This is a genomic window from Kitasatospora sp. NPDC059827 (assembly GCF_042731675.1).
In the GTDB taxonomy this organism is placed as follows: Bacteria; Actinomycetota; Actinomycetes; order Streptomycetales; family Streptomycetaceae; genus Kitasatospora.
This window is the reverse complement of the sequence record NZ_JBHWIV010000041.1, coordinates 1-57,671: the sequence shown is the minus strand read 5'-3', so window position 1 is coordinate 57,671 and position 57,671 is coordinate 1. Positions and strand designations below refer to the sequence as shown.

47 protein-coding genes and 4 tRNA genes are annotated in these 57,671 nt (G+C 72.8%); 11 read left to right on the top strand and 40 right to left on the bottom strand.

Annotation, left to right across the window (positions count from 1 at the left end; all coding sequences use genetic code 11):
• Positions 1-90: 90 nt before the first annotated feature.
• The 8 genes from ACFV8H_RS24545 to ACFV8H_RS24510 form a co-directional block, all read right to left on the bottom strand.
• Positions 91-163, bottom strand: a tRNA-Ala gene (locus ACFV8H_RS24545).
• Between the two features lie 55 nt (positions 164-218).
• Positions 219-291: transfer RNA gene (locus ACFV8H_RS24540), tRNA-Ala, on the bottom strand.
• 152 nt (positions 292-443) lie between these two features.
• Positions 444-1,091, bottom strand: a complete 648-nt coding sequence (locus ACFV8H_RS24535) for a histidine phosphatase family protein (RefSeq protein WP_375896681.1) — start codon at positions 1,089-1,091, stop codon at positions 444-446.
• Complete coding sequence (gene rsfS, locus ACFV8H_RS24530; protein WP_375896675.1) at positions 1,088-1,546, bottom strand: ribosome silencing factor; 459 nt, start codon at positions 1,544-1,546, stop codon at positions 1,088-1,090. Before rsfS ends, ACFV8H_RS24535 begins: the two co-directional genes overlap by 4 nt.
• 137 nt (positions 1,547-1,683) lie before the next feature.
• Positions 1,684-3,615: an LCP family protein gene (locus tag ACFV8H_RS24525; RefSeq protein ID WP_380403597.1), complete on the bottom strand. Its 1,932-nt coding sequence runs from the start codon at positions 3,613-3,615 to the stop codon at positions 1,684-1,686.
• A gap of 13 nt (positions 3,616-3,628) precedes the next feature.
• Complete coding sequence (nadD, locus tag ACFV8H_RS24520) at positions 3,629-4,261, bottom strand: nicotinate-nucleotide adenylyltransferase (protein WP_375893133.1); 633 nt, start codon at positions 4,259-4,261, stop codon at positions 3,629-3,631.
• 124 nt (positions 4,262-4,385) lie between these two features.
• On the bottom strand, positions 4,386-4,535 hold the full coding sequence (locus ACFV8H_RS24515; RefSeq protein ID WP_350505430.1) for a hypothetical protein: 150 nt from the start codon (positions 4,533-4,535) through the stop codon (positions 4,386-4,388).
• Between the two features lie 152 nt (positions 4,536-4,687).
• Entirely contained in the window at positions 4,688-4,834 is a 147-nt protein-coding gene (locus ACFV8H_RS24510) for a hypothetical protein (protein ID WP_188306314.1), read from the bottom strand.
• Between the two features lie 330 nt (positions 4,835-5,164).
• Here ACFV8H_RS24510 and ACFV8H_RS24505 point away from each other — a divergent pair, with 330 nt between their 5' ends.
• The gene (locus ACFV8H_RS24505; protein ID WP_380403592.1) at positions 5,165-6,253 is read left to right on the top strand and encodes a M48 family metallopeptidase; all 1,089 of its coding nucleotides are present in this window, start codon (positions 5,165-5,167) and stop codon (positions 6,251-6,253) included.
• A 136-nt stretch (positions 6,254-6,389) separates the two neighbouring features.
• On the opposite strand, the gene ACFV8H_RS24500 is transcribed toward ACFV8H_RS24505, so the two are convergent.
• From ACFV8H_RS24500 to ACFV8H_RS24450, 11 genes are all read right to left on the bottom strand, one after another.
• Complete coding sequence (locus ACFV8H_RS24500; protein WP_380403589.1) at positions 6,390-7,451, bottom strand: hypothetical protein; 1,062 nt, start codon at positions 7,449-7,451, stop codon at positions 6,390-6,392.
• A 115-nt stretch (positions 7,452-7,566) separates the two neighbouring features.
• Positions 7,567-8,142, bottom strand: coding sequence for a hypothetical protein (locus tag ACFV8H_RS24495; protein ID WP_380403586.1), 576 nt, complete (start codon positions 8,140-8,142; stop codon positions 7,567-7,569).
• A gap of 112 nt (positions 8,143-8,254) precedes the next feature.
• On the bottom strand, positions 8,255-9,577 hold the full coding sequence (locus tag ACFV8H_RS24490; RefSeq protein WP_380403583.1) for a glutamate-5-semialdehyde dehydrogenase: 1,323 nt from the start codon (positions 9,575-9,577) through the stop codon (positions 8,255-8,257).
• 172 nt (positions 9,578-9,749) lie between these two features.
• Entirely contained in the window at positions 9,750-10,274 is a 525-nt protein-coding gene (locus tag ACFV8H_RS24485; protein WP_375893126.1) for a hypothetical protein, read from the bottom strand.
• 164 nt (positions 10,275-10,438) lie between these two features.
• Positions 10,439-11,575 carry a glutamate 5-kinase gene (proB, locus tag ACFV8H_RS24480; protein ID WP_375893124.1) on the bottom strand — a complete coding sequence of 379 codons (1,137 nt, stop codon included), beginning with the start codon at positions 11,573-11,575 and terminating at the stop codon, positions 10,439-10,441.
• A gap of 233 nt (positions 11,576-11,808) precedes the next feature.
• Positions 11,809-13,284, bottom strand: a complete 1,476-nt coding sequence (obgE, locus tag ACFV8H_RS24475) for a GTPase ObgE (protein ID WP_380403579.1) — start codon at positions 13,282-13,284, stop codon at positions 11,809-11,811.
• Between the two features lie 115 nt (positions 13,285-13,399).
• The gene (gene rpmA / locus ACFV8H_RS24470) at positions 13,400-13,657 is read right to left on the bottom strand and encodes a 50S ribosomal protein L27 (RefSeq protein ID WP_030058248.1); all 258 of its coding nucleotides are present in this window, start codon (positions 13,655-13,657) and stop codon (positions 13,400-13,402) included.
• Between the two features lie 14 nt (positions 13,658-13,671).
• Positions 13,672-13,989, bottom strand: coding sequence for a 50S ribosomal protein L21 (gene rplU / locus ACFV8H_RS24465; protein ID WP_375893120.1), 318 nt, complete (start codon positions 13,987-13,989; stop codon positions 13,672-13,674).
• Between the two features lie 232 nt (positions 13,990-14,221).
• Positions 14,222-17,821 (bottom strand): ribonuclease E/G, encoded by a 3,600-nt coding sequence (locus ACFV8H_RS24460; protein WP_380403575.1) that lies wholly within the window; start codon positions 17,819-17,821, stop codon positions 14,222-14,224.
• A 435-nt stretch (positions 17,822-18,256) separates the two neighbouring features.
• A complete protein-coding gene (locus ACFV8H_RS24455) occupies positions 18,257-19,018 on the bottom strand; it encodes a TIGR03936 family radical SAM-associated protein (RefSeq protein ID WP_375893117.1) in 762 nt (253 codons plus the stop codon).
• A gap of 221 nt (positions 19,019-19,239) precedes the next feature.
• The gene (locus tag ACFV8H_RS24450; RefSeq protein ID WP_380403572.1) at positions 19,240-21,168 is read right to left on the bottom strand and encodes a TIGR03960 family B12-binding radical SAM protein; all 1,929 of its coding nucleotides are present in this window, start codon (positions 21,166-21,168) and stop codon (positions 19,240-19,242) included.
• A gap of 453 nt (positions 21,169-21,621) precedes the next feature.
• Between ACFV8H_RS24450 and ACFV8H_RS24445 the strand changes: the two genes are divergently transcribed.
• Positions 21,622-22,929 (top strand): M14 family zinc carboxypeptidase, encoded by a 1,308-nt coding sequence (locus tag ACFV8H_RS24445; protein WP_380403569.1) that lies wholly within the window; start codon positions 21,622-21,624, stop codon positions 22,927-22,929.
• A 111-nt stretch (positions 22,930-23,040) separates the two neighbouring features.
• Here the strand turns inward: ACFV8H_RS24445 and rodA are convergent, their stop codons facing one another.
• From rodA to ACFV8H_RS24405, 8 genes are all read right to left on the bottom strand, one after another.
• Positions 23,041-24,240: a rod shape-determining protein RodA gene (gene rodA / locus ACFV8H_RS24440; protein WP_380403567.1), complete on the bottom strand. Its 1,200-nt coding sequence runs from the start codon at positions 24,238-24,240 to the stop codon at positions 23,041-23,043.
• Positions 24,237-26,552, bottom strand: a complete 2,316-nt coding sequence (gene mrdA / locus ACFV8H_RS24435) for a penicillin-binding protein 2 (protein ID WP_380403565.1) — start codon at positions 26,550-26,552, stop codon at positions 24,237-24,239. The genes rodA and mrdA overlap by 4 nt, the downstream gene beginning before the upstream one ends.
• 63 nt (positions 26,553-26,615) lie before the next feature.
• Complete coding sequence (mreD, locus tag ACFV8H_RS24430) at positions 26,616-27,260, bottom strand: rod shape-determining protein MreD (protein WP_380403562.1); 645 nt, start codon at positions 27,258-27,260, stop codon at positions 26,616-26,618.
• Positions 27,261-27,263: 3 nt separating this feature from the next.
• Positions 27,264-28,217 (bottom strand): rod shape-determining protein MreC, encoded by a 954-nt coding sequence (gene mreC / locus ACFV8H_RS24425; protein ID WP_375893107.1) that lies wholly within the window; start codon positions 28,215-28,217, stop codon positions 27,264-27,266.
• A 98-nt stretch (positions 28,218-28,315) separates the two neighbouring features.
• A complete protein-coding gene (locus ACFV8H_RS24420) occupies positions 28,316-29,341 on the bottom strand; it encodes a rod shape-determining protein (protein ID WP_317621116.1) in 1,026 nt (341 codons plus the stop codon).
• A 329-nt stretch (positions 29,342-29,670) separates the two neighbouring features.
• Positions 29,671-30,084 carry a nucleoside-diphosphate kinase gene (ndk, locus tag ACFV8H_RS24415; protein WP_375893106.1) on the bottom strand — a complete coding sequence of 138 codons (414 nt, stop codon included), beginning with the start codon at positions 30,082-30,084 and terminating at the stop codon, positions 29,671-29,673.
• 92 nt (positions 30,085-30,176) lie between these two features.
• The gene (locus ACFV8H_RS24410; RefSeq protein ID WP_375893104.1) at positions 30,177-30,530 is read right to left on the bottom strand and encodes a DUF4233 domain-containing protein; all 354 of its coding nucleotides are present in this window, start codon (positions 30,528-30,530) and stop codon (positions 30,177-30,179) included.
• Position 30,531: 1 nt separating this feature from the next.
• The gene (locus ACFV8H_RS24405) at positions 30,532-31,923 is read right to left on the bottom strand and encodes a bifunctional folylpolyglutamate synthase/dihydrofolate synthase (protein ID WP_375893102.1); all 1,392 of its coding nucleotides are present in this window, start codon (positions 31,921-31,923) and stop codon (positions 30,532-30,534) included.
• A gap of 253 nt (positions 31,924-32,176) precedes the next feature.
• Here ACFV8H_RS24405 and ACFV8H_RS24400 point away from each other — a divergent pair, with 253 nt between their 5' ends.
• The 3 genes from ACFV8H_RS24400 to ACFV8H_RS24390 all read left to right on the top strand — a co-directional run bounded on the left by ACFV8H_RS24400 (position 32,177) and on the right by ACFV8H_RS24390 (position 36,551).
• Entirely contained in the window at positions 32,177-33,610 is a 1,434-nt protein-coding gene (locus tag ACFV8H_RS24400) for a glycosyltransferase family 2 protein (RefSeq protein WP_380403557.1), read from the top strand.
• Positions 33,611-33,653: 43 nt separating this feature from the next.
• A complete protein-coding gene (wecB, locus tag ACFV8H_RS24395) occupies positions 33,654-34,826 on the top strand; it encodes a non-hydrolyzing UDP-N-acetylglucosamine 2-epimerase (protein WP_375893100.1) in 1,173 nt (390 codons plus the stop codon).
• A 162-nt stretch (positions 34,827-34,988) separates the two neighbouring features.
• A complete protein-coding gene (locus tag ACFV8H_RS24390; RefSeq protein WP_380403554.1) occupies positions 34,989-36,551 on the top strand; it encodes a chitinase in 1,563 nt (520 codons plus the stop codon).
• An 18-nt stretch (positions 36,552-36,569) separates the two neighbouring features.
• Here the strand turns inward: ACFV8H_RS24390 and ACFV8H_RS24385 are convergent, their stop codons facing one another.
• Together ACFV8H_RS24385 and ACFV8H_RS24380 are read right to left on the bottom strand one after the other, a co-directional pair.
• Entirely contained in the window at positions 36,570-37,094 is a 525-nt protein-coding gene (locus ACFV8H_RS24385; protein WP_380403552.1) for a hypothetical protein, read from the bottom strand.
• Positions 37,095-37,469: 375 nt separating this feature from the next.
• Positions 37,470-40,106 (bottom strand): valine--tRNA ligase, encoded by a 2,637-nt coding sequence (locus ACFV8H_RS24380; protein WP_375893094.1) that lies wholly within the window; start codon positions 40,104-40,106, stop codon positions 37,470-37,472.
• Positions 40,107-40,296: 190 nt separating this feature from the next.
• Here ACFV8H_RS24380 and ACFV8H_RS24375 point away from each other — a divergent pair, with 190 nt between their 5' ends.
• Together ACFV8H_RS24375 and ACFV8H_RS24370 are read left to right on the top strand one after the other, a co-directional pair.
• Positions 40,297-41,136, top strand: a complete 840-nt coding sequence (locus ACFV8H_RS24375; protein WP_380403550.1) for a hypothetical protein — start codon at positions 40,297-40,299, stop codon at positions 41,134-41,136.
• 110 nt (positions 41,137-41,246) lie between these two features.
• Entirely contained in the window at positions 41,247-42,059 is an 813-nt protein-coding gene (locus tag ACFV8H_RS24370; protein WP_375893091.1) for a hypothetical protein, read from the top strand.
• A 93-nt stretch (positions 42,060-42,152) separates the two neighbouring features.
• On the opposite strand, the gene clpX is transcribed toward ACFV8H_RS24370, so the two are convergent.
• The 5 genes from clpX to ACFV8H_RS24345 all read right to left on the bottom strand — a co-directional run bounded on the left by clpX (position 42,153) and on the right by ACFV8H_RS24345 (position 47,016).
• Positions 42,153-43,442 (bottom strand): ATP-dependent Clp protease ATP-binding subunit ClpX, encoded by a 1,290-nt coding sequence (gene clpX, locus ACFV8H_RS24365; protein ID WP_030283761.1) that lies wholly within the window; start codon positions 43,440-43,442, stop codon positions 42,153-42,155.
• Between the two features lie 203 nt (positions 43,443-43,645).
• Positions 43,646-44,308: an ATP-dependent Clp protease proteolytic subunit gene (locus ACFV8H_RS24360; protein ID WP_375893090.1), complete on the bottom strand. Its 663-nt coding sequence runs from the start codon at positions 44,306-44,308 to the stop codon at positions 43,646-43,648.
• Positions 44,309-44,364: 56 nt separating this feature from the next.
• Complete coding sequence (locus ACFV8H_RS24355; protein WP_329931219.1) at positions 44,365-44,979, bottom strand: ATP-dependent Clp protease proteolytic subunit; 615 nt, start codon at positions 44,977-44,979, stop codon at positions 44,365-44,367.
• Positions 44,980-45,257: 278 nt separating this feature from the next.
• Positions 45,258-46,646 (bottom strand): trigger factor, encoded by a 1,389-nt coding sequence (gene tig / locus ACFV8H_RS24350; RefSeq protein ID WP_380403547.1) that lies wholly within the window; start codon positions 46,644-46,646, stop codon positions 45,258-45,260.
• Between the two features lie 296 nt (positions 46,647-46,942).
• A tRNA-Pro gene (locus tag ACFV8H_RS24345) sits at positions 46,943-47,016 on the bottom strand.
• A gap of 170 nt (positions 47,017-47,186) precedes the next feature.
• Between ACFV8H_RS24345 and ACFV8H_RS24340 the strand changes: the two genes are divergently transcribed.
• Positions 47,187-47,257, top strand: a tRNA-Gly gene (locus ACFV8H_RS24340).
• A gap of 67 nt (positions 47,258-47,324) precedes the next feature.
• Here the strand turns inward: ACFV8H_RS24340 and ACFV8H_RS24335 are convergent.
• On the bottom strand, positions 47,325-47,885 hold the full coding sequence (locus ACFV8H_RS24335) for a hypothetical protein (RefSeq protein WP_380403545.1): 561 nt from the start codon (positions 47,883-47,885) through the stop codon (positions 47,325-47,327).
• A gap of 240 nt (positions 47,886-48,125) precedes the next feature.
• On the opposite strand from ACFV8H_RS24335, the gene ACFV8H_RS24330 reads away from it, so the two are divergent.
• Positions 48,126-48,869, top strand: coding sequence for a DUF6348 family protein (locus tag ACFV8H_RS24330; protein ID WP_380403542.1), 744 nt, complete (start codon positions 48,126-48,128; stop codon positions 48,867-48,869).
• Positions 48,870-49,020: 151 nt separating this feature from the next.
• On the opposite strand, the gene ACFV8H_RS24325 is transcribed toward ACFV8H_RS24330, so the two are convergent.
• The 4 genes from ACFV8H_RS24325 to ACFV8H_RS24310 form a co-directional block, all read right to left on the bottom strand.
• Positions 49,021-49,218: a hypothetical protein gene (locus ACFV8H_RS24325; protein WP_188304780.1), complete on the bottom strand. Its 198-nt coding sequence runs from the start codon at positions 49,216-49,218 to the stop codon at positions 49,021-49,023.
• Between the two features lie 478 nt (positions 49,219-49,696).
• On the bottom strand, positions 49,697-50,923 hold the full coding sequence (locus ACFV8H_RS24320; protein WP_375893082.1) for a PP2C family protein-serine/threonine phosphatase: 1,227 nt from the start codon (positions 50,921-50,923) through the stop codon (positions 49,697-49,699).
• Between the two features lie 291 nt (positions 50,924-51,214).
• A complete protein-coding gene (locus ACFV8H_RS24315) occupies positions 51,215-51,700 on the bottom strand; it encodes a ribose-5-phosphate isomerase (protein ID WP_380403539.1) in 486 nt (161 codons plus the stop codon).
• A 54-nt stretch (positions 51,701-51,754) separates the two neighbouring features.
• Positions 51,755-52,354, bottom strand: a complete 600-nt coding sequence (locus ACFV8H_RS24310) for a biotin transporter BioY (protein ID WP_380403536.1) — start codon at positions 52,352-52,354, stop codon at positions 51,755-51,757.
• Positions 52,355-52,619: 265 nt separating this feature from the next.
• Here ACFV8H_RS24310 and ACFV8H_RS24305 point away from each other — a divergent pair, with 265 nt between their 5' ends.
• Positions 52,620-54,032, top strand: a complete 1,413-nt coding sequence (locus tag ACFV8H_RS24305; RefSeq protein ID WP_380403533.1) for an amino acid permease — start codon at positions 52,620-52,622, stop codon at positions 54,030-54,032.
• Positions 54,033-54,120: 88 nt separating this feature from the next.
• Here ACFV8H_RS24305 and ACFV8H_RS24300 read toward each other — a convergent pair whose 3' ends face one another.
• A complete protein-coding gene (locus tag ACFV8H_RS24300) occupies positions 54,121-54,753 on the bottom strand; it encodes a DsbA family protein (RefSeq protein ID WP_380403531.1) in 633 nt (210 codons plus the stop codon).
• A 227-nt stretch (positions 54,754-54,980) separates the two neighbouring features.
• Here ACFV8H_RS24300 and pepN point away from each other — a divergent pair, with 227 nt between their 5' ends.
• Complete coding sequence (gene pepN / locus ACFV8H_RS24295) at positions 54,981-57,545, top strand: aminopeptidase N (protein WP_380403632.1); 2,565 nt, start codon at positions 54,981-54,983, stop codon at positions 57,543-57,545.
• Positions 57,546-57,671: the final 126 nt, after the last annotated feature.

The following is a 57,671-nucleotide window of genomic DNA, read 5'->3' as shown; positions in this document are numbered from 1 at the left end:
AGCCCCCACCCCGGGCGCCCCCACCCCGCGATCCCCTCCCAGGAAGCACGAAAGGCCGCCACCCTCAGGTGACGGCCTCTCGAACCACTGTGGAGCTATGGGGAATTGAACCCCAGACCTCTTGCATGCCATGCAAGCGCTCTACCAACTGAGCTATAGCCCCGCGACACTGGCGACCTGGCTCCGGAACTCCGATTTCCACGACCGCCGATGCGGAGTGGAGCTATGGGGAATTGAACCCCAGACCTCTTGCATGCCATGCAAGCGCTCTACCAACTGAGCTATAGCCCCGCACTCACCGGATCTCCCGCTTCCCTTCCGGGCCGCGTTCCTTCCCTGCGAACGAGGAAGACTCTAGCTGGTCAGGCCCGGAACTGCGAAATCCGCTCCTTCCGGGCCCCTCGAAGCCCCCGTCGCCGAGTGCCGTCAGGTGCCGAGTGCCGTCAGGTGTCGTCGCCGATCACCGGCTGCGGGAGCGTGCCCGCGTTGTGCTCCAGCAGCCGCCAACCGCGCGCCCCCCTGCCGAGCACCGACCAGCAGCAGTTGGACAGCCCGCCGAAGCACTCCCACACGGGAGGCTCCAGTCCCAGCAGCCGCCCGAGCATGGTCCGGATGGTGCCGCCGTGGCTGACCACGACCAGGGTGCCGTTCTCCGGCAGCTTGGCGACCGCCTCCAGCACCACCGGCACCGAGCGGTCGGCGACCTCGGTGGACAGCTCGCCGCCACCGCGGCGCACCGGCTCCCCGGCCGCCCAGGCCGCGTACTCCTCCGGGTGGCGCTCACGGATCTCGGCGTTGGTCAGGCCCTGCCAGGAGCCCGCGTACGTCTCCCGCAGCCCCTCGTGGTGCTGCACGTCCAGTCCGGTGACCCGGGCCAGCTCGTCGGCGGTGCGCCGGGCCCGCTTGAGGTCCGAGGAGATCAGCAGGTCGGGGTGCAGGCCGGAGAGCAGCCGGGCCGCCCGCTGGGCCTGCAGCACGCCCTGGCCGGTCAGGTCGATGTCCGTGGTGCCCTGGAAGCGCGATTCGAGGTTCCAGGAGGTCTGGCCGTGCCGCCAGAAGACGACGCGCGGGCCGCGCGCATCCCTGCTCAGTGCAGGTCCTCGGGCTTGCCGAAGTCGTCGGCCGGGGCGACGGCGTTGCCGGCGTCGTCGGTGATCGCGTCGGGGCGGTTGCGCGACTCCACGGCGTCCTCGGGCAGCGGCAGCTCGGGGCAGTCCTTCCAGAGGCGGTCCAGCGAGTAGAAGGAGCGCTCCTCGGAGTGCTGGACGTGCACGACGATGTCCAGGTAGTCGAGCAGGATCCAGCGGCCCTCGCGCTCGCCCTCGCGGCGCACCGGCTTGATGTCCAGCTGCTCGCGCAGCTGGTCCTCGATCTCCTCGGCGATCGAGCGGACCTGGCGGTCGTTGTTCGCGGAGGCGATCAGGAAGGCGTCGGTGATCGACAGCACCTCGCTGACGTCGAAGGCGATGATGTTGTGCGCGAGCTTGTCGGCCGCCGCCTGGGCGGCGACGTTGATGAGCTGCTGGCTGTGGTCGGTGACGGTCACGGTGTTCTTCCGGCTCGGCGGCGTGGGACGGCCCCGGCACGGCGGCAGGGGTCGCCTTCCAGGATCTCACGCCGTCCCCGCGGCCTCGGAACGCATTTCCGGGGCCGCGGGGCGGGCGAGGGGCCGGAGCCGGTCCGCTACTGGGTCTTCGGCGGCTGGTAGTCCTTGCCGAGCACGACCACCAGGTCCGCGTTCTGGGCGTCGCCGACCTTCTTCACCGCCGTGTCCGGCAGCCCCAGGCTGGTCGCCAGGGACTTCGCCGCGCCCTGCCGGGCGTCGTCGGTGTAGCGGATCTCACTGGTGGCCTGCGGCGCGGTCTTGGCGCCGCCCGGGATGAACGTCAGGCCCGAGTTGACGATCTGGACCTGCGCCGCGGCGCCCGCCGCGTCGTTGCCGGAGGCGTCCTGGACCGAGACCCGGGCGGGGGCGTCGCCGGCCGCCGCGGACTTCACGGTGCCGCCGAGCACGTCCTTGACCTGCTTGCCGGCGGTCGCCTCGTCCAGGGTGCCGTCGGGCTTGACGGTCAGCGCGGTGGTGCCGAAGTGGCCGTCCTTGGCCTGCTGGGCGAGCTGGGTGAGCACGCCGGCCAGGGCGTCCTCGGGCAGCGAGGGGTCAAGCACCGCGTTCATCCGGTGCACGTCGTCCTTGGCGTCCTTGAACGTGGTCGGCATGGTGCGCACCACGGCGTCCATGACCTGGCCGAACCGGGCCAGCTGGGCGTCCCGGTTCTCGCCGGGCGCCTGGAGGGTGGCGTAGGCGACCGCGGCCTTCCCGCTGAGCAGGGTGTTCTTGCCCGCCGGGGAGAGCTGCTTGCCGTCCGGCTTGCCGCCCTCGCGGGTCTCGGCGTTGGTGTCCACCCGGACGCCGCCGAGCTGGGAGACCAGCAGTTCCAGGTACGGGGTGTCCAGCCGCCAGGTGCCGGCCACCGGGGCGCCGAGCACGGTGGACAGGCCGTCGCGGGTCGCCGAGGCGCCGATCGCGTCCATGGCCTGGCCGACCGTGGTCACCGGCGGGTCACCCGGGCCGGGCAGCCGCAGCACGTCGGGCAGCAGCAGCACCGTGCCCTTGTGCCCGGAGGCGTCGTCGACCAGCAGCGCGCTGGACACCTTGCCCTGGAGGTCGCGCAGGTGGACGACGTTGACCTGCCGCCCGCCCGCCGCGGCGGCCGCGGTCGGCTTGTCCCCGGTGAACCACAGGTAGCCGCCGACGCCGCCGGCCGCGAGCGCCAGCACCACGCCGAGGCCGACCAGCCGGTTCTTGAGCTTGCGGCGGCGCTCGGCGCGCACCTCGCTGCGGGACTCGGCGAACTTCAACCAGTCGATGACGTCCTCGGACTCCTCCGCCTCCTCGTCGACGAAGGTGAACTCGCCCGTCTGGTAGGAGTCCTTGGGCGCCCGGCCGCCGGCCTTGCCGGGCCGGGCCCCGGCCACCTGCTCGGAGGGCGCGGACTGCGCGGCCGGGGCGGCCTCCGCGCCCGGCCGGGGGGTCCGGCGGCGCGGCGGCGGCACGGCGGCGGGCCCCGCCGGGGCGGACGGCTCCGGTGCGGACGGCTGTGGCACGGTCGGCTGCGGCTCGGCGACCACCGGCCCGGCCGGCGCGGCCGGGGCCACCGGCGCGGCCTGGTACGGCTGCTGCTGGTACGCCTGGTACCCCTGCTGCTGGTAGCCCCCGTACGGGTCCTGCCCGTACACCGGCTGCCCGTATTGGTCGTACGCCTGCGGCTCGTACGGCTGCGGCTCGTACCCCTGCTGCCCGTACGACTGCTGCTGCGGGAACTGCCCGGTCTGCCGGCCGCCCTGCTGGTAGCCCTGGGCCTGGGCCTGGGCCTGCTGCCCGCCGTACGAGCCCTGCTCGTACACCGGCTGCCCGTACTGGTCGTACGTCTGCGACTCGTACGGCTGCTCCTCGTACTGCTGCCCGTACGCCGGGGGCTGCTGCTGCCCCTGCGGGTGTCCCTCGCCCTGGCCCTGCCCCTGGTACGACTGCTGGTACGGCTGCTGGTACTGGCCGGTGGACCACTCCTGCGGCTGCCCGCCGTTGCCGCTGCCGTTACCGCTGCGATCGGTCACGCCCGCTCCTGGCTCAGGTCCCGTGCGGCGCGTAGAGCGCCCGCTTGTCGATGTAGCGGACCACCCCGTCCGGGACGAGGTACCAGACCGGCTCGCCCTTGGCGACCCGGTTGCGGCAGTCCGTGGAGGAGATGGCCAACGCCGGGACCTCCACCAGGGAGACCCCGCCCACCGGAAGCCCGGCGTCCGACAGAGTGTGCCCCGGACGGGTGCAACCGATGAAGTGGGCCAGCGAGAAGAGTTCGTCCGAGTCGTGCCAGGACAGGATCTGGGCCAGCGCGTCGGCGCCGGTGATGAAGAAGAGGTCCGCGGCCGGGTGCAGGGAGTGCAGGTCGCGCAGGGTGTCGACGGTGTAGGTCGGGCCCTCGCGGTCGATGTCGATCCGGCTCACCGAGAACTGCGGGTTCTCGGCGGTGGCGATGACCGTCATCAGGTAGCGGTCCTCGGCCGGGGTGACCTGGCGGTCGCTCTTCTGCCAGGGCTCACCGGTCGGGACGAAGATCACCTCGTCCAGGTGGAACGCGCTCGCCACCTCGCTCGCGGCGACCAGGTGGCCGTGGTGGATCGGGTCGAAGGTGCCGCCCATCACCCCGAGGCGCTTCTTCACCGGTTCCGGTCCGCCGGGATTCCCGGCCTGCTCTCCCATGCCGCCACACCTTACGCGACGCCCGTTGCGGTGCGGGAACGCCCGTGTGGGGGTTGTCCGCAGATGCGTGAGGGAGCGGCCGGCGCACTGGCCGGACGCTCCCCGAGCGGTCCCGGGACGGAGCTCAGCGGTCCCGGTTGAAGCGGGTGGTGATGAAGAGCAGGAGAACCAGGATGAACAGCGCGGCGCCACCCGTCAGCAGCGGGTTGAGGCTGTCGTGGTTGCCCCCCTCGGCGAGCAGGTTCAGGGCGGGGAGTGCGGCAGCAGTGCTCATGGTCGGCGGGACCTTCTCGGCTCGGTGACGGACCTGGGGGTGGTTCCGGGCCGGTGAGGGCCCACCCGTCATCGTACGGGGGGTTACGCGGCAACCGCTCGGCGGCCCACCGCCGCTGACCGGGCGTGAGCGAACCGAGGGGGACGCGGCGTCTACTGGCCCCGGAAGGCGCGGGCCATGATCCAGACCAGCAGGCCGATCCCGACGAAGGAGGCGATCACGATGATCCGCAGGAACAGGCCCGGGCCGGCCTCGTCGGAGATGGGTGCGGCCAGGCTGACCAGCGCTTCGGTGGACATCTGAGGGACTCCTCGAACTGCTCGGTACCGCGGCCGGGTCCGGTCTCGGTTCTCCAGGGCATTCAGGGTAAACCCGCCTCACACCGGCAGCGCCCACCGGCCCCCGCGCCGCGCCCGACCCGCCCCCGACCCGCCCCCGAGCCGCCCCCGCGGCCGTGCCCAGGCCCGCCCCCGGACCACCGCCGGGCCACCCCCAGCCCGCCCCCGGGGACGAGTACGCAACCGCGGACGTTGCACAGGCAGTCGTTGCAGACGAGTCACTGCAGGCGAAGACCAGCGGGGGGCCGGGCGCTGCGCCGAGGCCGCCGTCGACCAGGAGGTACGCAGACCATGACCGACACGACCGCGAACGCACCGAGCCGCCGTCGCCAGCGCTTCCCCGAGATCTCCACCCGGGCCTGGGAGCACCCCGCCGACCGCTCGGCGCTGGTCGCCCTGCGCCGGCTCTCCGGCTTCGACGACGTCCTGCGCAAGCTCGCCGGGCTGGTCTCCGAGCGCTCGATCCGGCTGATGTTCCTGGCCACCGCCGTGAAGACCTCCGAGCGTCAGTTCCCCGAGCTGTACGGGATGGTCCGCGACGCCGCCTACGTGCTCGACCTGGAGCAGGTCCCGGACCTGTACGTCAGCCAGGACCCGACGGTCAACGCGTTCACCATCGGCATCGACACCCCGATCATCGTGGTCACCAGCGGCCTGGTCGAGCTGCTGGACGAGGAGGAGCTGCGCTCCGTCATCGGCCACGAGGTCGGCCACGCGATGTCCGGCCACGCGGTCTACCGGACGATGCTGATGATCCTCACCAACATCGCCACCCGGATCGCCTGGGTGCCGCTCGGCAACCTGGCGATCATGGCCATCGTCACCGCGCTCAAGGAGTGGTTCCGCAAGGCCGAGCTGTCCAGCGACCGGGCCGGCCTGCTCGCCGGGCAGGACCTCCAGGCGTCCATGCGGGCCCTGATGAAGCTGGCCGGCGGGCACAACCTGGCCGAGATGAACGTCGACGCCTTCCTGGAGCAGGCCGAGGAGTACGAGAAGGCCGGGGACCTGCGCGACGGCGTGCTCAAGCTGCTCCAGCTGCTGCCGCAGACCCACCCGTTCGCGGTGGTCCGGGTCGCCCAGCTCAAGAAGTGGGCGGAGAGCGACGAGTACCGCTCGATCCTGGCCGGCGCCTACCCGCGCCGCACCGACGACCCGGACACCTCGGTCGGCGAGCAGTGGAAGGCCGCCGCCGAGCACTACACGACCTCGGTGAAGGAGAGCAAGGACCCGCTGATGGGCCTGCTGCGGGACGTGGCCGGCGGCGCCGCGACGGTCGGCGGCAAGCTGCGGGACACCTTCACCGGTGGCGGCCGCAACGACTCCGGCCCCCGCAACGGCTCCGGGGAGCGCGGCGACTCGGGGAACCGCGCCGACGGCTGACCCCCGCCCCCCTCCGACGGGACGGCCGGTGCCCCGCCCGGGTCACCGGCAACCCCGCCGCCCAAGCCACCGCCTCGCCGCCGCCCCGCTGCCCAAGCCGCCCCCGACGCCGCCACCACCCCGACGCCCGCCCCGCTCAGCTCCCGGCCAGCACCCCGCACACCTGCCAGGCCGGCCGCGCGTGGTTGCCCGGGTCGACCGGCGTCGGCGCGGCCACCGCGGTGCCCTGCGCGGTGGCCAGCACCGGCTGCAGGAAGCCCGCCATCGAGGCGGTGCACGGCTCCGGACCGGCCTGCAGCACCGCGTCCACCAGCCGCAGCTGCGCCTGCCCCAGGTCGACCCGGTCGAGCTGGAAGGTCAGCTCGCGCCGCACCGTCTCCAGGGTGACCGGGGCGCCGGCCGGGGCGCCGGCGGGCTTCAACGCGTAGACGAAGGTGTGGTCGGTGGTGATCTGCAGCGTGCCGCCGTCCGACTCGTCGACCCGCATCGCGCCGACCACCTTCACGGTGTCGGAGGCCAGCGCGACCTGCGCCGGGTCGAAGCGGACGATCCAGCCGGTCACCGCGTGGTGCCGGTCGTCCACCGGCTGGGCGACGCTCGCGTCGAACTGGGCCTGCTCACCGGGCGTGACGAAGACCCGCACGTCCGTGGTGGCGCCCTGGACCAGCTCCGCCGGCGCCAGCGAGGAGGCGACCAGGTAGCGCTGCACGGTGTCGAGGGCCTTGGTCACCTCGACCTTGCTGAAATGCTCGGTGCCCGCGCCGCTCGGGGTGTTCAGTCCGGCCGCCCCGTCGCCGTACCCGGGCGGCAGCGCCGCGAAGGGGTGCGCCGGGTCGGCGACCGGGCGCACGGCCGAAGCCGGGCTCAACGCGACCAGGCTGACGGTCAGTTGACTGCCCTCCGGCCGGGCCGGGATCCCCTTGGGCGAGTTCACCCCGAAGTACACCGCGGCCCCGAAGGCCAGCAGGATGAGCAGCAGCAGGGCCAGCGCCTGACGCGGCACGCTGCCCAGCGGCCCGAGCCGCACCCGGGCCCGGGTGGCCTTGCCGAAGGAGCCCGCGAGCCGCTCCCGGGCGGACAGTTCCTGGATCCGGGCAGCCCGGACGAACGACTCGTCGAAGACGACGGACCGGAACTCGTCCTCATTGCCGGAACCGCCCTCGGGCGTACCCTCAGGAGGCTCGCGCGGGTCACCCATAGCACCAGGGTAGGCGCACACCGGGCCCGCCACGAGGGCCCCGGCGCAGATTGCCGGGAACGCTCCGTGACCACCGCCCCGGGGCGTGCGCCCCCGGACACTCCCCGGAGCCCCGCTACGGCGTCGACGCCGCCAGTGACGGCTCGGCCGGCACCGACCGCGGGTCCGCGCCCGGGCTGCTGCTGCCGGACTCCGGGCGCCGGGGCGCCCCCGAGGAGCCGCCCACGCCCTGGTAGACCGCCGCGACCGCCACCGCCACCAGGCTCACGCCCATGATCACGGCGAGCACCCAGGCCACCGGCCGGTGCCAGCGCTGCTGGGCCACGTACCGCCCGCGCGCCCGCACCGGGTCGTAGCGCCGCCCCCACCGCCGACCCGGGCGGCCGGTCGCCCGGCCCGGGCCCGACCAGGGGTCGGGGTAGAGGTGGTCCTCGTCGAGTCCGCTCGGGTACGGGCGCAGCTCCAGCGGAAGCCCGTCCGCAGCCGGCACGTCATAGCTCCAGCCCGGTCCCGCGGAATCCGGCTCGAACCGCGCCTCGGCGGCGGCGAGCTGCCGCTCCTTGGCGGTCGGCTCGTGCACGGCGGCGGACCGGACGAAGGCCTCATCGAAGACCACGGTGGCGAACTCGTCGTCCGCACCACCGTGGTCGGCGCCGTCGGGGTACGGCAAGCCCCCCACATCCTCAGCCACGGATTCAGCGTATTACCGGCCGGGCGATTTGTCTGTGGCTCCCGGCAGTTGGTCCGTCACCCGTGTGACGACCGCCCCGCGCGGCGCCCCGTTCGGCGCCCGCGCCCCGCCCTCACTCGGCGTCCGCGCCCCCGCCCACGGTCTGCGTCGCCTCGCCACGGACGTGCCCGTCACCAGTGACGATGTACTTGGTGCTGGTCAGCTCCGGCAGGCCCATCGGGCCGCGGGCGTGCAGCTTCTGGGTGGAGATGCCGATCTCCGCGCCGAAGCCGAACTCACCGCCGTCGGTGAACCGGGTGGAGGCGTTGACGGCCACCGTGGTCGAGTCCACCAACTGGGTGAACCGGCGGGCGGCGGCCTGCGAGGTGGTGACGATCGCCTCGGTGTGGCCCGAGGACCAGCGGCGGATGTGCTCCACGGCCGCGTCCAGCGAGGGCACCACGGCCGCCGCCAGGTCGTACGAGAGGTACTCGGCGCCCCAGTCCTCGTCGGTGGCGGGCACCGCGGTGACGCCGGTGCCCTCGGCGGCCTTGAGCACCGCCTCGTCGCCGTGCACCGTCACCCCGGCCTCGGCCAGGGCGGCCAGCGCGAGCGGCAGGAAGGCGTCCGCGACGTCCTGGTGGACCAGCAGCGTCTCGGCGGAGTTGCAGACGCTGACCCGCTGCGCCTTGGAGTTCAGCAGGATGCCGACGGCCATCGCCAGGTCGGTCCGCGCGTCCACGTACACGTGGCAGTTGCCGGTGCCGGTCTCGATCACCGGGACGGTCGAACCCTCGACCACGGTGCGGATCAGCGAGGCGCCGCCGCGCGGGATCAGCACGTCGACCAGGCCGCGGGCGCGCATCAGCTCCTGCACCGAGTCCCGGCTCTCCCCCGGGACGAGCTGGATCACGTCGGCCGGCAGCCCGGCCGCGACGACGGCGTCCCGCAGGACGGCGACCAGCGCGGTGTTGGAGCGGTAGGCGGAGGCCGAGCCGCGCAGCAGCACCGCGTTGCCAGACTTGAGGCAGAGCGCGGCGGCGTCCACGGTGACGTTCGGCCGGGCCTCGTAGATGATGCCGACCACGCCGAGCGGCACCCGCACCTGACGCACGTCCAGGCCGTTCGGCAGGGTGTAGCCGCGCACCACCTCGCCGACCGGGTCGGCCAGGCCGGCCACGTCCCGCACGTCCGAGGCGATCGCGGCGATCCGCTCGCCGGTCAGGCTCAGCCGGTCGACCACCGACTCGGCCGTCCCCGCCGCGCGGGCCCGGGCCACGTCCTCGGCGTTGGCCGCGACGATCTCGGCGCTGCGGGCGACCAGCGCGTCCGCGATCGCCAGCAGCGCGGCGTCCTTGGCCCGGCGCGGCAGCGGGGCGAGCGCGGCGGCCGCCTCCCGGGCACGGCGCGCTACGGCGAGGACGGGGCTGTCGGCGGTGGCGAGGTCGTTGGTCATGCCGCCAAGGGTAGCGACTGCCCCCGCGCCGCCGAGCCGTCATTTCGCCCGGTGAGACGGCGCCCGGACGGCTCCGCGCGCCCTCGGTACGGCCCGCGCCCCGCCCTCAGCACGGGCGCACCCACCATCGGTACGGCCGCGCCCCGCCCTCAGCACGGCCCGCGCCCCGCCCTCAGTACGGGTGCACCCCGCCCAGGTGCGGCGGCGGATCGCCGAAGCCCTCGGCGACCCGCTTGCGGTACGTCGCCCGGTCGACCACTTCCAGCCCGACGATCTCCCACGGCGGCAGGCTCGCGGTCACCTTGTGCTCGCCCCACAGCCGCAGCGCTATCGCCGCCGCGTCGTGCAGGTCCCGGGCCTGCTCCCAGTAGCGGATCTCGGCGTGGTCGGCCGCGTAGCGGGCGGTCAGGAAGAACGAGTGGTCGTGCGCCAGCCGCTCCAGCGAGGCCCGCAGCGCGGACAGCGGGGTGGTCTGCCCGGCCACGCTCAGCACCACGTGCCACAGCCGGGCCTGCTCCGGCACGCTGGGCGGATCCGCCGCCTGCGCGCGCTGCGGCCGCAGCCGGCGCACCCCGCCGGGCCCCTGCGACGGCGGACCGGCCGGCTCGGCGGGGCCGTCCCCGCGTCCGCCGTCGATGCTGGTCAGCCGCCGGCCCGCCGTCCCTCCGGTCAGCGCTGCCTCGCGCCTGCGTTCCACCGGCGGCCTCCTGTTCGGCGATCTCGTGTCGTCCCGTACCGGCCCGCCGGCCCCCGGCCGACCGGTACGGCTGCGCCCCTCCTCGCCCGCGGCCGGTCCGCTCCCGTACGGAGCGGCCCGCCGACCGCGCCGCGCCGTCCGACCGCCGCCGGCCGTACGGCCGGTCAGCCGTGCAGAACGACCAGGTCGTCGCGGTGGACGACCTCGCGCTCGTACCCGGCGCCGAACTCCTGGGCCAGGTCGCGGGTGGACCGGCCGAGCAGGCGGGGCAACTCCCTCGCATCAAAGTTGACCAGTCCGCGAGCCACGATGTGGCCGTTTTCGGCAAGAAGGTCCACCGGATCACCCGCGGCGAAGTCCCCATCGACCTTGGTCACCCCGGCGGGCAGCAGCGAGGCGCCGCCGGAGACGACCGCCTCGACCGCGCCCGCGTCCAGGTGCAGGGCGCCGCGCGGGCTGCTGGCGTGGGCCAGCCAGAGCATCCGGTCGGAGGTGCGGCTGCCGGTGCGCCGGAAGAGCGTGCCGGTGGGCCGCCCGGCCAGCGCGTCGGCGGCGTGGCTGGCGGCGGTGAGCACCACCGGGATGCCCGCGCCGGTGGCGATCCGGGCCGCCTCCACCTTGGTGACCATGCCGCCGGTGCCCACGCCCGCCTTGCCGGCGCTGCCGATCTGGATGCCGTCGAGGTCGTGCGGGCCGCTCACCTCGGCGATCCGGCTGGTGCCGGGCCGGGACGGGTCGCCGTCGTAGAGGCCGTCCACGTCGGAGAGCAGCACCAGCAGGTCGGCCCGGACCAGGTGGGCGACCAGCGCGGCGAGCCGGTCGTTGTCCCCGAACTTGATTTCGGCGGTGGCGACGGTGTCGTTCTCGTTGACGACCGGCATCGCGCCCATCGCCAGCAGCTGGTCCAGCGTCCGGTAGGCGTTGCGGTAGTGGGCGCGGCGGCTGGCGTCCTCGGCGGTGAGCAGTACCTGGCCGACCCGGATGCCGTACCGGGCGAAGGAGGCGGTGTACCGCGCGACCAGCAGCCCCTGGCCGACGCTGGCCGCGGCCTGCTGGCGGGCCAGGTCCTTGGGCCGCTTGTCCAGACCGAGCGGGGCGAGCCCGGCGGCGATGGCACCGGAGGAGACGAGCACCACCTCGGGCGGCTCCGGGCGGCTGCGCGCCTTGGCGAGCGCGTCCACCAGGGCGTCCACCCGGTCGGCGTCCAGGCCGCCGGCCGCCGTGGTGAGTGAGGAGGAGCCGACCTTGACCACGATCCGCCGTGCGGTCAGCACCTCCTCCCGCAGTGAGTCCTCGCTCATCTCGCTGTACGCCCTTCCGGTGTGGTGCGGGTGCGGCGGGGCCCGGCCCGGCCGCCATGGCCGAAATCTACGCGATCCGCGCAGGTCACCCCCAGGGGGTTTCACCGGCTGGACCGGCCCCGCCCAAGCTCCGGACCCCTCGGGCGAGGTGACGGCGCGTCATGCAGCAACACAGCGGACGGCCCCGCCACCTGTCGAGGTGGCGGGGCCGTCCGCTGCGCGGCGGGATCGACTCAGTTCTCCTCGTCGTCCTCGATCGCGGCCTGCCGGCCGCTGGAGAGCGCCTCGAAGGCGAGGTACTCGGCCTCGGCCGCGTCCCGGCCCTTCTGCTTCTCGCGGCGACGGTCGACCGCCGGGCGCTGGGTCTCCATCCGGTGGTCCTCACCGCGGCGGCCGAGCATCTCGGCGCCGGCGGCCATGGTCGGCTCCCAGTCGAAGACGACGGCGTTCTCCTCCGGGCCGATGATGACGGTGTCACCCTCGCGAGCGCCGACCTTCCACAGCCGGTCCTCGATACCGAGGCGGGCCAGCCGGTCGGCCAGGTAGCCGACGGCCTCGTCGTTGCTGAAGTCGGTCTGGCGGACCCAGCGCTCCGGCTTGACGCCGCGGATGCGGTAGGAGCCGTCCTCCTCCTCGATGGTGAAGCCCTCGTCGTCGACGGCCGTGGGCCGGATCACGATCCGGGTGGACTCCTCGGCCGGCTTGGCGGCGCGCGCCTCGGCGACGATCTTCGCCACCGCGAAGCTCAGCTCGCGCAGGCCCTTGCGGGAGGCGGCGGAGACCTCGTACACCTGGTAGCCGCGCTCCTCCAGCGAGGCGCGGGTCAGGTCGGCGATGTCCTGGCCGTCCGGGACGTCCACCTTGTTGAGCGCGACCAGGCGCGGGCGGTCCTCCAGACCGCCGTACTCGGCGAGCTCCGCCTCGATGGTCTCCAGGTCGGTCAGCGGGTCGCGGCCGGGCTCCAGGGTGGCGCAGTCCAGCACGTGCACCAGCACCGAGCAGCGCTCGACGTGCCGCAGGAACTCCAGGCCCAGGCCCCGGCCCTGGCTTGCGCCCGGGATCAGGCCGGGCACGTCGGCGATGGTGTAGACGGTTTCGCCCGCGGTGACCACGCCGAGGTTGGGGATCAGAGTGGTGAACGGGTAGTCCGCGATCTTCGGCTTGGCGGCGGAGAGCACCGAGATCAGCGAGGACTTGCCGGCGCTCGGGTAGCCGACCAGCGCCACGTCGGCGACGGACTTGAGCTCCATCACGATGTCGCGGGCCTCGCCGGGCTCGCCGAGCAGCGCGAAGCCGGGCGCCTTGCGGCGGGCCGAGGAGAGCGCGGCGTTGCCGAGGCCGCCGCGGCCGCCCTGGGCGGCGACGAAGCTGGTGCCGTGGCCGACCAGGTCGGCGAGCACGTTGCCCTGGCGGTCCAGCACCACGGTGCCGTCCGGCACCAGCAGGACGAGGTCGGAGCCCTCGGCGCCGGTGCGGTTGCCACCCGCGCCCGGCTTGCCGTTGGTGGCCTTGCGCTTGGGCGAGTGGTGGTACTCGAGCAGGGTGGTGACCTGCGCGTCCACGGTCAGGATGACACTGCCGCCCTCACCGCCGTTCCCCCCGTCCGGTCCGCCGAGCGGCTTGAACTTCTCACGGTGAACGGAGGCGCAGCCGTGGCCTCCGTTACCCGCGGCGACGTGCAGTTCGACGCGGTCCACGAAGGTGGTCATGGTTGTGCCTCCAGTACGGGGAAGGGTTCTTCTGCGTAAAGCGCGAAGGGTGGACCGGAGAATTCCGGCCCACCCTTCAGTGTGAGTCCTGTCAGACTCGGGAGTCCGTTCGGACTCAGGCCTCGACGGCCACGATGTTGACGACCTTGCGGCCGCGACGGTTGCCGAACTGCACCGCACCGGCGGTCAGCGCGAACAGGGTGTCGTCGCCACCACGGCCGACACCGGCACCCGGGTGGAAGTGGGTGCCACGCTGGCGGACGAGGATCTCGCCGGCCGAGACGACCTGGCCACCGAAGCGCTTCACGCCGAGGCGCTGGGCGTTCGAGTCACGGCCGTTACGAGTAGAGCTTGCGCCCTTCTTGTGTGCCATTTTTCGCTATCCCCTTACTTGCTGACCGAGTCGATGCTGGTGATGCGCACCGCGGTGTGCTTCTGACGGTGACCCTGACGACGGCGGTAGCCGGTCTTGTTCTTGTAGCGCAGGATGACGATCTTGTCGCCCTTGGTCTGGTCGACCACCTCGGCGTGAGCCTTCACGCCGGCCAGGACCCACGGGTCGGAGGTGACGGCGTCACCGTCGACGACCAGGATGGTCGAGAACTCCACCGAGTCACCCGGCTTGGCCTCGATACGGTCGATCTCCAGCACGTCGCCGATGGCGACCTTGTGCTGGCGGCCGCCTGCGCGAACGATCGCGTACATGCGGTACCTACTTTCCCAACTCGGTCGGAACTCCCGACGCCAGCCACCTGGGTACGGACACAGGGGCCTCCCTCCGAACGCGCGCGCACGGGGCGCGGTGCTCTCGGAGAGGTGATGTGCTCGGGAGCGCGGCGTAGACACGCCGATGGTCAAGAATACGGACCGGCCGCCCAGGGGGCAAACCGGCCGGTACGACCGGGGGCGGGAAGGACTCCCGCCCCCGGCGTGGGCACTACTCGGACGCCGTATCACCCTCGGCGGCCGCGGCCTTCTTGGCCGCCGCGCTCGTCCGCTTGGTCGCGGTCTTGCGGGCGGTGGTCTTCTTGGCCGCCGTGGTGGTCTTCTTGGCGGCGGTCTTCTTCGCGGCGGTCTTGCGGGCGGCCCGCTTCTTCGGCGCCGGGGCCTCCTCGGCCGGCTCCTCCTCGGCGGGGGCCTCCTCCGCGGCCGGGGTCTCGACGACCTCGGTCTCCGCGACGGCGGTCCCGGCGGCGGCCTCCGGGGCCACCTCCGCGGCGGGCTCGGCCACGACCTCGACCGCCGGCTCGGCGGCCGGGGCGGCGGCGGCCAGGGCCGCCTCCAGGGCCGCGTCGGCCTTCGCCTGCAGCACCACGATCTCGGCGGCCTGCGGGGCACCGGCCGGAGCCGTCGCCTTGCGCACCGCGCGGCGGCGCGGACGGCCGGCCGGAGCGGCGGCGGGGGCCTCGGCCACCGGGGCCTCCACCTCCACGGCCTTCGGCGTCTCGACCACCACGGTCCCGACGGCCGGGGCCTCGACGCCCGGGACCTCCAGGGCCAGCTGGCCCTCGATCTCCTCGCGCACCGGCTCGGCGGGCTCCTCGAACGCCTCGGCGACGGCCTCGGCCACCGACCCGGCCTCGACGGCCTGCGGCTCCTCGTGGCCCGCGCCGCCCTTGCCCCGGCGGCGGCGCTTGCCGCTGCCCGGGCCCGCCTCGACGGCGGTGGCCGCCGGGGCGTGGACGTGGGCGCTCGGCTGCTCCATGTGCACGATCACGCCGCGGCCGTTGCAGTGCACGCAGGCCTCGGAGAAGGACTCCAGCAGGCCCTGGCCGACCCGCTTGCGGGTCATCTGGACCAGGCCCAGCGAGGTGACCTCGGCCACCTGGTGCTTGGTCCGGTCCCGGCCCAGGCACTCCAGCAGTCGGCGCAGCACCAGGTCGCGGTTGGACTCCAGGACCATGTCGATGAAGTCGATCACGATGATGCCGCCGAGGTCGCGCAGCCGCAGCTGGCGCACGATCTCCTCGGCCGCCTCGATGTTGTTCCGGGTGACCGTCTCCTCCAGGTTGCCGCCCTGGCCGACGAACTTCCCGGTGTTGACGTCGATGACGATCATCGCCTCGGTGCGGTCGATCACCAGCGAACCGCCGCTGGGCAGCCAGACCTTGCGGTCCAGCGCCTTCATCAGCTGCTCGTCGATCCGGTAGGTGGCGAACACGTCCACCTCGGAGGTCCACCGCTGGAGCCGCTCGGCGAGGTCCGGCGCCACGTTGGAGACGTACTCGTGGATGGTCTTCCACGCCTCGTCGCCGGAGACGATGACCTTGGTGAAGTCCTCGTTGAAGATGTCGCGGACGACCCGGACGGTCATGTCCGGCTCGCCGTACAGCAGCGCCGGGGCGTTGCCGGTCGCGGCCTTCTTCTGGATGTCCTCCCACTGCTGCTGGAGGCGCTGGACGTCGCGGGTCAGCTCCTCCTCGGAGGCGCCCTCGGCGGCGGTGCGCACGATCACGCCCGCGTCGTCCGGGACGATCTTCTTGAGGATCTGCTTGAGGCGGGCCCGCTCGTTCTCGGGCAGCTTGCGCGAGATGCCGGTCATCGAGCCCTCGGGCACGTACACCAGGTAGCGGCCGGGCAGCGAGATCTGGCTGGTCAGGCGGGCGCCCTTGTGGCCGATCGGGTCCTTGGAGACCTGGACCAGCACGGACTGGCCGGACTTGAGCACCGACTCGATCCGGCGCGGGCCGCCGTGGCCCAGCGCACCGAAGTTGACCTCACCGGCGTACAGCACCGCGTTGCGGCCCTTGCCGATGTCGACGAACGCGGCCTCCATGGACGGCAGCACGTTCTGGACCTTGCCCAGGTAGACGTTGCCGACGTACGAGGTGGCCTGCTCCTTGTTGACGTAGTGCTCGACCAGCACGCCGTCCTCCAGCACGCCGATCTGGGTGCGCTGGCCGTTCTGGCGCACCACCATGACGCGCTCGACCGACTCCCGGCGGGCCAGGAACTCGGCCTCGGTGATGATCGGCACCCGGCGGCGGCCCAGCTCGCGGCCCTCGCGGCGGCGCTGCTTCTTCGCCTCCAGACGGGTCGAGCCCTTGATGGACTGCACCTCGTCCGGGTCGAAGGACGGCTCGGTGGAGCGGCGGCGCGGCTCGCGCACCTTCACCACCGTGCGGACGCCGTCCTCGGTGGTCTCGGCGGCCTCGACGGCGCCGGCCTCACCGCTGCGGCGGCGACGGCGGCGACGGCGGCGCGACGAGGACAGGCCGGCGGCCAGGTCGTCGTCGTCCTCGTCGTCCTCGTCGGCGACGGCCCGGGTCGGCTCCTCGGCGGCGGGCTGCTCGGTCTCGACGGCCTCGGCGGCCTCGAAGTCCTCGGCCTCGCCACGGCGGCGGCGACGGCCGCCCCGACGGCGGCGGCGGGACGGACGGCCGTCCTCCCACTCGTCCTCGGCCTCCGGACCGGCGACGGGGGCCTCCACGACGGGCTCCTCGACGACCGGGACCTCGACCGGAGCGGCCTTCACCGGAGCAGCCTTGACCGGAGCGGTCTTCACCGCAGCGGCCTTGGCCGGGGCCGACTTGGCCGGGGCGGCCTTGGCCGGCGCCTCGGCGGCCGTCCTGCGACGGTTCGGCTCGACCCGGGTGCGGACCCGGCGGCGGCGGCCGACACCGCTGTACTCGTACTCGTCCTCGTCCTGGCGCTCGGCCTCGACGGCCGGGGCGGCCTCGACCGGCGCCGAGGCGGCGGCGGGCTGCTGCGGCGCGACGGGCGCGACGTAGGGGGCGGGCTCCTGGAACACCGGGGCCTGGAAGACCGCGGTGGCCGGGCGCACGGCGCGGCGGCGCACCCGGTGGTGCGGCTCGGCCTCAGCGGCCGGGGCGGGGGCGGCGACCGGCTCGGCGGCGACCGGGGCCTCGGCGACGGCCTCGACGGCCTCCTCCTCGGCGGGCTCCTCCTCGACGGCGGGCTCCTCGGCCACCGGCTCCTCCACCGGGGCCTCGACCACCGGCGCGGCCTCGACCACGCGACGGCGGCGCGGACGGCGGGCCGGAGCGGCCGGGGCCTCCTCGGCCACCGGCTCGACGGCCGGCTCGGCGACGGGCTCGGCCACCGGGGCGGGGGCGGCGGCCACCGGCTCCTCGACCGGGGCCTCGGCCTTCTTGCGGGTCCGACGGGCCCGAACGGGCTTCTCCGCCTTCTCCTCGGCCTTCGCCTCCGTGGTCTTCGTCTCTGTGGCCTTCGCCTCCGTGGCCTTCGCCTCGGCCTCCGGAGCGGTGACCACGATCGCGGTCTCCTCCGGAGCACCGGCCGGAGCCTCGGCACGCTTGCGGGTCCGGCGGGCCCGGACCGGCTTCTCGGCCGCCGGCGCCGCCTCGGCGGGCACCTCGGCCGCACCGGCCGTCGGCTCGACCGGGACCACCGTCTCGGCCGTCTCGGCGGCCGCACCCTGCGGGGTGCCCGCCGGGCGGGACACCGCCCGGCGACGACGGCGCGGCGGCGCGGCGGACGCGCCCTCACCACCGGTCGCGGCGGTTTCGTTCTGTTCCGTGGCCGCAGTCTGCTGCGGATCGGTGTTATCGAGCATGCGGGTGGATCTCCCGTCAGGCCCCCGGGCTCCACATCCGGGCACGGCACGGCACCAGTGGGCGGCCGGCATCGCGAGGATGCTCGGGCCGGACCCTTTGACGGTGCCGCCGTGCGGACGCGAGGCCGCACAGGGGCTCGTAGTCTCGCTCGGCGCCCCGCGTTGCGCGGGGTGTCGAAAGTCTTCTGGTCTGACCAGTCTTCTGAGTTTTTCCCAAGCTGAGCCGTCCCCCAACCCCGGGTGGCTCCCGGACGGGGTCCCGAGCCCACCGACCGTCGTGGTCGGCGGGCCCCGAGTGGCCGGCCTGTGCTGCGACGACGCTCGCTCCCCTGGGGAGCCGCGGCAACCCTGGAGGACCGTCGGGTCCAGTGAGGCACTGGACCCGGCCTCCGCCCCCTAGGCGGACGCGGTAGCGCGCGGCCCGCCGGCCGTTTCTCAGCCGGCCGGGGCCGCGGCGCGGTCGAGCGCCAGCGGGTCGGTCACCGTGCCGGACTCCTCATCGAGCGGCCCCTGCGCCAGCCTGGTCACCTCTGCGGGGACCGGCGGCGCCAGGTCGGCCGTCGCACGGAGACCGGACAATACGTCGTCGGGTCGTACGGCGGGTGTGGCGTGTCGTACTACCAGGCGCAGTATCGCACAGGGACGGCCCGTCCGAACATCGCGGCCGTTTCCGACCGCCGTGTCCGCACCGCCGTCGACCTGCGGCTCGACGGCGACGAGCGCCGCCACCGCACCGCGCGCGTCGAAGACCCGCACGCCGTTCTTGGTCCGGCGCTCGACCTCGACCTTCTCCTCGGCGAGGAACGCGCGGACCGCCTCGGCGGCCTCGGCCGGCTCGACGCCGTCCAGGCGCACCAGCCACTCGGAGGCCTCCAGGCGCTCCACGAAGTTGGGCGTGCGCACCTCGACCGCGTCGATCACGTCCAGGCCGTCCGGCAGCGACTCGTCCAGCTGCGCCCGTAGCTGCTCCGGGTCGCGCGCGGCGGCCAGGCCGATCTCCAGGTACTCCGCCTCGCTCGCCACCCCGGTCGGGGCGGCGTTGGCGTAGGACACCTTCGGGTGCGGGGTGAAGCCCGCCGAGTAGGCCATCGGAACGGCGGACCGGCGCAGGGCGCGCTCGAAGGCGCGCTGGAAGTCACGGTGGCTGGTGAAGCGGAGCCGGCCGCGCTTGGTGTAGCGGAGACGAATCCGCTGCACCGTCGGCGCGGGCGGCGGACCGTCGGGCGTACGGCGTGCCAGGGTCGCTCAGTCCTTAGTCAGTTCTCCCCGTCCGGCGCGGCGCAAACCCGCCACTGTCCGGACTCTGTCACCCCAAAGGGTACGCGCCCCGCCGCCCCGCTCGCTCCGCCCCTGGTCAGCCGCCCACGACCGACCCCCGCCCGGAACACTCCGGACGGGGGTCGAGAGCCCTGCGCCGACTACTTGTTGACGACCGTCAGCGGCAGCATCTTCTTACCGGTCGGGCCGATCTGGATCTGGGTGTCCATCTGAGGACACACGCCGCAGTCGAAGCACGGCGTCCAGCGGCAGTCGTCGACCTCGACCTCCTCCAGGGCGTCCTGCCAGTCCTCCCACAGCCAGTCCTTGTCGAGGCCGCTGTCCAGGTGGTCCCAGGGCAGCACCTCCTCGTAGGAGCGCTCGCGGGTGGTGTACCAGTCGACGTCGACGCCGGTGCCGGCCAGGCCCTTCTCGGCGGAGAGCATCCAGCGGTCGTACGAGAAGTACTCGCGCCAGCCGTCGAAGCGGCCGCCGTCCTCGTAGACCGCGCGGATGACCGCGCCGATCCGGCGGTCGCCGCGGGAGAGCAGGCCCTCGACGATGCCGGGCTTGCCGTCGTGGTAGCGGTAGCCGATGTTCTTGCCGTACTTGCGGTCGCCGCGGATGGAGTCGCGCAGCTTGGCCAGGCGGGCGTCGGTGGCCTCGGCGGACAGCTGCGGGGCCCACTGGAACGGGGTGTGCGGCTTGGGCACGAACCCGCCGATGGAGACGGTGCAGCGGATGTCGTTCTGGCCGGTGACCTCGCGGCCCTTCTGGATGACGTTCTTCGCCATCTCGCCGATCTGGAGCACGTCCTCGTCGGTCTCGGTGGGCAGGCCGCACATGAAGTACAGCTTCACCTGGCGCCAGCCGTTGCCGTAGGCGGTGGCGACGGTGCGGATCAGGTCCTCCTCCGACACCATCTTGTTGATCACCTTGCGCATCCGCTCGCTGCCGCCCTCGGGGGCGAAGGTGAGGCCCGAGCGGCGCCCGTTGCGGGACAGCTCGTTGGCGAGGTCGATGTTGAAGGCGTCGACGCGGGTGGACGGCAGCGACAGGCCGATCTTGTCCTCGGTGTAGCGGTCGGCCAGCCCCTTGGCGATGTCACCGATCTCGGTGTGGTCGGCGCTGGACAGCGACAGCAGGCCGACCTCCTCGAAGCCGGTCGCCTTGAGCCCGCGCTCGACCATCTCGCCGATGCCGGTGATGCTTCGCTCCCGCACGGGGCGCGTGATCATGCCGGCCTGGCAGAAGCGGCAGCCGCGGGTGCAGCCGCGGAAGATCTCCACGGACATCCGCTCGTGCACCGTCTCCGCGAGCGGGACCAGCGGCTGCTTGGGGTACGGCCACTCGTCCAGGTCCATCACGGTGTGCTTGGACACCCGCCACGGCACGCCCGGGGCGTTCGGCACGACGCGGCCGATCCGGCCGTCGGCCAGGTACTCCACGTCGTAGAACTTCGGCACGTACACCCCGCCGGTGCGCGCCAGGCGCAGCAGCAGCTCGTCGCGCCCGCCCGGGCGGCCCTCGGCCTTCCAGGCACGGATGATCTCGGTGATGTCGAGGACGGCCTGCTCGCCGTCGCCGATCACCGCGCAGTCGATGAAGTCCGCGATCGGCTCGGGGTTGAACGCCGCGTGGCCGCCGGCCAGGACGATCGGGTCCTCATCGGTACGGTCCCCGGCCTCCAGCGGGATGCCGGCCAGGTCGAGCGCGGTCAGCATGTTGGTGTAGCCGAGCTCGGTGGAGAACGACAGCCCGAACACGTCGAAGGCCTTGACCGGGCGGTGGGCGTCCACCGTGAACTGCGGCACCCGGTGCTCGCGCATCAGTGCCTCGAGGTCCGGCCAGACGCTGTAGGTGCGCTCGGCCAGCACCCCCTCGCGCTCGTTCAGCACCTCGTAGAGGATCATGACGCCCTGGTTGGGCAGGCCGACCTCGTAGGCGTCGGGGTACATCAGCGCCCAGCGGACGTCGCAGGCGTCCCAGTCCTTGACGGTCGAGTTGAGCTCGCCGCCGACGTACTGGATCGGCTTCTGGACGTGCGGGAGGAGTGCCTCCAGGCGTGGGAAGACCGATTCGACAGTCATGTACTAGGAACCCTTACGACGTGATTCGGTGCCGCGATTCGGCACGGGAGGGGTGACCCTCAAGGGTAGCCCAATCCGGGGAACGGCCCGTCCGGGACGGTTGCCCGCCGGTGCGCCCCGGCGCGATCCGCACCCGCCGGTGACCGCCCCGGCACGCGCGGTGCGCGCCCGCCGCCCGGCCCCGTCCGCCGTTGACACGCCCGGAACGCCCGTGCGGTACTGACAGGGCCCTGCCCAAGGCCCTGTACCCCTTCCGGAGACGGGAGTTGGGTCGTACGCTCGGCCAACGCCGACTCCCCGGCGGCCCGCTCGCCCCAGTACGCCCTCCCCCGTCCCCGCGCGGCCCCCTCACCCCGGCCCCGCGGAGCCCGTCCCCCCGGCCCGCAGGCCGCGTCCGGCGGCGCGGCACTCCCGCGCGCCCCGGCGGCCGTACGACCGGTCGCAAGGAGAACCATGACCGACACCGGTCGGCGGGTCCGGCCCCTGGCCCTGCGCGCCCCCGACGCCCGGCCGGCCCGCTACCCCACCGCGGCCCAGGCGGAGAGCGCGGCCCGCCGCCTCGCCCTGCGCCACCCCGACCGCTGCCGGCTGCGCGAGGTGGGCCGCTCCCGGGCCGGGCGCCCGCTGCTGCTGCTCTCGGTGGACCGCGGGCCGCGCGCCGCCCTGGTGGTCGGCGGCCCGCACCCGAACGAGCCGATCGGCACCGCCGCCGCCGTCCGACTGGCCGAGGTGCTGCTGGAGCGCCCCGCCCGGCCCGGGCTGTCCTGGCACCTGCTGCTCTGCCTGGACCCGGACGGCGCCGCCCTCAACGCCGGCTGGCTGGACGGCCCGCTCACCATGCGCCGCCACTACGAGCACTTCTTCCGCCCCGCCTTCGAGGAGCAGCCCGAACTGCTGCCCGCCCCCGGCTCCGGCCGCCCGCCGATGCCGGAGAGCCTGGCGCTGACCGGGCTGATCGACGAGCTGCGCCCCTTCCTGCAGTGCTCGCTGCACGGGGTGGACTTCGGCGGCGCCTTCGTCCAGCTGACCGGCCCGGTACGCGGCCTGGCCGAGCGCTTCGCCCGCTCCGCGGACCGGGCCGGCATCCCGCTGGACGTGGACTCCTACGACGCGGTCGGCTGGTCCAGCCCCGCCCCCGGCACCTATCTGATGCCGCCGCCCGGCAGCACCGGCACCCCCCGGGCGCTGCCGGACGAGCCCGAGCTGTCCACCTGGTCGTACGCGGCCCGGTACGGCGGGGTGACCGCCGTCCTGGAGGTCCCGATGTGGGCCGTGGACGCGGTCGGCGACGCCCGGGTCCACCCGGCCGGGCCGCGGGCCGTCGGCGAGGCGGCCCGCGAGCTGACCCTGCGCACCGAGCAGCTCGACGCGCTGCTCGCCCGCGTCCCGGCCCAGGCCCGGGAGGCGTACGGCCCGCTGGTGCGCAGCGCCGAGTTCAACCTGGCGGTGGCCCCGCGGATGGCCGCCGAGTGGCTGGAGCTGTGGTGCCCCGGCCCGTTGAGCGCCGCCCGGGCGACCACGGCCGGGCTGGTCGCCGCCCGGCTGCCGCTGCGGGTGGCCTCGATCCTGCTGCGACTGCTCGCCGATGCCCGCGGCCCGGCCGCCGAGGCCACCAGGGAGCGCGCCCGCGCCGTCGTGGCGGACAGCCTGGAGCGGCTGCGGCACCGCTTCGGTGCCCGCTGGGTGCCGGTCCAGGAGCAGCTGGCCCACCAGACCCGGGCGGTCCTGACCGCCGCCGACTGCCTGCTGCACCCCGCCTGACGATTCGTCAACTGCCTTGCAGGGCAAGGAGAAGGGCCGGTCCGGAGGGATCCGGACCGGCCCTGGGAGCCGAACGTTCAGGGAAGCCGAAGGTTCAGGGGAGCCGACAGCTCACGCCGCTATCGGCCGCTGGCTGCGCACCGCCTGGAGCAGCCCGATGCCGATCCAGACCGCGAACATCGAGGAGCCGCCGTAGGAGACGAAGGGCAGCGGGATGCCCGCGACCGGCATGATGCCCAGGCACATCCCGATGTTCTCGAAGGCCTGGAAGGAGAACCAGGCGATGATGCCGGCCGCCACGATCGTCCCGTACAGGTCGGTGGCCTGGCGGGCGATCCGGCAGGCCCGCCAGAGGATCACGCCGACCAGCGAGATGATCGCCAGCGCTCCGACGAAGCCGAGTTCCTCACCGGCGACGGTGAACACGAAGTCGGTCTGCTGCTCCGGCACGAACTGCCCGATGGTCTGGGTACCGTGGAACAGCCCCTTGCCGGTCAGTCCGCCCGAGCCGATCGCGATCCGGGCCTGGGCGGTGTTGTAGCCGACGCCGTTGGGGTCGAGCTGCGGGTTGGCGAAGGCGGCGAAGCGGTCGATCTGGTACTGGCTGAGCAGCCCGAGCTTCCAGATCGCGATGCTCCCGCTGACGCCGAGCGCCAGGATGCCGAGCACCCAGCGGTTGGCGGCGCCGGAGCCGAGCAGGATGCCGAGCACGACCGCGGACATCACCATGACCGATCCGGCGTCCGGCATCAGCAGCACCAGGCCCATCGGCAGGCAGGCCCAGATCAGGCCCCGGAACACCGCCCGGTGCGAGGGGAACTCCCGCTCCCCCGCGTCGACCTGGTCCGACAGCACGACGGCCATCGCCAGCAGGATGGCGACCTTCGCGAACTCGGCGGGCTGGACGGAGAAGCCGCCGCCGAGCTGGATCCACGAGTGGGCGCCGTTGACGGTCGAGCCGATCGGGCTGAGCGTCGCCATCAGCAGCAGGATCACGCCGACGTAGACGAAGGGCACCAGGGTGCGGACCCGCCGGGCTCCTATCGCTATCACCACGGCGCACAGCACCAGGCCGATCACGAAGTTCGTCAGGTGCCGGTAGAGGAAGTACTGCGGGTCCCCGTGGGTGAGGTTGTCGCGCCCGCGGGTGGCCGACCAGACCAGCAGCGAGCCGATGAGCGAGAGGGCCAGGCCGGCCAGCAGCAGTATCCAGTCCAGCCGCCAGAGCGGGGAGTCCTTGGCCAGGGCCTTGGAGACCCCGCTGCGCTGCGGGCTCAGCCGCAGCTGCCGGTACGAGCCGTAGGAGGTCATGCCCGTCCCCTTCCCGGGCGGTTCGGTTCGAGCGCGGCGGCGTCGGCCGCGGTGTACGCGGCCGGGCTGCCGGCCGGGGGTGCCGGGTCGAGGAAGGCCGTCGCCGGGGCGGCGTCGGGCAGGGCCGGGTCCACCGTCGCCGGCGCCACGGCGGACACCGGGGCGAGCTGCGTGGCGGCGGACACCGGGGCCGCACCGGCGTCGTACGAGGCCGGCTTGATGATCGCGGTGCCGTCCGGGTTGAACTTCGGCAGCTGGCCCTGCGGCGCGGGCAGCAGCGCCTTGCCGTTGTCGATGTTGCCCTTGTCGTCCACGCCGTACAGCGCCTGGTAGATCCGGCGCACGGCGTCGCCGGAGCCGCCGGAGCCGGTGCCGCCCTGGCTTATCGTCATGACGACCGCGTAGTCCTTGCTGTACGTGGTCAGCCAGGAGGTGGTCTGCTTGCCCTCGACCTCGGCGGTGCCGGTCTTGGCGTGCAGCTCGATCTTGTTCTGCGGCCAGCCGGCCCCGGCGAACTTCCAGGCGGCGGTGCCGCTGGTGATGACGCCGGCGGTGGCCTGGTCGATGTAGCTGAGCAGCTTCTGGTCGCCGGGGAACTTGGCGTCCTCGTGCGGGGCGATGTCGCGGACGAGGTCCCCGCTCGGGCTTATCACCGCCTTGGCGATGGTCGGCCGGTAGAAGGTGCCGCCGTTGGCCAGCGCCGAGTAGATCCGGGCCATCTGGACCGGGGTGACGAGGGTGTCGCCCTGGCCGATCGCGAAGTTGACGGCGTCACCGGCGCGCATCTGGTAGCCGTCGACGCAGTTCTCCCGGGCGATCTGGTCCGAGAAGCTGTTGCCGCCCTTCTGCGCCTGGGCGCACCAGGCGTCCTTGTTGTTGTCGTAGAAGGACTGCTTCCACTGCCGGTCCGGCACCCGGCCGGGGACCTCGGCCGGCAGGTCGATGCCGGTCTTGGCGCCGAGGCCGAACTCGTGGGCGGTCTTGAAGAACCAGTCGCCCGGGTTCTTCGGCTTGATGCCGCCGTCCTTCATCCACTGGTCGTAGGCCAGGCCGTAGAAGACGGTGTCGCAGGAGACCTCCAGGGCCTTCTCCAGGGAGATGGAGCCGAAGTTCTCGCTCTCGAAGTTCTTGAACTCGCGGCCGCCGATGGTGAGGCTCTTGGGGCAGGCGTAGGTGCCGTCCAGCGAGTAGCCGGCCTGTACGGCGGCGGTGGTGGAGACGACCTTGAAGGTCGAGCCGGGGGCGGACTGACCCTGTATGGCGCGGTTCAGCAGCGGGAAGTTGGAGTCCTTGCTGGTCAGCGACTGGTAGTCCTTGCCGCTGATGCCGCCGACCCAGAGGTTGGGGTCGTAGGTGGGGGCGCTGGCCATCGCGACGATCCGGCCGGTGTGCACGTCCATCACGACGGCGGCGCCGGAGTCGGCCTCGTAGTTGCGGTTGGTGACCTTGTCGAAGGTGTTCCGGGCGTCGTTCATGGCCTGCGCCAGGTTGTCCTCGACGACCTTCTGCACCCGGGCGTCGATGCTGGTGACCAGGTTGTCGCCGGTCTGCGGGGCGACGGTGCCGGCGGTGCCGATCACCCGGCCGAGGTTGTCGACCTCCAGCTTGGTGATGCCGGCGGTGCCGCGCAGGTCGCGGTCGTACACCGACTCCAGGCCGGCCCGGCCGATCTGGTCGGCCGGCAGGTAGCGGTCCAGGCCGCTCTTGGCGGCGGTCTTGCTGACCTCGTCGTCGGTGACCGGCGAGAGGTAGCCGAGCACCTGGGCCATGTTGGCGCCCTCGGCGCCGGTGTAGCGGCGCACGGCGGTGGGCTGCGCGGTGACCCCGGGGAAGTCCTCGCGGCGCTCCATTATCTGCATCGCCTGCTGGGTGGTCGCCTCCTTGGTGACCGGGATCGGCTGGTAGGGAGAACCGTTCCAGCAGGGCTGCTGGGTCTTGGCGTCGCAGAGCCGGACCTTCTCCTGGACGTCCTTGGCGGGCATCCCGAGCACGTCGGCGAGCCGGCCGAGCACCCCCTTGCCGCCGTCCTTCTGCTGGAGCAGCGAGGTGCGGCTGACGGACACCACCAGCCGGGTCTCGTTGCCGGCCAGGATCCGACCGGAGGCGTCCAGGATCTCGCCGCGGACGGCCGGTTCGACCACCTCGCGGATGTGGTTGCCGGTCGCCTTGGCGGTGTACTCCTTGGCGTTGCGGATCTGCAGGTACCAGAGCCGTCCGCCCAGGGTGGCGAGCAGCGACAGCACCAGGATCTGCAGCACCACCAGACGGATCGTCACCCGCCGGGTACGGCCGGTCTCGGGGATGTTGCTCACGTCTCGTGCGCTCCAGGGGTGCGGGAGGGTCAGGAGGTCTGGGGGCGGGCCTGGACCGGCCGGTTACGGGCGCCGGGCGAAGCCGGGCACGCGCCGCTTCTTGTACGCCGGGCCGCTGGAGACCTCGCGCGTGGTGCGGTAGCGGGCCAGCGATCCCAGACCCAGGCCCGGCCCGCTCTCGTCGTCGTCGGCGGCGGTCACCGGGTCGCGGCCGAAGCGGCGGCCGAGCATCATCACCAGCGGCACCACGAACGGGGCCAGCAGCAGGTCGTACAGCAGGGCGCTGATCACCAGGCCGCCGAGGCCGACGTGCCGGGCCGCGGTGTCGCCGACCAGGGCGCCGACCAGCGCGTACAGCAGGGTGGAGGCGATCGCCGCGGCGCCGACCACCAGCAGCGCGCCGGAGACGGAGCGCTGGCGGCCGTGCTCGGGGCGCAGCAGCCCGGCGGCGTAGCCCATCAGGCAGAGCACCAGGGCGTAGCGGCCGATCGCGTGGTCGGAGGGCGGTGCGAGGTCGGCCAGCAGGCCGGCCGAGAAGCCGACCAGGCAGCCGCCGGTCGGCCCGTAGACCATGGCCAGGCCGACCACGACGAGGAGCAGTATGTCCGGGGTGGCTCCCGGGAGCTGGAGCCGGCCGAAGACGCTGACCTGGAGGATCAGGCCGAGCAGGATCAGGACGGCCGAGACGGGGATGCGGGCGAGGCGCATGGCTCAGTTCCCCCCAGTGGGCTTGGCGGGCGGGGCGGCGGGCGCGGAGCCCTGCGGCTGGGCGGGCGCGGCCGGGGCCTGGCTCTGCCCCGGGGTGGGGGCGGGCGGCAGCACGGCGTCGCGCGGGTCGGTGCGCGGGGGCACGACGACCACGCCGACCAGGTCCAGTCGGGTGAACTGGACGAAGGGCTCGACCAGGACGGTCTTGGTCAGCTGGCCGGCGTTGGCCTGGACCTCGGTGACCTTGCCGACCGGGACGCCGGGCACGAACGGGCGGCCGCTCTGCGAGCCGAAGGTGACGAGCCGGTCGCCGGTCTTGACCTGGGCCTTCCCGTTGAGCAGGGAGACCTTCATCGGGCTGTCGCCGCCGCCGGAGGCGAAGCCGATCTCGCCGCTGCCCTCCAGCCGGGTGCCGGCCGAGAAGCCGGGGTCGGAGGCGAGCAGCACGGTGGCGGTGGTCGGGCCGACGGTGGTGATCCGGCCGACCAGGCCCTGGCCGTTGATGACGGTCATGTCGCGGGTGAGGCCGTCGTCGCTGCCGGCGTCGACGGTGATGGTCCAGGAGAAGCCCTGGGCCGGGCCGATCGCGATGACCTGGGCGGCCTTGACGGTGTAGCCGCCGGCGCCGGCGGTGCGCAGCAGGTCGTCCAGCTGCTTGGTGCGCCCGGTGGCCATGTCGGAGGAGGCGAGCTTCTGCCGCAGTTCGGTGTTCTCGCGGGCGAGTTGGTCGGTGCGGCCGCTGTCGGTGGCGGCGTCGCGGAAGGCGCGGACGGTGTCCGCGACCGGGTCCACGACGGTGGCGGCGCCGCGCTCGACCGGGCCGAGGACCTTCGCGGCGGCGTGCCGGGCCGGGCCGAGCGGGGAGTCCTCACCGCCCTTGATGTCCACGGTGATGAGCGCGAAGGCGACCGCCACCAGCAGGATGAGCAGCAGCCGGCTCTCTCGTGTGTCCCTCACGGTGCTGGTACTGCCCCTTCGTACCTGGCGACCGCCCGGGGCTGTGGGGCCCGGGCGGCGGCCCGTTCAGTTGAGTGTCGGATGGTGTCGTCGTGGTGCTAACGGCGCGGCGAGGCGTCCAGTACCTGCTGGAGCGCCTCGAACTCCTCGACGCACTTGCCGGAGCCGAGCGCGACGGAGTCGAGCGGGTTCTCGGCGATGTGGATCGGCATGCCGGTCTCGCGGCGCAGCCGCTCGTCCAGGCCGCGCAGCAGGGCGCCGCCGCCGGTGAGCACGATGCCGCGGTCCATGACGTCGCCGGCCAGTTCGGGCGGGCACTGGTCGAGGGTGGTCTTGACCGCGTCGATGATCGAGTTGACCGGCTCGTCGATGGCGGCGCGGACCTCGGCGGCGGAGATGACGACGGTCTTGGGCAGGCCGCTGACCAGGTCGCGGCCGCGGATCTCGGCGTGCTCGTCCTTCTCGCCCTCCATGCCGAAGGCGCTGCCGATGCTCATCTTGATCTGTTCGGCGCTGCGCTCGCCGAGGAGGAGCGAGTACTCCTTCTTGATGTGCTGGACGATCGCGTTGTCCAGCTCGTCGCCGGCCACCCGGATGGACTGGGCGGTGACGATGCCGCCGAGGGAGATGACGGCGACCTCGGTGGTGCCGCCGCCGATGTCGACGACCATGTTGCCGGTGGCCTCGTGGACGGGCAGGCCGGCGCCGATCGCGGCGGCCATCGGCTCCTCGATGATGTGCACCTGGCGGGCGCCGGCCTGCGAGGAGGCCTCGATGACGGCGCGGCGCTCGACGCCGGTGATGCCGGAGGGCACGCAGACCACGACCCGCGGGCGGGCCAGGTAGCGGCGGCGGTGGATCTTGAGGATGAAGTAGCGCAGCATCCGCTCGGTGATCTCGAAGTCGGCGATCACGCCGTCCTTGAGCGGGCGGATGGCGACGATGTTGCCGGGCGTGCGGCCGATCATCTTCTTGGCCTCGGCGCCGACCGCCAGGATGCCGCCGGTGTTGGTGTTGACCGCGACGACGGACGGCTCGTTGAGGACGATCCCCTTGCCCCTGACGTACACCAGCGTGTTGGCTGTTCCGAGGTCGATCGCCAAGTCGCGGCCGATGAAGGACAGGTTGCTCGCCATGGGGTGTGGGTGCCTTCCCGGGCTCGGAGTTCTTGGGGGTGGACGGATGCGCGCCCACGCTTTGGGCGGAGACCGGCTGAGCTGCCGTACCGGGCCCTTGAGTCGCGTCCATCGTAGTCACGCCGCACGGCACGGACATCGACGCGGGGCATACCGTCCATTGTCCGGAGCGTGATCGCTTCTCCGAGCATTGGGACGCCGTGTCGGCGTTCCCAGTTCCCTATTTCACGATAAGAATGCCCCGGCCGGGCCAATGGTCCCGACCGGGGCGGTACCAAGGTCCTGCCGGGGCGTGGCGTCCGAAGACGGACTCCGCGTCAGGCGTTCGCGGGGAAGAAGATCTTGATCTCGCGCTCGGCGGACTCCGGGGAGTCGGAGGCGTGGATCAGGTTCTCGCGGGTGATCGTCGCGTAGTCGCCGCGGATGGTGCCGGAGCCGGCCTCCAGCGGGTTGGTGGCGCCGGCCAGCATCCGGATGCCCTTGACGACCTCCTCGCCCTCGACGATCAGCGCGATCGACGGACCGGAGGTCATGAACTCCAGCAGCGGCTCGTAGAACGGGCGGCCGACGTGCTCGGCGTAGTGCGTCTCCAGGGTCTCCCGGTCGAAGGTGCGCAGCTCGACCGCGGTCAGCTGCCAGCCGGCCTTGCGCTCGATGCGGCTGATGATCTCGCCCGCCAGGCCGCGGCGGACGGCGTCGGGCTTGAGCAGGACGAGAGTGCGCTGGGACACGGTGCGTCTCCTGGTGATCTGGTACGACTTGCGGTACGGGGCAGAGGTTACCTTGCGTGAACGGCCGGTCGGTTGCGCCCACCCGGCCGGGGTCAGGCGGCCTGGGCCTGCGCCTCGGTGGCGGCGGCGCGGGCGGCCTTGAACTCGTCGACCTTGCGGCCGTAGTGCACCGAGCACCACCACAGGCCGGCGAAGACCACGCCGAGGCCGAACATGGTCGGCAGGACGAAGCCGCTGGCGATCAGGCCGATCTGCAGCGCCCAGCCGATCTGCACCGCGCCGGGGCGGTTGATCATGCCGCAGAGCGCGATGCAGAGCGCCATCGCGATGCCGCTGACGATCCACACGGTGGCCGTCGAGACGCTGGAGAGCTGCATCGCGACCAGCGCCGCGAAGAGCACCAGCAGCGCCTCGCCGATCAGCGTCGAGGAGCAGAGCGTCCTCATGTCACTTCCTCCCGAGCAGCAGGCGGGCCTCGCCCACCGTGATGACCGAACCGGTGACCAGGACCCCGGCGCCGCCGAGGTCGCCCTCCTCCTCGGCCAGGGTGACGGCCGCGGTGATGGCGTCGTCGAGCCGGGGCTCGACCTGGACGCGGTCGTCACCGAAGATCTCGACGGCCAGGGCCGCGAGGGCGTCCACGTCCATGGCGCGGTGGGTGGAGTTCTGGGTGATGACGACCTCGGCCAGGATCGGCTCGAAGGCCTCCAGCACGCCGGCCACGTCCTTGTCCCCCGAGGTCCCGATCACGCCGACCAGGCGGGTGAAGCCGAAGGACTCGTTGATCGCGGCGACGGTGGCCCGGGCGCCGTGCGGGTTGTGCGCGGCGTCCAGGATGATCGTGGGGCTGCGGCGGACGATCTCCAGGCGGCCCGGCGAGGAGACGCCGGAGAAGCCCTGGCGGACCTTGTCGACGTCCAGCTGGCCGCCGCGGGCGCCGCCGACGCCGAAGAAGGCCTCGACCGCGGCCAGCGCCAGCGCCGCGTTGTGCGCCTGGTACTCGCCGTGCAGCGGGATGAAGACGTCCTCGTACTCCTCGCCGCCGAGCCCGCGCAGCGTCACCAGCTGGCCGCCGACGGCGAGCTCACGGCGGATCACGCCGAACTCCATGCCCTCGCGGGCGACCGTGGCGTCCACCTCGACGGCCCGGCGCAGGATGACCTGGGCGGCGTCCAGCTGCTGCTGGGCGACCACGGCGACGGCGCCGGACTTGATGATCCCGGACTTCTCGACCGCGATCTCGCCGGTGGTGTTGCCGAGCTTGTCGGTGTGGTCCAGCCCGATCGGGGTGATCACGGCGACGGCGGAGTCGATGACGTTGGTGGCGTCCCAGGAACCGCCCATGCCGACCTCGACCACCCCGACGTCCACCGGGGCGTCGGCGAAGGCCGCGTAGGCCATGCCGGTGAGCACCTCGAAGAAGGACATCGGGACGGGCTGCGCGGCGTCGACCATCTGCACGTAGGGCTCGATGTCGCGGTAGACCTCGACGAAGCGCTCCGGGCTGATCGGGGCGCCGTCCAGGGTGATCCGCTCGGTGACGCTCTCCACGTGCGGGCTGGTGTAGCGGCCCGTGCGCAGCTCGAAGGTGTTGAGCAGCTGCTCGATCATCCGGGCGGTGGAGGTCTTGCCGTTGGTGCCGGTGATGTGGATGGAGGGGAAGGACCGCTGGGGCTGGCCCAGGATGTCCATCAGCGCCTCGATCCGGTCGAGCGAGGGCTCCAGCTTGTTCTCCGGCCAGCGCTTGGAGAGCTCCAGTTCGACGTCGCGCAGGGCGTCGCCGGTGCTGTCGTCGGAGGGGCGGAGGGTGTACGGATTCGGGTCGGCCTTGTCGCTCACGTCCACAGTCTACGGAGCGGCGGCGGCCCGTCCTCACAGGGCGAGGGGAACGGCGCCGACGGGATCGCGGCGGGGTGGGCGGCGGGGTGGGCGCGGGGCGGACCCGGGGTGAGAACGGCCACTTTGCCCCGTCTTTGCCCGGCTTCTTGAGTTTGCTCCCTTTACTATCGATTCAGCGAGTTTGGACGGCAATGGAGCATCGATTCGCAACCCACAGGAGCTGACAGCCTTTGATCACGAGGAGCACTGCGCCATGCCCGACGCCCTGCACGACTGGATCGTGCTCCGCCAGGACGCCGTCGTCTGGTTCGCCGGACTGATCTCCCTGGCCCTCGTCGGCTACATGGCCCTCGTCTTCGGACGCTTCCTCGTGTACTGGGCCGGCTCCCGCCACGCCTTCCGGCACAGCCGCCCCGCCCCGCCCGGCGACCCCGCCGCCCTCCAGTGGCACCTGGTCATCCCCTGCCGCGACGAGGAGGCCGTGGTCACCCAGACCCTGGACGGCCTGCGGACCAGCGCGCCCGAGGCCCACCTCTGGGTGATCGACGACGACAGCGAGGACGCCACCCGCGAACTCGTCCTCGCCGCCGCGGCCCGCGACCCGCGGATCCACCTCGTCCAGCGCCGCCGCCCGCACGCCCGGATCGGCAAGGGCGCCGCGCTCAACGCCGCCTACCGCGAGATCTCCGCCTGGCTCCCCGAGTCCACCGACCGCTCCCGGGTGGTCATCGGCGTGGTCGACGCCGACGGACGGCTCGACCCCGGCACCCTCGGCCAGGTCTGCAACCCCAAGGCCCTCGGCCGCCCCGACACCGGCGCCGTCCAGATCGGCGTCCGGATGCGCAACGCCGACGACGAACGCCCGCTGCCCGGCCGCGGCCGCACCGCCAACGCCCTCGCCCGCGCCCTGGTCCGGATGCAGGACATCGAGTTCCAGGCCAACAACGCCGGCATGCAGCTGCTGCGCCGCCGCACCGGCAGCGTCGGCCTCGGCGGCAACGGCCAGTTCGTCCGGCTCACCGCCCTCGACTCGCTCACCGCCGAGGAGGGCCGGGCCGGCCGCCCCTGGCCCGAGCGCGCCCTGCTGGAGGACTACGAGTCCGGCCTCGACCTGCGCCTGGCCGGCTGGCGGCTCACCCACGTCACCGAGGCCCAGGTCTCCCAGGAGGGCCTGATCTCGCTGCGCCGCTTCCTCACCCAGCGCACCCGCTGGGCCCAGGGCAACATGCAGTGCCTGCGCTACACCGGCCGGGTGCTGCGCTCCCCGCACTACCCGGCCTCCGGCAAAGCCGAGGTGCTCTACACCTTCCTCCAGCCGGTGGTCTGCGTCCTGCTGGTGCTGCTCTTCCCGCTCTCGCTCGCCATCACCACCGCCGGGCTGGTGCTCTTCCCCGCCGAGACCGCCGACTTCCAGCTCCGGTTCGGCCCGTGGATGCTGCTCGCCTTCGTGCTCGCCACCCTGCCGATGGTGTTCTGGGGCCTCGCCTACCGCAGGGCCGTCCACCCGGACCGCAGCCGGCTCACCGGACTGCTCTGGGGCGTCCTGGTGTGGCTGTACGCCTACCACCTCTTCGTGGTCGCCGCCCGGGCCGCCGTCCGACTGCTGCTCGGCCGCAACGGCTGGGCCAAGACCCGGCGCAACGCCGAGAAGGTCGCCGTCGGCGCCCCCACCGCGCTCGAGTCCTGAGCCCCCACTCCCCCACCCCGCGTCGTCCTCCCGGAGCCCCCGCATGAGCACGTGCCTGCCCCCGAACAGCGTCGCCGTCGTCCTCGGCACCCGCCCCGAGCTGGTCAAGCTCGCCCCGCTGATCCACGAACTCGGCGACGCCACCCGGCTGGTGCACACCGGCCAGCACTGGGACGAGGCGATGTCCGGCCGCTTCCTGCGCGACCTCGACCTGCCGGAGCCCGAGCTGCTCACCGGCGTCGGCGGCCGCCCCCGGGCCGGCCAGATCGCCCAGTCCCTCGGCCAGCTGGACGCCGCCTTCGCCGAGGACCGCCCCGCCGCCGTGGTCGTCCAGGGCGACACCAATGCCACCCTCGCCGGAGCGCTGGCCGCCAACGCCCGGGAGATCCCGCTGGTGCACGTCGAGGCCGGGCTGCGCAGCTACGACCGGGCGATGCCCGAGGAGCACAACCGGGTGATGGTCGACCACGTCTCCGACCTGCTCTGCGCCGCCACCGAGGACAACGTCGCCAACCTGCGCGCCGAGTCCCTCGACCGGGGGCGGATCGAGCTCACCGGCAACACCGTCGTCGAGGTGGTCCGCCGTCAGCTGCCCGACGCCGCCACCCGCGCCGCGCTGCTCGCCGCGCACGGGCTGCGCCCGGACGGGTACGTGCTGGCCACCGTGCACCGCCCGGAGAACACCGACACCGCCGAGGCGCTCGGCGCCGTGCTCGCCGAGCTGGACCGGATCGCCCGGGCCGGCACCCCGGTGCTGTTCCCGATGCACCCGCGCACCCGGGCCGCCGTCGAGCGCTTCGCACTGGACGCCCTGCTGGAGCGCCTGGCCGTCACCGAGCCGGTCGGCTACGGCGACTTCCTCGGCCTGGCGAGCCACGCGGCGCTGCTGGTCTCCGACTCCGGCGGCGTGCAGGAGGAGTGCACCGTGCTCGGCCGTCCGCTGCTGGTGGTGCGCCGCTCCACCGAGCGCCCGGAGGCGGTCGACGCCGGCTTCGCCGCGCTGGTGCGGCCCGGCGAGGAGCTCGGCGAGCTGGCCCGCGGCTGGCTGTCCGACACCCCCGAGCGGCTGGCCCGACTGGCCGCCACCCCGAGCCCGTACGGCGACGGCCGCGCCTCGGCCCGGATCGCCGCGCTGACCGCCGCCCTGGCCGGACCCGCCGGGAGCACCGGGAGCACCGGGAGCGACGCCGCCCAGGACGCCCCGCTGGCCGCGTAGGGCCTCTTGACAGCCGGATTGGTCTACTCCACCTTGTGAGGCAAGTCTCCGTTCCCGACCGGGACTTGAGTTGTCGGTAGCTCCCGCACGCGCACCATCGACACCCCGGACGGCACTGACCCCACCCAGCGCCGCCGGGCCTCCCCCACTGGAGATGGAGTCATGCCACCTGCCCGACACCGGCGCCCGCGCGCCCTCCACCCGCTGCTCGCCGGCACCTGCGCCCTCGTCCTCGGCCTCGGCGGGCTCGTCCTGGCCGACGGCACCGGCGCACACGCCGCCGACACCGACCTGATCACCAACGGCGGCTTCGAGACCGGCGACCTCTCCGGCTGGACCTGCTCCAGCGGCACGGTCCAGAGCGCCGGCGCCCACTCCGGCCGGTACGCCCTGCAGTCCACCCCCTCCGGGTCGGACACCGGCGAGTGCACCCAGACCGTGTCGGTGAAGCCCTCCTCCTCGTACACCCTGAGCTCCTGGGTCCAGGGCTCGTACGTCTACCTGGGCGCCCGCGGCACCGGCGGCGGCGATCCGAGCACCTGGACCCCCGGCGGCACCGGCTGGAGCCGGCTGAGCACGAGCTTCACCACCGGCCCGGGCACCACCAGCGTCACCGTCTACCTGCACGGCTGGTACGCCCAGCCTGCCTTCCTCGCCGACGACGTCACCCTGCTCGGGCCCGGCGGGCCGCAGCCCTCCCCCAGCCCGACGGCCACGGCGACCGCCACCGGCACCGCCTCACCGAGCCCGACGGCCACCGGCACGGGCACCGGCACGGGCACCGGCACGCCCACCCCCACCGGCACGTCCACCCCGACCAGGCCGCCCGGCCTGCCCAAGCACGTCCTCACCGGGTACTGGCAGAACTTCGACAACGGCGCCACGGTGCAGCGGATCAGCGACGTCCCGGCCGCCTACGACATCATCGCGGTCGCCTTCGCCGACGCCACCGCCACCCGCGGCGGCCTGGGCTTCACCCTGGACCCGGCCCTGTCCACCAAGCTCGGCGGCTACACCGACGCCCAGTTCAAGGCCGACATCGCGGCCAAGCGGGCGGCCGGGAAGCGGGTGGTGCTCTCCGTCGGCGGCCAGAACGGCACGGTCTGGGTGGGCGACTCCGCCTCCGCCGCGACCTTCGCCGACACCGCCTGGGCCCTGCTGCGGAACTACGGCTTCGACGGGATCGACATCGACCTGGAGAACGGCATCGACTCCACCTTCATGGGCCAGGCACTGCACTCCCTGGCGGCGCGGGCGGGCAGCGGGTTCGTCCTCACCATGGCGCCGCAGACCATCGACATGCAGTCGACCGGGATGGAGTACTTCAAGCTGGCGCTGAACGTGAAGGACGTCCTCACCATCGTCAACATGCAGTACTACAACTCCGGTGCGATGAACGGCTGCGACGGCAACGTCTACTCCCAGGGCACCGAGGACTTCCTCACCGCCCTGGCCTGCATCCAGCTCAAGGGCGGACTGCGGCCCGACCAGGTCGGGCTCGGGGTGCCGGCCTCCACCAGCGCCGCCGGCGGCGGCTACACCGACCCCGGCACGGTGAACAAGGCGCTGGACTGCCTGGCCTCCGGCACCGGCTGCGGCAGCTACCGGCCGGACACCGCCTGGCCCGGCATCGGCGGGGCGATGACCTGGTCGACCAACTGGGACGCCAGGGCGGGCAATCCGGTCTCCGCCACCATCGGCGCCCACCTGCACGCCATGCCGTGAGCCGCCCCCGGGCCGGGGTCAGACCCCGGCCCGGGCCTCCGGGACGTGCGCGCAGCCGCCGTGCCGGCGGCGCAACTCGGCCGTGATCTCGGCCAGTTCACCCTCGGGCAGCAGCGGCAGCATCATCGCGACGCCCTGCAGCAGACCGCCGAGCAGGAAGGTGGTGTCCGCCGTCGCCGCGACCAGGCCGCGGACCTCGGCCACCCGGCCGTCCGCGACCGCCTCGATCAGCTGGGCGGCGTTCGCGCTCTCCTCGTCCACCTGGACGGCGCCGCCGTCCTGAGGGGCCCGGCGGGCCATCGCCCGCAGCACCCGGTCGCCGACCTCGGGGGCGTACGCCTTGCGGACGGCCTCGGCGGCGATCCAGGTGAGCAGGGCGGTCACCTCCCGCTCGGCGTTCTCCGCCAGCAGCAGGTCCAACTCGTGGTCGAACGCGAGCTGGTTGCCGTGGCGGAAGGCGAGCAGCAGGGTCGCCGCCCTGGCCTTGGCCTCCTCGACCGCCTCGGCAGGCAGTTCCTGGGCCAACTCCTCGGTCACCACCACGCCATGCCTCCCGTCCGTCGCTCAGCAGGAACGCTCAGCAGAAACACCTTCGGAAACTCCGAGCACACCGTACACATCCGACCTGAAAACTTCCGCGAACGCGCGCGGGCAAGACCGGAATCAATTCGCTCGGAATAGGACCTCACCCGGTCCAGGATGAATATTCGCCGGAAGGGAGCAATGTTGCTGCTCTATTAGGCGTAGTGGCCGTCCCGCCGGGCCCACCGAAAACGGCGCGCCGCAAACGAACGCGCCGTAACCAGCGCGCCGGAAGGAGCACGCCGGAGGGAGCACGCCCCAACGGGCACGCCGGAGAACGCCGAGGGGCCGCACCCCGCGCGTCGCGGGATGCGGCCCCCCAGGGGCGGTGCGGGCTCAGCCCTGCGGCAGCGCCGCGAGCTGGGCGGTGATCCGGGCGATGTCGGCCTCGGCGGCCTCCTGACGGCCCCGGATCTTGGCGACCACCTCGTCCGGCGCCTTGGCCAGGAAGGCCTCGTTGCCGAGCTTGGCGGTGGTCTGGGTCTTCTCCTTCTCGGCGGCCGCGAGGTCCTTGGCGAGGCGCTTGCGCTCCGCCGCGACGTCGATGGTGCCGGAGAGGTCCAGCGCGACGGTGGCACCGGCCACCGGCAGCGAGGCGGTGGCCGCGAAGCCCTCCTCGGGGACGGTCAGCCGCAGCAGCGAGCGGATCGCGTCCTCGTGGACGGCCAGCACGGTGCCGGCCAGCTCCAGCTGGGCCGGGACGCGCTGCGCGGGCTGCAGGCCCTGGTCCGAGCGGAACCGGCGGACCTCGGTGACCACCTGCTGCAGCGTGGCGACCTCCGACTCGGCGGCCGCGTCGCGGTAGCCGCTGTCCTTCGGCCACTCGGCGACGACCAGCGACTCGGCGCCGGTGAGGGTGGTCCACAGCGCCTCGGTGACGAACGGGACGACCGGGTGCAGCAGCCGCAGGGTGACGTCCAGGACCTCGCCCAGGACCCGGCGCGAGGCGTCGGCCTGCGGGCCGCCCTTGGCCAGGGTGGTCTTGGAGAGCTCGACGTACCAGTCGAAGACCTCGTCCCAGGCGAAGTGGTACAGCGCGTCCGAGAGCTTGGCGAACTGGTAGTCCTCGTACAGCCCGTCCACCTTGGCGACGGTGGCGTTCAGCCGCGACAGGATCCAGCGGTCGACCGCGGTCATCTCCTCGGGCGCCGGCAGCGGGCCCTCGGTGGTGGCGCCGTTCATCAGCGCGAAGCGGGTCGCGTTCCAGATCTTGTTGCAGAAGTTGCGCGAGCCCTTGACCCAGTCCTCGCCGATCGGCACGTCGGCGCCCGGGTTGGCGCCGCCGGCCAGGGTGAAGCGGACGGCGTCGGCGCCGTAGGCGTCCATCCAGTCCAGCGGGTCCACCGCGGTGCCGGAGGACTTCGACATCTTCTTGCCGAACTCGTCGCGGACCAGACCGGTCAGCGCGACGGTCTTGAACGGCGCCTCGCCGTCCATCGCGTACAGGCCGAACATCATCATCCGGGCGACCCAGAAGAAGATGATGTCGTGGCCCGTCAGCAGGACGTCGGTCGGGTAGAACTTCTCCAGGTCGGCGGTCTTCTCCGGCCAGCCCAGCGTGGAGAACGGCCACAGGCCGGAGGAGAACCAGGTGTCCAGGACGTCCGGGTCCTGGACCCAGCCCTCGCCGGTCGGCGGCTGCTCGTCCGGTCCGACGCAGACGACCTCGCCCTCGGGGCCGTACCAGACCGGGATCCGGTGGCCCCACCAGAGCTGGCGCGAGATGCACCAGTCGTACATGTTGTCGACCCAGTCGAAGTAGCGGCGCTCCAGCTCCTTCGGGTGGATCTCCACCTTGCCGTCGCGGACGGCGTCGCCGGCGGCCTTGGCCAGCGGCTCGACCTTGACCCACCACTGCAGCGACAGCCGCGGCTCGACCACGGTGTGGCAGCGCGAGCAGTGGCCGACGGCGTGCATGTACGGGCGCTTCTCGGCGACGATCCGGCCCTGCTCGCGCAGCGCGCCGACGACGGCCGAACGGGCCTCCATCCGGTCCAGGCCGAGGAAGGGGCCGTGCACGGTGATCGCACCGCGCTCGTCCATCACCGTCAGGTTCGGCAGGCCGTGGCGCTGGCCGATGGCGAAGTCGTTCGGGTCGTGCGCGGGCGTCACCTTGACGGCGCCGGTGCCGAACTCCGGGTCGACGTGCTCGTCGGCGACGACCGGGATCTCCCGGTCGGTCAGCGGCAGCTTGATGGTCCGGCCGACCAGGTGCCGGTAGCGCTCGTCGTCCGGGTGGACGGCCACCGCGGTGTCGCCCAGCATCGTCTCGGCCCGGGTGGTGGCGACGACGATCGAGTCGTCACCGTCGCCGTAGCGGATCGAGACCAGCTCGCCCGGCGTGTCCTCGTGCTCCACCTCGATGTCGGACAGCGCGGTGAGGCAGCGCGGGCACCAGTTGATGATGCGCTCGGCGCGGTAGATCAGGCCGTCGTCGAACAGGCGCTTGAAGATGGTCTGGACGGCCTGGGACAGGCCCTCGTCCATGGTGAAGCGCTCGCGCGACCAGTCCACGCCGTCGCCGAGGCGGCGCATCTGGCCGAGGATGCGGCCGCCGTAGCTCTGCTTCCACTCCCAGACCTTCTCCACGAAGGCCTCGCGGCCCAGGTCGTGGCGGGAGAGACCGGCCTCGGCGAGCTGCTGCTCGACCTTGTTCTGGGTCGCGATGCCCGCGTGGTCCATGCCGGGCAGCCAGAGCGTCTCGAAGCCCTGCATGCGCTTGCGGCGGGTCAGCGCGTCCATCAGCGTGTGCTGGAAGGCGTGACCGAGGTGCAGGACGCCGGTGACGTTCGGCGGGGGGATGACGATCGTGTACGCGGGCTTGTCGCTCTTCGCGTCCGCGGTGAAGTAGCCACGGTCCACCCAGCGCTCGTACAGCTCGCCCTCTACGTCCGCGGGGGTGTAGGTCGTCGGGAGGGTTGCCGCATCGTCCCCGGTGGTGCTCACGGGGCGCTGGTTCGTCGTGTCGGTCACGACGCACAGTTTACGTAACCGTGGGCGCTGGTTACGAACCGCTTTCGGTCCGCGGACTCGGCCGGTCCGGGCGCTCCCGCCGCCGGTGCCGTGCGGTAGCGTGCCCGGGCACTCGTCCGGGTGACCGGGCGTGCACGGACATACCCATACGAGGATCGGCCGCGGGTGCGGCGGGGGAGCACGAGGACACATGTACGGCCAGGGACAGGGACAGCAGTATCCGCAGCCGCAGGGCCAGCCCTACGGCGGCCAGCCCTACGGCGCGCCGCCGCCGCAGCAGCCCTACGGCGCCCCGCAGCCCCAGTACGGGTACCCGCCGCAGCAGCCCTACGGCGCCCCGCAGCCGCAGTACGGCGTGCCCCCGCAGGGCCCGTACGGCCAGCCGGGCTACCCGGCGCCGGCGCGCAAGGGCAAGGGCGGCCTGGTGGTCGGCCTCGTCGTAGGCGCCCTGGTGCTCGGCGGCGGCGGCTTCGCCGCCTGGAAGTTCCTCGGCGCCGGCAGCGACTCGGGCGGCCGGTACAAGCTCAGCGCGCCGCAGACGCTGCTGGACGGCTACGTCCAGAAGTCGGCGAAGGAGGAGGCCGCCGACATGAGCAAGCCCGAGGTCGCGAAGGTCGGCACGGACCTGCACGCGCTGGTGGCCAGCTACAGCAAGGGCGCCGACGTCAAGAACATGGACTCGCTGTCGGTCGTCGGCATCTACGGCTCCCTCAACGACCCCGCGCAGATCATCGCCGACTCCAAGAAGGACAGCGGCGGCCTGACCTGGTCCACCCCGATGACCGACTTCCCCGCCAAGGACGGCCACGCCTCCGACGGCAAGCTCAGCTGCGGCGTCGCCAGCATCATCGGCAAGCCCGGCCCGACGGTCTGCGTCTGGGCGGACAAGTCCACCTACGGCCGGGTCACGTTCAGCCACCTCAGCCTGGGCACCACCGGCAGCACGGGCGGCAGCGACTCGGGCCTCACCCCCGACCAGGCCGCGGAGAAGACCCGCACCGTCCGCGACGCCATGAAGGTCGCCCGCTGACCCGGAGGCCCCGCCCGGCCGCCCCGTAGCAGCAGCGCAACCCAGCAGCAGCACCACGCCGCCGGTACCCCCGGCGGTCTCCACGCGCGACGTCCCAGAAAGGGTCCCGCATGTCCGACCAGAACCCGTACGGGCCCCCGCCGCAGCCCGGGTACCCGGCGACCCCGCCGCCGGCCGCCCCCGGCTACGGCGGTGTCCCGCCGCAGGCCCCGCCGCCCGGCTACCCCGCACCCGGCGGGCCGGAGGCCGGCGGCTACCCGGGCTACCCGGGCACCCCGGAGGGCGCGCCCGGGGCCTACCCCGGTTACGGCGGGTACGCGCCGGTGCCGCCGCGCAAGTCGCGCCGCACGCTGTGGATCGTGCTCGGCACCGTCGGCGCCGTCCTGGTCGTCCTGATCGGCGTGTTCGGCTACCTCGCCTGGAACGTGACCAGCGGCACCGGCACCGAGAAGCTCGTGATGCCGGCGACCTTCAAGGACCTCAAGGCCAACGACGACCCCGCGGTGACCGGGAAGCTGCAGGACGAGCTGACCTCCAAGATCGGCCAGGGCGACGGCAATTGGAAGCCCACCGGCGTCGCCGGGGTCTACCAGGACGCGGACTCCACCCCGCAGCTGATCGCGGTCGGCGTCTACGGCAAGGTGCTGCTGCCCAAGCAGGAGCTGGACCAGATGTTCGCCGGCTTCTCCGGCGCGGGCGGCACGATCAGCGGCCGGCACGCGGTGGACCCGGGCCCCAAGGGCGGCCAGATGGAGTGCGCCACCTCGCAGAGCGGCGAGAGCAAGCTGGCCCTCTGCGCCTGGGCCGACAAGAGCACCGTCGTCATGGTGCTCAAGGGCTCCGACGACGGCACCCAGCCCGACATCGACAAGCTCGCCGTCGACACCCGCGACCTGCGCGCGGTCGCCGAGGTGCCCAAGTAGGCCCGCCCGGGCCCGCGGTGACGAAGGGGCCCCGCACCGGATTCCGGTGCGGGGCCCCTTCGCTGCCTCCGGCCGAAGGCCGTCGGCCCGGGCTCAGGCGCTCTTGTCGCGGCGCTCGCGCTTGATCATGTCGCGCGGGACGAGGGTGGGGATGGCGTGCTTGGAGACGACGTCCCCGGTGACCACCACGCGGGCGACGTCCTGACGCGAGGGGACCTCGTACATCACGGACATCAGCACCTCCTCCATGATGGCCCGCAGACCGCGCGCGCCGGTGCCGCGCAGGATCGCCTGGTCGGCGATCGCCTCCAGCGCGTCCCGGGAGAACTCCAGCTCCACGCCGTCCAGTTCGAAGAGCTTGCGGTACTGCTTGACCAGCGCGTTCTTCGGCTCGGTGAGGATCTGCAGCAGCGCCTCGCGGTCCAGGTTGTGCACGCTGGTGATGACCGGCAGACGGCCGATGAACTCGGGGATCATGCCGAACTTCACCAGGTCCTCGGGCATCACCTGGCGGAAGTGGTCGCTGGCGTCCGACTCGCGCTTGGAGCGGATGTTGGCGCCGAAGCCGATGCCCTTGGCACCCGCGCGGCCCTCGATGATCCGCTCCAGACCGGCGAAGGCACCGCCGACGATGAACAGCACGTTGGTGGTGTCGATCTGGATGAACTCCTGGTGCGGGTGCTTGCGCCCGCCCTGCGGCGGCACCGAGGCGGTGGTGCCCTCCAGGATCTTCAACAGCGCCTGCTGCACGCCCTCGCCGGAGACGTCGCGGGTGATCGACGGGTTCTCGCTCTTGCGCGCGACCTTGTCGATCTCGTCGATGTAGATGATCCCGGTCTCGGCCTTCTTGACGTCGTAGTCGGCCGCCTGGATCAGCTTGAGCAGGATGTTCTCGACGTCCTCGCCGACGTAGCCGGCCTCGGTCAGCGCGGTGGCGTCCGCGATCGCGAAGGGGACGTTCAGCATCCGGGCCAGGGTCTGCGCCAGCAGGGTCTTGCCGGAGCCGGTGGGGCCCAGCAGCAGGATGTTCGACTTGGCCAGCTCGATCGCGTCCTCGCGGCCGTTGCCGCCGCTACGGCCGGCCTCGCCCGCCTGGACCCGCTTGTAGTGGTTGTAGACCGCGACCGACAGCGCCTTCTTGGCGAGGTCCTGGCCGACTACGTACTGGTCCAGGAACTCGTAGATCTCACGCGGCTTCGGGAGCTCCTCGAAGCGGACCTCGGAGGTCTCGGCGAGTTCCTCCTCGATGATCTCGTTGCACAGGTCGATGCACTCGTCGCAGATGTACACGCCTGGGCCGGCGATCAGCTTCTTCACCTGCTTCTGCGACTTGCCGCAGAACGAGCACTTGAGCAGGTCGCCACCGTCTCCGATGCGTGCCACGAGGTGCTTCCCCTTCGCCAGGGGCCCCGCGGGGGTTCCGGGGCCTGGTGCTGTGGACCGTCCGCGCCGACGGCGCTCGGTCTCGCTATCCGACGGTACTCTGCCGGGCCCGTGATTCCGTCCTCTTCGCCGGGTCTGCCCTACGCCCTGGGCGAATTGATACCGAACAGATGCCGTGACAGCGCCCCCCGACGGTACCGGCCTCAGGAGGTCAGCGAGGTCTTGCGGGTGGAGATGATCTGGTCCACCAGGCCGTACTCCAGGGCCTCCTCGGCGGTCAGGATCTTGTCGCGCTCGATGTCCTCGCGCACCTGCTCCACCGGCTTGTTGGAGTGCTTGGAGAGCATCTGCTCCAGCTGCTCGCGCATCCGGAAGATCTCCTTGGCCTGGATCTCCAGGTCGGACACCTGGCCGCGGCCGGTCTCGGTGTACGGCTGGTGGATCAGGATGCGGGCGTTCGGCAGCGCCATCCGCTTGCCGGGGGTGCCGGCGGCGAGCAGCACGGCCGCGGCGGAGGCCGCCTGGCCCATGCAGACCGTGGTGATGTCCGGCTTGACGTACTGCATGGTGTCGTAGATGGCCGTCAGGGCCGTGAACGAGCCGCCGGGCGAGTTGATGTACATCTGGATCTCGCGGTCCGGGTCCATCGACTCCAGGCACAGCAGCTGCGCCATGATGTCGTTCGCCGAGACGTCGTCGACCTGCGAGCCGAGGAAGATGATGCGCTCCTCGAACAGCTTGGCGTACGGGTCGTACTCGCGGATGCCCTGCGTGGTGCGCTCGACGAAGCGCGGGACGATGTAGCGACCCTCGGCGCGCATGTCCTCGACGCGGGCCTTGGCGGCCGACAGGCTGGGGATGTTCATGGGGGTTCTTGTCCTCCGGGGCGTTGTGGCTGTGGTCTCGTGGGCCGGGCCGAGGCTCAGGCGCCCGTGCCGCCGCCGCCGGGGACGTCCGCGGCGCTGTGCATGATCGCGTCGATGAGGCCGTACTCCAGGGCCTCCTCCGGGGTGAACCAGCGGTCGCGGTCGGAGTCCCGGGTGATCTGCTCGAAGGACTGGCCGCTGTGGAAGGCGATCAGCTCGGACATCCGCTTCTTGGTGCGGAGCAGCTGCTCGGCCTGGATGCGGATGTCCGTGGCGGAGCCGCCGAGGCCCGCGGAGGGCTGGTGCATCAGGATGTTGGCGTTCGGCAGCGAGAAGCGCTTGCCCTTGGCGCCGGCGGTCAGCAGGAACTGACCCATCGAGGCGGCCATGCCCATGGCGATGGTGACGACGTCGTTCTTGATGTACTGCATGGTGTCGTAGATCGCCATGCCCGCCGAGATCGAGCCGCCCGGGGAGTTGATGTAGAGGAAGATGTCCTTCTCGGGGTCCGCGGCCAGCAGCAGCAGCTGCGCGGTGATCTTGTTGGCGATGTCGTCGTCGACCTGCTGGCCGAGGAAGATGATCCGCTCGTTGAGCAGCCGGTTGTAGACCTGGTCACCCAGGCCGCCGAGCACGTCACCAGAGGCGGCGTGCGGCGCCATCGGGCCCATCTGCATCTGCGGGAACGTCACTTAGCCACCTGCTCAGTCGATGTGGACGGTCGCCGGGCGGCCGTCACGGTGTCGCACAGCTTCCGGGTATCACGTCGTGATTGTTGCTGTCCAAGGACCCTAACGCGCAGGCCCGGCCGCAGAATCCCTCACGCAGAACTGTTCGCTGTGAGCGCAGGGTCGCGGGGGCACCCGGGTGCGCGGTGGGACGACGACGGGCCCGGACGCCGTAGCGGCGTCCGGGCCCGTTGCAGCGCCTCGGGGGGCTACCGGGGCACTCAGGCCTCGGTGCTCTCCTCGGTCTTCTCCTCGGCGGCGGCCTCGACGGTCTCGGCCGTCTCGTCCTCGTCGTCGAAGTTGATCTCGTTGCCCTCGGTGTCGACGACCTTGGCGGCCTCGACCACGGTGGCCAGCGCCTTGCCGCGGGCGACCTCGCCGACCAGCAGCGGAACCTGACCGCCCTGGACGACCTGCTGGGCGAACTGGTCCGGCGTGAGGCCGGAACCGGCCGCACGGCGGATGAGGTGCTCGGTGAGCTCCTCCTGGTTGACCCCCAGCTCCTCGTTGGCGACGATCTGGTCCAGGACGAACTGGGTCTTGATGCCCTTCTTCGCCTGCTCCTCGATCTCCGCCTCCCACTCCTCGCGGGACTTGCCCTGGGTCTCCAGGTAGGTGTCGATGTTCAGACCCATCGGCTCGAGCTGGTGGTGCTCGAGGTTGTGCTTGCGGGTCTCGATCTCGTCCTTCAGGAGCTTCTCGGGGTACTCGATCTCAACCAGCGTGAGCAGCGCGTCGAGGACCTTCTCCTGGGCCTGGGTGGCCTGGTCGTACTCCTTCATGCGCTCCAGGCGCTTGCGGGAGTCGGCACGCAGGTCCTCCAGGCTGTCGAACTCGCTGGCCAGCTGGGCGAACTCGTCGTCCAGCTCCGGCAGCTCCTTCTCCTGGACGGCCGTGACGGTGACGGTGACCTCGGAGGTCTTGCCGGCCTGGGTGCCACCCTTGAGCTCGGTCTCGAAGGTCTTCTCCGCGCCGGCCGACAGGCCGAGCACGGCCTCGTCGATGCCGTCGATGAGGCGGCCCGAGCCGATCTCGTAGCTGACGCCCGTGGCGGTGCCGTCGTCCGGCACCTCGCCGTCGACCTTGGCGATCAGGTCGACGACCACGATGTCGCCCTCGGCGGCGGCGCGCTCGACGTCCTTGACCGAGGAGAAGCGCTCGCGCAGCTGCTCGAGGGACTTCTCGATGTCCTCGTCGGAGACGACGATCGGGTCGACGGTCACCTCGATGGAGGAGAACTCCGGCAGGGTGATCTCCGGGCGGATGTCCACCTCGGCGGTGAACTTCAGGTCACCACCGTCGGCGATCTTCTCGACACCCTCGATGTTGGTGATGTCGGGCTGGCCGAGGACCTCGATCTTGCCCTCGTCGACGGCCTGCGTGTAGAAGCGCGGCAGGGCGTCGTTGACGGCCTCCTCCAGCACGGCACCGCGGCCGAAGCGCTGGTCGATGACGCGAGCCGGGATCTTGCCCTTGCGGAAGCCCGGAACCGTGACCTGCTGGTTGATCTTCTTGTACGCCGCGTCGAGGCTGGGCTTGAGCTCCTCGAAGGGCACCTCGACGGTGAGTCGAACCCGGGTCGGGTTCAGAGTCTCGACGGCGCTCTTCACGGTTAGGTCTCCTAGGGGCTTGCGGTCAGGTTGTCTCCGCCCGGCCCGCACGCCCCGGCCGGAGCCGGTACGGGTGGGTCGGACGAGACGGGCGATGGGCGGTTGGAGCTGCATCTCCCGTGTGGGTGGACGGTGAGCTTGACTCCTCGCCCTCGGGCGGTTGACCTGGGTTGACGCCACAGGGACTACCGCCAGCGCCCCATCCTACCGGTACCACGAAAGGCGGACGCCAGGCGCCACCGTACCGCCCGAACAGAACAGGGCCCCGCCCCGGTGGGCGAGACCCTGCCGCACTGTCGGGGTGACCGGATTCGAACCGACGGCCTTCCGCTCCCAAAGCGGACGCGCTACCAAACTGCGCCACACCCCGTGGTGCCGAGAGGAAGCGTACACGCCGGGCCTGTACGGCTCGTCGACTTATTCGGGGCACGGCGGGAGCATCGCGGAAGGGGGTGCGCGCGGAATGCGGTGTGCACGGGAGGGACCGGAGCGGGTACGCTGTCCCCCGAACTTCCGACCGGGAACGGTCGGCGGCTTCGCGCGGGTGTAGCTCAATGGTAGAGCCCTAGTCTTCCAAACTAGTCACGCGAGTTCGATTCTCGTCACCCGCTCTTCCGGCCCGGCCCCGGTGCGCCCAGCGCACCGGGGCCGTCGGCGTTCCCGGGCCCGTGCGGCGCCTCAGAGCCCCAGCCGGGCGGCCCGGGCGGCGGCCCGGTCGAGCAGCAGGTGGACGTCGCCCTCCCGGGTGGCGGGGCGGTCGTTGTACTCGTCCGGGGAGCGCGCCGGGCGGCCGGTGGCGTGCAGCACCTCCATCAGCTGGACCCGGCCGGCCCGCACGGTCGCCGGGGTGCCGTAGCCGTACGCCAGGACGGCGGCCTGGGCGCCGAGCAGGCAGACCCGCCCGGTGGCGTCCCACATCGCGCCCTGCAGCCAGCCGTGGGCGCCGATGTAGCGGGAGGCGAGCCGCAGGTGGTCGGCGGTGGTGACCGGGACGGGCCGGGCGGGGCGGCGCAGCGCCCGGTCGAGCAGGGTGGCCCGGGGCTCCGGGTGGCCGGCGTGCCAGGGGCGCAGGACGCTCCCGTAGCGGCAGACGTACGGCCCGGGGGTGCGCGCGGGGGCGGGCAGCGAGGCGAGGTAGGCCTCCACCTCGGCGACCAGGCCGGAGCCGTCCGGGCCCGCGAGCAGGTCCGCCAGGGCGGCCGGGTGGGGCACGGGGGGCGTCGGGGCGGTGCGGGCCATGCGGGCTCTCCAGGCGGACGGCTGTCGGGTTCCGCTCCCCAAAGTGGGGCATCCCGGACAATTCCGCGACCGCAGGGAGAAGGCGTCCGCACGGTTTCCCGCACGGCGGTCGGGCCGATAGCCTCGGCGGCGTTCGAGCGCAGTTCGAGCGCGACCCGTGGCGCCGCGCTCCCGGAGTGGAGGAGTCCCGTGGGTCCGCAGGAGCGACTGGCGGTCATACAGCGCTGTGTGGTCCGGGAGATGGCACGACTGGGCCAGGACTTCCACCCGGACGGCGAGGTGGTGCGCGGCCCCGGGACCACCGCGGTGGCGGTGCGCGAGCACCCCGGGGAGGACGGCGGCGCCGGGCACGTGGACCTCGGCTTCGTGCTCCACCTGGGCCGGGCGGACGCCCCGGTGGTGTGGGACTGCGCACCCGGCCTCGGCAAGACCGAGGAGGAGAAGCTCGCCAACGCGGTGAAGATGTGGGCGACCACCACCGCCTCGGTGCTGGTCGAGCTGGCCGACGGGCGCGGGATCCACGCCGACCGCCCGAACCTGCCCGAACTCCCGGGCTGGCGGGCGGTGCAGGGGCCGGCAGCCGTGTTCGGCTTCGGCAACGAGCACCTGGCGGCCTGGCTCGCCGAGCACCGGGTGCTGCCCGCGCTGGCGCCGGCCCTGGAGCGGGAGCTGACCGGGCCGGGACCGGTCGGGGTGAAGCTCTTCCTGGGCGGGAAGGCGGGCGACGACGTCGCCGAGGTCCGGGTGGGCGGCGAGGTGTCGGAGGCGGCCTCCGCGGCGCTGCGCGCGCTGGACTGGCCGCGCGGCGAACGGCTGTGCTGGGCGCGGCTGTTCGTGCTGCTGACGGCGGAACGGGCGGCACCGGCACCGGCCGCGCCGACGGGCGCCCCGGCACCTGTGCCGGTGCGCGCCCCGGCCCCGGCGGCGACGCGCCCCCGGGGACTGTTCGCCCGCTGGCGGGAGGCCCGGAGGGCCGGCCGGTAGCTGCTGCTCGCCCGCTCGCCTCCGGGGCGCTCGGACCCGGTGCCGACGGTCGGCGCTCCCTCGCTCCTGCGTCGCTCCCTCGCGCTCTCCCTTTCGGCACCGGCGCGCCCCTTCGGCTCGGGGCGCGAGGGATCCGTCCGGCCCGGCCGGGTCAGCCCCCCGTGATGCTGGAGATGCTGTGCGCCAGGTTGGCCAGCAGGGAGTTGATGGAGGTCGCCATCGTGGTCTCGTGCAGCATGAAGCCGAACAGGGCGGCGACGATCGCGTGCGGGATCTTCAGCTGCTTGTTCCGGATGAAGATGATGCACAGGATCGCGAACAGGACCAGCGCGGAGACGGAGAGTGCCACCCGGACTCACTTCCTCGTTTCATAGCGTGGCGCCGCCGCCCGGCGGCACCTGCGAAGCCGGACCCCGGCCTGTCCGACGGTCCCGAGGCGGAATCGCGGACCGTCCGGCACAGCGCCGGCCGAGGAACGCGCACCGGCCCGCTGTCTGGTGTGCCGCACGTGTCGCCCCCCATCCCCCGAATCCTGAACAGTCCCGCCCGGACTCAGTGTGGTCGACCGTGCCGATTGCGTAAAGGTCTGACAGTCGGCCCAGCGTCGACATCCTGCGATGCGAGACGAGTTTCCGCCGACCGGGACGATAGCGGAGCCGTTCTGACGAATCGTCGGCGGGGCGCTGCTGAGCGGCCGGGAAACGCCCGGGGACGTGGAGCGGAGGTCGCGGATCCGCTCAGCCGACGGGCCGTCCGATATGGCCGAAGATCAGCTGCCAGGCTTGACACGACGGCCCTGCCGGTGGCACATGACGCGGACAGCCGCCTCAGTCTCGCCAGAGCAGCAGTACGGCCCGGTCGTCGTTGATGTCCCGGGCGACCGTCTCGATCAGCGCGCCCGCCGCGCCCGCACCGCTGCCCGGGGCGCCGCCGGGGACCAGCCGGTCGGCCTCCCCCATCAGCCGGTCCATGCCCTCGGCGAGGTCCCGGCCGGGCTCCTCGACCATGCCGTCGGTGCACAGCATCAGCACGTCGCCCCGGTTCAGCCGGCCGCGCACGCCGTCGAACTTGGCGCCGTCGTAGATCCCGAGCAGCGGGCCCTCGGCCTCCTTGATCTCCCAGCGCCCCTCGCCGGCCAGCCGCTGCATGCCCGGCAGGTGCCCGGCCGAGAGCAGTTCGTACTCGCCGCTGTCCAGGTCCAGCACCAGGTGGACGGCGGTGGCGAAGCCCTCCTCCCAGGACTGGCGCAGCAGGTAGCCGTTGGCGGCGGGCAGGAAGTCGTGCGCGGGCAGCGAGCCGACCAGGCCGCCGAAGGCGCCGGACAGCAGCAGGGCCCGCGAGCCCGCGTCCATGCCCTTGCCGGAGACGTCCGCGAGGACCACCTCCAGCAGCCGCTGGCCGGGGCCGGTGCGGGCGGCCACCACGAAGTCGCCGGAGAAGGACTGGCCGCCGGCCGGGCGCAGAGCCATGTCGGCGTGCCAGCCGGCCGGCAGCTCGGGCACCCGGCTCTGCACCCGCAGCCGCTCGCGCAGGTCGAACAGCATGGTGGAGCCGCCCCACCAGGGGACGCCGACCCGGGCCCGGAACTGGGCCAGCAGCAGGCCGCCGACCCCGGCGGCGCCGACCACCAGGGCCGCGCCGGGGGTGACGCCGTAGACGTAGGCCTCCGGGTTGTCGCTGGCGACCCGCTGGCCGGTGTGGATCACGGACTCGGCGGACAGCCCGAGGGCGGCCAGCGCGTACAGCACCACCAGGGAGCCGGGGCGCAGCAGCAGCGCGCCGGCCAGGATCGGCAGGACCAGGGTGGTGGGCGGGGCCCAGTCCGGGATCCAGATGTTGAGCAGGATCATCAGCGGGACGAGCAGGGCCAGCGCGCAGAGCACCGGCCAGTCGGCGGCGCCGCCGCGGAAGTAGTCGACACCGGCCGTGCGCAGCCTTCGGCGGGCCCGGCGGAGCCTCTTGCGCAGCCGGGCCGTCACGGGCTCGGACGCCGGGGCGGCGCCGGGCCTCGTCGCAGTCGTCTGGGGCGGTGCGCCCGGCGGTCTGCCAGCCATGGGGTCCGACCCTATCCACGGGTGCGGCCCGGCGTCGACGGTCCGGGGGCGGGCGGCGGCCCCGGCGCGCGGGCCGCTCAGCGGGTTTCGGCCGATCGGGCCGGTGGCGGGCACGCCGTCAGGAGGCGTGCGCCGGTTGGGCGTACGGCGCCGGCGGGCGGCGCGTGCGCCCCGCGTGCGCAGCTGCGGGCGCGCGGGCGCCTGTGGCCGACGACACAGCCGCCGGGGGCCGCGCGGACGGCGACGGGCGGGGCCGCGGGTGGGGGGGGCCGGGCGGCGGTGGCGGGTGGATCAGCCCTGGGGGTGGTGGGCCGGGATCGGCGGGAGCTCGCCGGTGGTCTCGTACTCGCTCAGCATCTCGATCCGGCGGGTGTGCCGGGCCTCGCCGCTGTAGGGGGTCTTGAGGAAGACCTCGACGAACTCGGTGGCCTCCTCCTCGGTGTGCATCCGCCCGCCGATGGAGATGACGTTGGCGTTGTTGTGCTGACGGCCGAGCTCGGCGGTCTGCACGCTCCAGGCCAGCGCCGCACGGACGCCCTTGACCTTGTTGGCGGCGATCGCCTCACCGTTGCCCGAGCCGCCGATCACGATGCCGAGGGCGTCCGCGTCGGCGGCGGTGCGCTCGGCGGCGCGCAGGCAGAACGGCGGGTAGTCGTCCTCGGCGTCGTAGATGTGCGGCCCGCAGTCGACCGGCTCGTGGCCGGCCCCCTTGAGCCACTCCACGAGGTGGTTCTTCAGTTCGTATCCGGCATGGTCGGAGCCCAGGTACACGCGCATGCCATGAGTGTGGCACGCGGGTGCGCCCGGGACCGACAACGGGGGGTCCGGGTCTCAGCGGCGGCCGAGCAGCTTCCAGGCGAGCGGCAGCGCGCCGGCGGCGAAGGCGGCCTTGAGCGCGTCGCCGACCAGGTACGGGTAGAGGCCCAGTTCGGCGGCGCGGGCCAGCGGGACGTGCAGGCTGAACGCCAGGTACGGGACGCCGACGGCGTAGATGGCCAGGCTGCCCAGCGCCATCGTCACCGCGGTGTTCAGCGGGGAGCGGTCGGCGCCGCGGCGGGCCAGCGCGCCTGTCAGGGCGGCGGCGAGGACGAAGCCGAGCACGTAGCCGAAGGACGGCATGGCCCAGCCGGAGGTGCCCTCGGCGAACCAGGGCAGGCCGGCCGCGCCGGCCAGCAGGTAGAGCGCGAGCGAGGCGACGCCGCGGCGGGCGCCCAGCGCGGTGCCGACCAGCAGGGCGGCGAAGGTCTGGCCGGTGACCGGCACCGGCGAGCCGGGCACGGTGACCGACAGCTGGGCGGCCACACCGGTCAGCGCGGCGCCGCCGACCACCAGGGCGAGGTCGCGGACCTGGGTGCCGAGGCGGGTCGAGGCGGCGGGCAGCAGGTCGGCGAGGACGGCGCGACGCGCTATCGGGGTGGTGGCAGTGGCCATCGGGGCTCCTCCGTGAGGTCCAGGTGAGTGAACACCTGTGAACCTACGCGGTGATCCACTGCGCCGATGCCACGGTTTCGGACAAAGCACCGCCCACGAAGCTTGTCGGAACCGGCTCCGGGCGACTCTCGGCGAACCGTCCGCCACGCACGGTGACCACCCGGTCCGCATGGTGGGCCCGCGGCGGACATCGTTGGCATGAACAGCGGGGTCCCCGGATATTGGACAGCTCATGCCGCATTCCGCACAGTCTGGATCCACCCCTATGGCCCCCACCTCCGCGCCCCAGGCGCCCGGGACCACCGAGGCTCCCCCGCCGTCCGGTGGCCAGCAGCTCAGCCACGGACTCAAGCAGCGCCACCTGTCGATGATCGCCCTCGGCGGCGTCATCGGCGCCGGCCTGTTCGTGGGCTCCGGCGCCGGCATCGCGGCCGCCGGGCCGGCGATCATCCTCGCCTTCACCCTCTCCGGCCTGCTGGTCATGCTGATCATGCGGATGCTCGGCGAGATGTCCGCCGCCCGCCCGGCCTCCGGCTCCTTCTCGGTGCACGCCGAGAAGGAGATCGGCCCCTGGGCCGGGATCACGGCCGGCTGGATGTACTGGGTGATGCTCTGCTGCGGCGTCGCCGCCGAGGCCACCGCCGCCGGGAAGATCGTCAACGGCTGGGTCCCCGGGGTCTCCGCCTGGGTCTGGGTCGCCCTGTTCATGGTCTTCTTCTGCGCCAGCAACCTCACCGCGGTGAAGAACTTCGGCGAGTTCGAGTTCTGGTTCGCCACCGTCAAGGTCGCCGCGATCATCGCCTTCCTGGTCATCGGCGGGCTCGGCGTCGCCGGCGTGATCGGCCCCGGCGCCCCCGGCAGCACCAACCTCACCGGCCAGGGCGGCTTCCTGCCCACCGGCGTCAGCGGGCTGATCGTCGGCCTGCTCGCCTCGGTCTTCGCGTACGGCGGCCTGGAGACGGTCACCATCGCCGCGGCCGAGTCGGACGACCCCAAGAAGAACGTCGCCAACGCGGTGCGCACCGCGGTGTGGCGGATCGCGATCTTCTACATCGGCTCGATGGCCCTGGTGGTCACCCTGGTCTCCTGGAAGGACCCGTCGGTCGTCGCCGACGGCCCGTACGTCACGGTGCTGCGCCACCTCGGGGTGCCCGCGGCCGGGACGATCATGGAGGTGGTGGTGCTGATCGCGCTGCTGTCCGCGATGAACGCCAACATCTACGGCGCCTCCCGGATGGCGTACTCGCTGGTCGGCCGCGGCCAGGGGCCCAAGGCGCTGGCCAAGGTGTCCGGCGGGGTGCCGCGCCGGGCCGTGCTGGCCTCCTGCCTGTTCGGCTTCGGCGCCGTGCTGGCCGCCAAGTTCTGGCCGGACACCGTGTTCACCTGGCTGATGAACACCACCGGCGTCGCCATCCTGGTGGTCTGGCTGTTCATCTGCGTCGTCCAGCTGCGGATGCGCCGCCGGCTGGAGCGCGAGGCGCCCGAGCTGCTCACCGTGAAGATGTGGGGCTACCCGTACCTGACCTGGGTCGCGACGGCCGCCGTGGCCGGCATCCTCGCCCTGATGACCACCACCGAGGGCAACCGCCAGCAGCTGTACGCGGCCGGGGTGCTGGTCGTCCTGCTGAGCGGGGCCGGGCTGCTCAAGCAGCGCCGGGACGCGGCCGCGGGGCGCTGACGGACGGCTGACGGACGACGGCGAAGGCCCCGTACGGAGAAGGCCCGGTACCCACGGGGTACCGGGCCTTCTCCGTGCCCGCCGGGGCCTACTCGAAGGACGGGCCGGCCGTGCGGGTGCGCTTGATCTCGTAGAAACCCGGGGTGGAGGCCACCAGCAGGGTGCCGTCCCACAGCCGGGCCGCGGCCTCGCCCTTGGGGGCCGGGGTGACCACCGGGCCGAAGAAGGCGACCCGGTCGCCGTCCGCGCCCTCCACCGCGATCACCGGGGTGCCGACGTCCTCGCCGACCAGGGTGATGCCCTCCTTGTGGGAGGCGCGCAGGGCCTCGTCGTACGCGTCGGTGCCGGCCGCGTCCGCCAGCTCGACGGGCAGGCCCGCGGCCACCAGGGCGGCCTCGATAGTCTCCCGGTTCTGCGGCAGGCCCTGGTTGTGGAAGCGCAGGCCCAGCTCGGTGTACAGCCGGCCCAGCACCTCGTCGCCGTGCTCCTGGGCGGCCGCGATGCAGACCCGCACCGCGCCCCAGGCGTTGTCCAGCAGCTCGCGGTAGCTCTGCGGCAGGTCGCGGTGCTCGTTGAGCACCGACAGGCTCATCACGTGCCAGCGCACGTCGACCGGACGCAGCTGCTGGACCTCGATCAGCCAGCGGGACGTCATCCACGCCCACGGGCAGGCCGGGTCGAACCAGAAGTCGGCGGTCTTGCGCTCAGCGGCAGTCGTCACTGGGTCTCGTCCTTCGTGAGGTGTTCCGAGGCAGGGGATGTCGCCCCCACCCGGACCCCAACACCCGCGCGCCGCCGCTGATTCCGGCCCCGGACGCGACGGGCTGTGCAATGGTACCGGCCGGGGCGGGCGTGAAAGGATGCCCCTGCGTGCGCGATGCACACCGCGCACGGATCCGCACCATCCACGCACGCACCACCGTGCGGGCCGGACAAAGGAGTACCGCCGTGCCGGGCAAGAACCTGAGCCGCGAGGAAGCACAGCAGCGAGCCGGCGTCCTGGCCGTCGACGGCTACAACGTCCGGCTGGACGTGAGCTCGGCCCCCGACCCGGCGGCCGCCACCTTCCGCTCCACCACCACCGTCGCCTTCCGCTGCGACCGGCCCGGCGCCGCCACCTTCCTCGACCTGCTGGCCCCCGCCGTCCGCTCGGTCACCCTCAACGGCCGCGCCCTGGACCCGGCCACCGCCTACGACGGCGCCCGGGTGCACATCGACGGGCTGGCCGCCGAGAACGTCCTCACCGTCGAGGCCGACTGCGCCTACAGCCGCACCGGCGAGGGCCTGCACCGCTTCGTCGACCCCGCCGACGGCGAGACCTACCTCTACACCCACTACGAGCCGGCCGACGCCCGCCGGGTGTTCGCGACCTTCGAACAGCCCGACCTCAAGGCCCCGTTCACCTTCACGGTGACCGCCCCCGCCGCCTGGGACGTGCGCTCCAACGCCGTGCACGAGAACGTCACCGCCCAGGGCGACGCCCGCACCTGGGAGTTCGCGCCGACCAAGCCGATCTCCACCTACCTCACCGCCGTGGTGGCCGGCCCGTACCACGTGGTCACCGACCACTACAGCCGCGAACTCGCCGACGGCACCACCCTGGAGATCCCGCTCTCCGCGCTCTGCCGCCGCTCGCTCGCCCCGCACTTCGACGCGGAGGAGATCCTCGGCGTCACCAAGCTCGGACTCGACTTCTTCCACGAGGAGTTCGACTACCCGTACCCCTTCGGCAAGTACGACCAGGCCTTCGTCCCCGAGTACAACATCGGCGCGATGGAGAACCCGGGCTGCGTGACCTTCAAGGAGGAGTTCGTCTTCCGCTCGAAGGTCACCGACGCCGCCTACGAGTCCCGCGCCAACGTCGTCCTGCACGAGATGGCGCACATGTGGTTCGGCGACCTGGTCACCCCGCGCTGGTGGGACGACCTGTGGCTCAAGGAGTCCTTCGCCGACTTCATGGGCTCCTACGGCCTGATCGGCGCCCGCACCCGCTACTCCTCCGCCTGGGTCACCTTCGCCAACCAGCGCAAGGCCTGGGCCTACCGGCAGGACCAGTTCCCCACCACCCACCCGATCACCGCCGACATCCGCGACCTCGAGGACGCCAAGCTCAACTTCGACGGCATCACCTACGCCAAGGGCGCCTCCGTCCTCAAGCAGCTGGTCGCCTACGTCGGTTCGGAGGCCTTCTTCGAGGGCGCCCGCCGCTACTTCAAGCGGCACGCCTTCGGCAACACCGAACTCGGCGACCTGCTGGGCGTGCTGGAGGAGACCAGCGGCCGCGACCTCAAGAGCTGGGCCGCCGCCTGGCTGCAGACCGCCGGCGTCAACGCGCTCACCCCGCAGGTCACCACCGACGCCGAGGGCCGGATCACCGAACTCGCCGTCCTCCAGGACGGCGAGGTGCTGCGCCCGCACCGGATCGCCATCGGCCTGTACGACCGGGACGCCGACGGCGCCCTGCTGCGCACCGGGCGGATCGAGCTGGACGTCACCGGCGCCCGCACCGTCGTCGCCGAGGCCGTCGGCCGTCAGCGCCCCGACCTGGTCCTGCTCAACGACGAGGACCTCACCTACTGCAAGATCCGCTTCGACGCCGACTCGCTGGAGACCCTGCGCACCGGCCTCGGCGACATCCGCGACGAGCTGGCCCGGGCGCTCGCCTGGTCCGCGGTCTGGAACCTCACCCGGGACGGCCTGATGCCGGCCCGCGACTACGTCGCCCTGGTGCTGCGCTTCGCCGGCCAGGAGGGCAACATCGGCGTGCTGCAGTCGCTGCACGCCCAGGCCAAGACCGCCGTCGACCTGTACGCCGCCCCCGAGTGGCGCGCCGAGGGCGCCCGCCGGCTCGCCGACGGCGCCCTGCGCGAGCTGCGCGGGGCCGTCCCCGGCAGCGACCACCAGCTCGCCTGGGCCCGCTTCCTGGCCCAGACCGCGGGCGGCGCCGAGCACCTCGGCCTGGTCCGCGGGCTGCTGGCCGGCAGCGCCCGGATCGACGGCCTGGAGGTCGACCAGGAGCTGCGCTGGGCGCTGTGGCTGGCCCTGGCCGCCGCCGGACAGGCCGGCGACGAGGAGCTCGCCGGGGAGCTGGCCGCCGACAACACCGCCGGCGGCAAGCGCCAGTACACCCAGTGCCTGGCCGCCCGGCCCACCCCGGAGGCCAAGGCCGCCGCCTGGTCGGCCGTGATCGACTCGGACGAGCTGCCGAGCGCCCTGGTCGAGGCCAACAGCGCGGGCTTCGCGATCCCCGCCCAGCGCGACCTGACCGCCCTCTACGCGGCGCCGTACTTCAAGCTGCTGGAGAAGGTCTGGGCGGAGCGGACCATCGAGATCGCGATGCGGATCGTCGGCGGCTTCTTCCCGATCGCCCAGACCGACGAGCACACCCTGGCCGAGGCGGACACCTGGCTGGACGGCCACCCGCAGGCCGCGCCGGCGCTGCGCCGACTGGTGCTGGAGCGCCGGGACGACCTGGCCCGCGCCCTGCGCGCCCAGGCCTGCGACCGGGCCTGACACCACCGCGGAGGGGCCCGCCGACCACGTGTCGGCGGGGCCCCCCGGCGGGACGGGGCGCGGCCGGGCCCCGGGGGCGTGCCGGCGCCGGGCGCGGGGGGGGGGGGGGGGAGGCCCGCCCCTGGC

Coding starts and splice junctions, on each gene's coding strand:
- nadD (WP_375893133.1), bottom strand. CDS start 4,261: ATGGGAGAGCAGGCCGGGAATCCCGGCGGACCGGAACCGGTGAAGAAG.
- ACFV8H_RS24515 (WP_350505430.1), bottom strand. CDS start 4,535: ATGAGCACTGCTGCCGCACTCCCCGCCCTGAACCTGCTCGCCGAGGGG.
- ACFV8H_RS24510 (WP_188306314.1), bottom strand. CDS start 4,834: ATGTCCACCGAAGCGCTGGTCAGCCTGGCCGCACCCATCTCCGACGAG.
- ACFV8H_RS24505 (WP_380403592.1), top strand. CDS start 5,165: ATGACCGACACGACCGCGAACGCACCGAGCCGCCGTCGCCAGCGCTTC.
- ACFV8H_RS24500 (WP_380403589.1), bottom strand. CDS start 7,451: ATGGGTGACCCGCGCGAGCCTCCTGAGGGTACGCCCGAGGGCGGTTCC.
- ACFV8H_RS24490 (WP_380403583.1), bottom strand. CDS start 9,577: ATGACCAACGACCTCGCCACCGCCGACAGCCCCGTCCTCGCCGTAGCG.
- proB (WP_375893124.1), bottom strand. CDS start 11,575: ATGAGCGAGGACTCACTGCGGGAGGAGGTGCTGACCGCACGGCGGATC.
- obgE (WP_380403579.1), bottom strand. CDS start 13,284: ATGACCACCTTCGTGGACCGCGTCGAACTGCACGTCGCCGCGGGTAAC.
- rpmA (WP_030058248.1), bottom strand. CDS start 13,657: ATGGCACACAAGAAGGGCGCAAGCTCTACTCGTAACGGCCGTGACTCG.
- rplU (WP_375893120.1), bottom strand. CDS start 13,989: ATGTACGCGATCGTTCGCGCAGGCGGCCGCCAGCACAAGGTCGCCATC.
- ACFV8H_RS24460 (WP_380403575.1), bottom strand. CDS start 17,821: ATGCTCGATAACACCGATCCGCAGCAGACTGCGGCCACGGAACAGAAC.
- ACFV8H_RS24450 (WP_380403572.1), bottom strand. CDS start 21,168: ATGACTGTCGAATCGGTCTTCCCACGCCTGGAGGCACTCCTCCCGCAC.
- ACFV8H_RS24445 (WP_380403569.1), top strand. CDS start 21,622: ATGACCGACACCGGTCGGCGGGTCCGGCCCCTGGCCCTGCGCGCCCCC.
- rodA (WP_380403567.1), bottom strand. CDS start 24,240: ATGACCTCCTACGGCTCGTACCGGCAGCTGCGGCTGAGCCCGCAGCGC.
- mreD (WP_380403562.1), bottom strand. CDS start 27,260: ATGCGCCTCGCCCGCATCCCCGTCTCGGCCGTCCTGATCCTGCTCGGC.
- ACFV8H_RS24410 (WP_375893104.1), bottom strand. CDS start 30,530: ATGAGGACGCTCTGCTCCTCGACGCTGATCGGCGAGGCGCTGCTGGTG.
- ACFV8H_RS24400 (WP_380403557.1), top strand. CDS start 32,177: ATGCCCGACGCCCTGCACGACTGGATCGTGCTCCGCCAGGACGCCGTC.
- wecB (WP_375893100.1), top strand. CDS start 33,654: ATGAGCACGTGCCTGCCCCCGAACAGCGTCGCCGTCGTCCTCGGCACC.
- ACFV8H_RS24390 (WP_380403554.1), top strand. CDS start 34,989: ATGCCACCTGCCCGACACCGGCGCCCGCGCGCCCTCCACCCGCTGCTC.
- ACFV8H_RS24375 (WP_380403550.1), top strand. CDS start 40,297: ATGTACGGCCAGGGACAGGGACAGCAGTATCCGCAGCCGCAGGGCCAG.
- ACFV8H_RS24370 (WP_375893091.1), top strand. CDS start 41,247: ATGTCCGACCAGAACCCGTACGGGCCCCCGCCGCAGCCCGGGTACCCG.
- ACFV8H_RS24360 (WP_375893090.1), bottom strand. CDS start 44,308: ATGAACATCCCCAGCCTGTCGGCCGCCAAGGCCCGCGTCGAGGACATG.
- ACFV8H_RS24355 (WP_329931219.1), bottom strand. CDS start 44,979: ATGGGCCCGATGGCGCCGCACGCCGCCTCTGGTGACGTGCTCGGCGGC.
- ACFV8H_RS24335 (WP_380403545.1), bottom strand. CDS start 47,885: ATGGCCCGCACCGCCCCGACGCCCCCCGTGCCCCACCCGGCCGCCCTG.
- ACFV8H_RS24330 (WP_380403542.1), top strand. CDS start 48,126: ATGGCACGACTGGGCCAGGACTTCCACCCGGACGGCGAGGTGGTGCGC.
- ACFV8H_RS24320 (WP_375893082.1), bottom strand. CDS start 50,923: ATGGCTGGCAGACCGCCGGGCGCACCGCCCCAGACGACTGCGACGAGG.
- ACFV8H_RS24315 (WP_380403539.1), bottom strand. CDS start 51,700: ATGCGCGTGTACCTGGGCTCCGACCATGCCGGATACGAACTGAAGAAC.
- ACFV8H_RS24310 (WP_380403536.1), bottom strand. CDS start 52,354: ATGGCCACTGCCACCACCCCGATAGCGCGTCGCGCCGTCCTCGCCGAC.
- ACFV8H_RS24305 (WP_380403533.1), top strand. CDS start 52,620: ATGGCCCCCACCTCCGCGCCCCAGGCGCCCGGGACCACCGAGGCTCCC.